Raw genomic sequence first — 57671 nt, 5'->3', positions numbered from 1 at the left:
GGCGCTGGAGCATCTCGGGCGCGAGGTCAAGCTGATCCCCAACAAGCCGCACCGGCAGGCCGGCTTCGCCGTCCTGACCGCTCCGGACATGCCGTCCGCCTTGGTCGAGATGGGCTATCTGTCGAGCCCCCAGGACGTCAGCCTGCTGAGCAAGTCGGCTCACCGCGAGAAGCTCGGCCGCGGCATGGTCCGCACCATCGACGCCTATTTCAAGTGGCTGACCGGGGCGCAGAAGAGCTGAGAACCGCCGCTCGGCACCAGCCATGCGGGCGGAGGCTGGCGGGCATACGCGCCTCCCGGTCACCACTTTCTTGCATGCGCCTTGTGGCCGTCACATTTTCCTGACATGGCTGCGAGGGAGTCGGACTGCCGCCCCTCGCGGTGTAGGATGCCGCCCATCGGATGGTTCCGCGTCTTCCCGGTCTTTGTCCCGGACGAAGGCGGCGGGACCGCCGCCATGCCTGTCTGGGAACCGTCATGCGCTTTATTCTGTCCGCCCTGATGGCCGTCGTGATCCTCGCCCTGGCCGGGGCGGGGGGGCTGGTCTACATGCTGGACCATTACGATCACGAACTGCCGGACTACACCAAGCTCGCCAACTACGAACCGCCGGTGACCACCCGCGTCCATGCGGGTGACGGACGTCTGCTGGCGGAGTTCGCGTCGGAAAAGCGCGTGTTCGTCCCCATCGACGCCATGCCGAAGCGCGTGACCAACGCCTTCCTGTCCGCCGAGGACAAGAACTTCTACGACCACAAGGGCATCGACCCCGTCGGCATCGCCCGCGCCATCCTGACCAACGTGGAGAATCTCGGCCGCGACCGCCGGCCGATGGGTGCCTCGACGATCACGCAGCAGGTCGCCAAGAACATGCTGCTGACCAACGAGGTGTCCTTCTCGCGCAAGATCAAGGAGGCGATCCTGGCGGTCCGCATCGAGCGGGCCTTCAGCAAGGACCGCATTCTCGAGCTGTACCTGAACGAGATCTTCCTGGGATACCGTTCCTACGGCGTGGCGGCGGCGGCGCTGAACTACTTCAACAAGGCGCTGGACGAGCTGGACATCGAGGAGGCGGCCTATCTGGCGGCCCTGCCCAAGGCGCCCAGCAACTACCACCCGGAACGCCAGCGCGACGCCGCCGTGGCGCGGCGCAACTGGGTGATCGGGCGCATGGCCGAGGACGGGCACATCACCCCGGAAGAGGCCAAAATCGCCCAGTCCAAGCCTCTGGTCGTGCGCAAGCGCGACGAGCAGGAGTACGTGACGTCGGAGTATTTCGCCGAGGAGGTCCGGCGCGAACTGGTGAAGCTCTACGGCGAGCAGGCGCTCTACGAGGGCGGCCTGTCGGTCCGCGCCTCGATGGACCCGGTGCTCCAGCAGGCGGCGACCAAGGCGCTGCGCACCGGGCTGGTGCAGTACGACCGCCGCCACGGCTACCGCGGACCGGTCGGCAAGATGGAGAATTTCGACAACTGGGCGAAGAAGCTCGCCTCCATGGCGCCGCCTGCCGGCTCCGAGGGCTGGCATCTGGCCGTGGTGCTGAAGGACGACGAGGCGGCGGCGCTCGACATCGGCCTGCCGGACGGCTCGCGCGGCCGGGTGCCGCTGGCCGAGCTGCGCTGGGCGCGGGCGCAGCGCGACGACAACCGGCTCGGCCCGGAGATCCGCCGCCCCTCCGACGTCGCCAAGCTGGGCGACCTGATCCTGGTCGAGGCCGCCGGCAAGGACGACAAGGGCAAGGAGCCGCCGGCGGGCACCTACGCGCTTCGGCAGGTTCCGGCGGTGCAGGGCGGTCTGGTCGCGCTCGACCCGCACACCGGCCGGGTGCTCGCCATGGTCGGCGGCTTCTCCCCGCAGATGAGTTCCTTCAACCGCGCCACCCAGGCGATGCGGCAGCCGGGCTCCTCCTTCAAGCCCTTCGTTTATCTGACGGCGCTGAACCAGGGCTTCACCCCGTCCTCGCTGGTCATGGACGCCCCGTTCGAGTACGACCCCGGGCACGGCCAGCCGATCTGGCGGCCGGAGAACTACAGCCACGAATTCTACGGCCCGACGCCGCTGCGCGCCGGCATCGAGAAGTCGCGGAACGTCATGACCGTCCGTCTGGCCCAGGCCGTCGGCATGGACAAGGTGAAGGCGCTGGCGGAGAATTTCGGCATCACCGACAACCTCCAGCCCTACCTGCCGATGTCGCTCGGCGCGGGGGAGACGACGGTGCTGCGCCTTGCCACCGCCTACGCCATGCTGGCCAACGGCGGCAAGCGGGTCAGCCCGACCTTCATCGACCGGGTGCAGGACCGCAACGGCAAGACCGTCTTCCGCCATGACACGCGTCCCTGCGCCTCCTGCAACCAGGTGGCCTGGAACGACGGGCTGGCCGTTCCCGCCGTCGCCGACACGCGGGAGCCGGTGAACGACCCGCGCACCGTCTATCAGATGGTCTCCATGCTGGAGGGCGTGGTGCAGCGCGGCACGGCGACGAAGCTGCTGTCGCTGGGCAAGCCGCTGGCCGGCAAGACCGGCACGACCAACGACAGCCACGACGCGTGGTTCATGGGCTTTTCGCCCGACATAGTGGTCGGCACCTACATCGGCTTCGACCAGCCGCGCTCGCTGGGCGCCAAGGAGACCGGCGGTTCGGCGGCGGTTCCGGTGTTCAAGGACGTCATGGAGGTGGCGCTGAAGGACCAGCCGGCCACGCCGTTCCGCGTGCCGCGCGGTCTGCGCCTCGTCCGCGTCAACCCGGAGAACGGGCGCCTCGCCCAGCCCGGCGAGCGCAAGGCGATCTGGGAGGCCTTCATTCCCGGCACGGAGCCGAACCCTGACCAGCCGCAGATGGTGCTGGACGGCTCGGCCCACTCGGCGGACGGCGGTTGGACCGGTGGGGTGCCCGGCGGCGATCCGGCGACCCAGCAGCAGCCGGGCGGCTGGGGCGCTCCGGCGGCCCCGCCCTCGGCGGCGACGGTGGGGACCGGCGGCCTCTACTGACCGGGCCGGTTCAACAGGACATGTTCGACAAAGAAAAAGCCCCGCTTCCCGGTTCGGGAGGCGGGGCTTTTTCTTTATGCGGAGTTTCATACGGCCGGCGCATGGACATTTCCATGATCGGCCGGCCGTATGACCCTTTCGCACATGGCTGTGCCATGTGCTGTCGGGTTTGAACCGCAGGCGTTTGATGGGAGGCCATCAAACGTCTGCGGTATCAGGGCCGCGCGGCGGTGTGGGTGTCCGGGCGGAGCTGGGCGATGGCGTCGGCGGGCGCCGTGTCGGTGGGGCAGTCGGCGAGCGGGCGCAGCCGGTCCTCCATCCGCGCCAGCATCAGCCGGACACCCTCCTGGTTGATGTGCAGGGCGTCCACGAAATGGGCCTCGTCCTCGACCTCGCGGCGGGTGTCGATCACCGGCACGTCGGGCGGCAGGCGGGCTTTCAGATCCTCGAAGAAGGCGTCGAAGTTGGTCACCTTCGCGATGTAGCCGGGGAAGAAGGGTGTGATGACCACGGCGACCCGCGTGCCCTTCTCCCGCGCCGTGCCGATGATGCGGTCCAGCGCGTCCCAGTTCGGCTGAAAGCCCTCCATCCGCTCCGTCGGCGCCTTGTCGAGCTGGGCCTTGAGGAAGGGCGACATGGTGCCGGTCAGCGTCCGGTCGCCGGTCGGGTGCAGCCCGTCGAAGGCCAGCCGGATCGTCTGGTTGTTGTTGAAGATCAGCGTGTTGAACAGCTTGTTCGAGGCCCACATGGTGGCGTCGACCTGCCGGATGAAGCCGTCCACCCGCTCCGAGTAGTAGGCCAGCAGCGGCAGGTCGGCGAGCGCCTTGGGATCGTCGACCACGCTCGTCGGCTCGACCAGCAGCAGGCGGGGGGCGCCGTGTCGGTCCAGGTAATCCTCCCACAGCAGGTCGCCCACCGTGGTGGGGGCGCCGCCCATGCCCAGGTTCAGCACCCGCCCGCAGGTCAGCGCCTGCACCTCCTCCACCGGGAAGTGGTTGTCGGCGCGGGAGTTGCCCAGGATCACCACGTCGGCGGGCGGCCCGTCGCGGTAGACGGTCATGAAGCGGTCCGACGACTGGAGGAGCGTGTCGCCCATCCAGGACGCCACCGCGCGGTCCATGGCGACCACCATGCCCAGGATCAGTCCGACGACGGCCAAAAGGCGGATCATGGTTCGGGCTCCCTCAGAACTGGAAATAGATGAAGGATCGGTTGGCGAAGTTGCCGAAGAGCAGGAGCATCAGGATCAGCGTGGCGCAGCCGGCGGAGCGGACCACGACGTTGACCCCGGCGTAGCGGCGCCCGGCCCCGAACTCGATCATCGCGTCGATCATCAGCACGACGAGGCCGAACAGGGCGACGCGGACCAGATAGCTCATCTGCTGCATGCCGCGCGGCAGGCTGAAATCGCCCTCGGCGATGATGCCCAGAATGGTCCGCACCGTGTGCATGTCGTCGGCGCGGAAGGGCAGCCAGGTCAGCGTGATCAGAAGGAAGACCAGCCCGACGGTCAGCAGCTTCCCCACCATCAGCGGCGCGCCGCTCAGCCGCAGCGGGCTGCGCCTGGCCAGCCAGCGCACGCCGTCCTCCGCCGCCATCAGTGTGGCGTGCAGGGCGCCCCACAGGACGAAGGTCCAGGCGGCCCCGTGCCACAGGCCGGACACCAGCATCACGATGGTCAGGTTGCGGATGCGCAGCCAGTGGGTGCGTCCGCCGCCCATCGGGATGTAGACGTAGTCGCGGAACCATGTGGACAGCGAGATGTGCCAGCGCCGCCAGAAGTCCTTCATGCCCATGGCGAAATAGGGTCGGGCGAAGTTCTGGCAGAGCGTGTAGCCGAAGATCTGCGCCAGACCGATGGCGATCAGCGAATAGCCGGCGAAATCGCCGTAGATCTGGAGCGAGAAGCAGATCAGCCCGATGACGTGGTTCAGTGCGTTGAAGAACTCGGGCTGGGCGAAGCGCGCGTCAACCACGGCGGCGGCGTTGTCGGCCAGCCCGAGCTTGAGGAAATAGCCCCAGATGATCTTCTCCAGCCCGGCGAAGCGGACGGCGAAGCTCACGTCGTGGCTGGGGCCGTTCTGGATTTGGGGCAGCAGGTCGCGCGCCCGGACGATCGGCCCGGCGACGAGCTGCGGGAAGAAGGCGACGAAGGTCGCGTAGCGCAGCAGCGACCGCTCCGGTTTCTCCAGATGGCCAAGATAGAGGTCCAGCGTGTAGCTGAGATTCTGGAATGTGTAGAAGGAAATGCCGACCGGCAGGATGATGGACAGCGTGCGGTGACCGACGTCGAGGCCGAGCGAGGCCAGCGCCACCTGCGCGCTGTCGATGAAGAAGTTGAAGTATTTGAAAAAGAACAGGATCGCCAGATTGGCGGCGAGGCTTATCTGCATGAAGATGCGGGCGGTGGCCCGGTTCGGCGCGTCGGCGATGCGCAGGCCGCAATAGAAGTCGAGCAGCGTCGTGCCGGCGAGCAGCAGGCAGAAGCGGTAATCCCAGAAGCCGTAGAAGATGTAGCTGGACACCAGCAGCAGCGGCGTGAACAGCCGCGTCCGGGCGAGCATCATGAAGCCCGCCGTGAAGGCCGTGATGAACAGCAGGAACCCCAGGCTGGTGAAGTTCATCGGGGGGCCACGCTATTGTTGTTGGGGAACGGGGGCGCCGACAGCCCGCACCCGCCGGACGACGGGCACGAACGTCGGTGACGCTATCATGGGGAACTGCCACCTATTCGCGCCGCGAAAGTGGTTTTGCGCCGCAAAAACGGTTTCATCCGAGTGGGTTGCCCGGCTGTCCCTGTGACGGTGCGGCGCTCCGGCGGGTTACCGTTCCGGTCTGGTCCAGCGTCGCGGAAGCCGGAGCGCCCGTGGAATAAGAGGGTGCAACGCCGCTCCCAACCCGCTACATAAGGGCCAAGACACTGGTTCAACTCTGGCTGACGAGGAGGCACTGCGATGCGGGCCGAGATCGAAGCGGCCGCCGGCGAGATTAGAGAATCGCTGGCGCTGCTGAGGAGGCATCTTTGACTGGGATAACGCGCTGCGTCGTCTCGACGAACTGAACGCCCACGCCGAAGACCCCAAGCTGTGGGACGACCCGTCCCGCGCGCAGACCATCATGCGCGAGCGCACCCAGCTCGAAACCTCGGTGAACGGCTACCGCGCGCTGGAGCGCGATCTGTCCGACAGCCTGGAGCTGATCGAGATGGGCGAGGCCGAGGGTGACGCGACCGTGGTCGCCGACGCCGAGGCCCAGCTCTACGCGCTGCGCGACCGCGCCGCGAAGCTCCAGATCGAGAGCCTGCTCTCGGGCGAGGCGGACGCCAACGACTGCTTCATCGAGGTGAACGCCGGCGCCGGCGGCACGGAGGCCCAGGATTGGGCGCTGATGCTGATGCGCATGTATCTCCGCTGGGCGGAACAGCACGGCTACAAGACGCAGTGGCTCGAAGAGAGCCCCGGCGAAGAGGCCGGCATCAAGTCCGCCACCGCGCAGATCAGCGGCCACAACGCCTATGGCTGGCTGAAGACCGAGGCCGGGGTGCACCGTCTGGTGCGCATCAGCCCGTTCGACAGCCAGGCGCGCCGCCAGACCAGCTTCGCCGCCGTCTCGGTGTCTCCGGTGATCGACGACAAGATCAACATCGAGATCAACGAGAAGGACTGCCGCATCGACACCTTCCGGGCGTCGGGCGCCGGCGGCCAGCACGTCAACAAGACGGACTCGGCGATCCGCATCACCCACCTGCCGACCGGCATCGTGGTGGCCTGCCAGCAGGAGCGCTCGCAGCACAAGAACCGCGCCAAGGCGTGGGACATGCTGCGCGCCCGCCTGTACGAGCGGGAGTTGAAGATCCGCGAGGACGCCGCCGCCGCGCTTGAGGCGACCAAGAGCGACATCGGCTGGGGTCACCAGATCCGTTCCTACGTCCTGCACCCCTACCAGATGGTGAAGGACTTGCGGACCGACGTGGAGACCTCGCAGAGCCAGGCGGTGCTGGACGGTGACCTGGACATGTTCCTGGAAGCGGCTCTGGCCGCCCGGCTTAAGGGGCAGAGCGACGACGCGGCTGCGTGAGTGCGGATGGGGTAGGTCCTTGCCCCCACCCCGGCCCTCCCCCGCTCTCGCAGGGGAGGGAGAATCAAGTCCCCTCCCCTGCGAAGCGGGGGAGGGTTAGGGTGGGGGCAATGCACCCCCCCTTTTTATCCCCTGGCCCTATTTTTACCCCTTGGGAAGAAACGCGGCCTCTGCGTTGTTGATCTCCGCAACAAGAAACGGAGAGAGACCATGAACCGCAGCCTGTTCGCCGCCTTCCTGGCCGCCACGGCCTTCGCGACCCCGGCCTACGCTGCCTGTCCGACGGACTCGATGACGCCGGACATGTATTTCGCCTATGTCGAAGGCATCCAGAAGACCCTGACCGAGCAGGGCTTCCGTCCCGGCGTGATCGACGGGAAGATCGGCCCCAACACCCGCTCCGCCATCCGCGCCTATCAGAAGGCCGCGAAGCTCCCGGTGGACGGCTGTCCGACGCAGGAGCTTCTCGACCACATCAACTTCTCCCAGCCGAAGGTCTACGGGCCGGGCAAGCGGTAAGATCTGCCTTCACTTCACGAAGGTCAGGTTCATGACGGACTTGGCGTCCAGCGCCTTGTCCACCTGGCCTTCGGACTGCCAGAACTTCACTTGGTTGACGATGTCGTCGACCAGCAGCTTGCCCTTCGGCTCGACATAGGGCAGGCCGGCGGCGACCACCTCGGGCTTCTGCTTCGTCGCCTCGGCGATGATCGCCAGCAACTCGTCGTAGCCGGGACCTTTCACCACGGCGCCCGACGCGTCCTTGGCGTTGAAGGCGGCGTGGTACTCGGCCAGCGCGGTCAGATAGGCGCTGACGAACTTCTCGGCCAGCGGGCGGCGCTGGGCGACGGTCTTCGGGCTGGTGAAGAGGGCGCCGAGCTGCCACGGCGTCTCGTCGCCGACCCAGCCCAGGATGGTGCCGGAGCCTTCGGATGCCAGCTGGCGGGCCACCGTCACCGGGGCGATCACCGCGTCCACCTGACCGCCCTTGAAGGCGGCGACCATCTTCGGCACGTCCTGCATCGCCACCATGGTCACGTCCTTGACCGAGAAGCCGTGCTTCTGGCCGAGCAGGCCGACCATGTAATGGAAGGTCGAGCCGACCGTGGTGATGGCGATGCGCTTGCCCTTGAGATCGGCCGGCTTGGTCAGCCCGGCGTCGTGCGCCGCCTTGGTCGCCACATAGGCGCTGAGCTGGAAGCCCGGCTCGTCGCGGCTCTGCGCGGCGATCATGGTCACCGCACCCTTGGATGCCAGGTTGTAGAAGCCCGCCGTCAGGCCGGTCACGCCGAAATCGACGTCGCCCGAGGCCACGGCCACCGGAACCTGCTGGGCCGAGGTGAACATCTTCAGATCGACGTCCAGCCCTTCCTTCTCGAAATACCCCTTGGACTTGGCGATGAAGATCGGGCCGGAGGAGGCCAGCGCCAGCACGCCGATCGAGGTCTTCTCCAACCCCTGCGCCTCGGCGGCGGGCGTCCCGGCCAGCGCCAGGGCCGCAGCACCCATTGCACCCAGAACCAAACGGCGGCTCCAACGCACGACGGTCATTCTCAGTCTCCCTTCTCAATCATCATTTTTCTCACCGCCATTTCAGCAGGCGGCGTTCCAGGATGGACAGCACGGTCCCGATGCTCAGGCCGAGCAACGAGAGAACCAGCACGCCGGCCAGGAGCTGGTCGGTCAGCATCAGGTTGCCGGCGGTCAGGACGAAGGCGCCGATGCCGTATTCCGCCCCGATCATCTCCGCCGCGACCACCAGGATCAGCGCGATGGAGGCGGTGATGCGGAAGCCGGCGAGGATGCCGGGCAGGGCGCCGGGAAGCACGATCTTGCGCAGGATCGACGCCCAGGGCAGGCCGAAGCTCTGCGCCATGCGGATCAGGTTGCGCGGCACCGAATCGATGGCGCTGTAGGTGGCGATCACCGTGGGGAAGAAGACGCCGAAGCCGATGGTGGCGAACTTCGACGGCTCGCCGATGCCGAACCACAGGATGAACAGCGGCAGCAGCGCGATCTTCGGGATCGGGAAGAAGGCCGAAACCAGCGGCACGCCGACCGCCCGCGCGACCGAGCCGATGCCCATGGCGAAGCCCACGGCCATGCCGGCCACCGTGCCCATGACCCACCCCACGCCGATGCGCATCAGCGACGCCTTCAGGTGCTGCCACAGCGACCCGTCCTGCGCCATGGCGGCCAGCGCCGAGGCGACGGCGCTGGGCGGCGGCAGGAACAGCTCGCTGACGAGGCCGAAGCGGTTGATTGACTCCCACACCGCGATCAGGACCAGGAAGGCGAGCAGGGCCGCCCAGCGGTGCCCCTTGACCGTGAAGCCGCCGCCGCGGAAGCGGACGGGTTGCGACGGGGAGCGATCCTGAAGCGGGAGACTGGTGCCGGTCAAAGGAGTATCAGGCATCGGCGATCTCCCGGTCGGCCAGTTGGGCCTCGGCCCGGATCAGGTGCCACAGCCGGTCGCGCACCTCCGCCAGATGGGCCTGGGCGGAGGGCTCCAGCCGCTGGTCGCGCGGCTCCTCGATGGTCACGATCTCGCGCAGGCGGCCGGGGCGGCGGCTCAGCACGACGACCCGGTCGGCCAGCCGCAGCGCCTCGTCCAGATTGTGGGTGACGTAGAGGGCGGTCGTCCGCTCGCGCTGCCAGAGCGACAGGAAATCCTCCATCAGCAGCTCGCGCGTCTGGGCGTCGAGCGCCGACAGCGGCTCGTCCAGCAGCAGCATGGCCGGGCGCACGGCCAGCGCGCGGGCGATGCCGACGCGCTGGCGCATGCCGCCCGACAACTGCTTGGGCAGCGCCTTGCGGAAGTCCCACAGCCCCATGCGGCGCAGGCCGGATTCGATGCGCTCCGCCCGCTCCGCGGCCGACAGCGGGTGATGTTCGAGGACGAGCGACAGGTTGTCCTCGACGCTGCGCCAGGGCAGCAGGGCGAAGTCCTGGAAGATGAAGGTGATCGGGTTCAGGCAGCCGTCCGGCACCTCGCCCGCCACCGCGATGGTGCCGGAGCTGGGCGCCACGATGCCGCCGGCGATGCCGAGCAGGGTGGACTTGCCGCAGCCCGACGGGCCGATGACGGCCAGAACCTCCCCCTCCTGCACCGTCAGGTCGATGCCGTCCAGCACGACGAGGTCGTCGTAGCGGTGGCACAGGTCCTTGATGATAAGCCTCATTGTCCCTTTCCTGTTGCCGACCCCGCCCAGGCGATCAGCAGTTCGTCCCGCGAGGTCAGGCCCGCTTCCGGCAGCGCGTGGTTCACGACGGCCTTGGCGGCGCCGCCGGTCGCTTCCGGCAGGCGGTTCTCCCACATGGCTTGATGGAGCGTGGGCAGCTCCTCCCAGTGACCGAGGTATGTCGTTGGCATACGGACCGCCCCCGACGCAATGACGCGGTTCAGCCCTGCGATTTCCGCAGCGTTCGAAAGATGCGTGCCGACGATGGTCGCGGATGGCATCAGGACGCGGCGCTGGCGCATCCACACCTGTGGCGCGTAGAAGCTGTAGCGACGACCACTCATGTCACCGCAATAGACGACGCGGCCCGTGTGCGGCTTCACCAGCATGGTCGAGACGGCCAGCGTGTCGCGCCGCGCCCGCTCCACCACCACGTCCGGCATGCCGCGCGGGTTGTCGGCGGCGCGCAGGATGCGGCCCACCGCCTGGCCCAGCGGCTTGAACGTGTCCTCGGTGAACAGCCGCACCGCCTCCTTGAAGGCGGCGGTCTCGCGCTGCGGGTCGGGCAGGTCCGGCATGGTGTCGGGCCAGTCGAAATGCGGCACGCGGCGCGCGATCTCGGCCAGCGACACGGCGCCGGCCAGCGCCTCGCCGTAGCCCAGCGACAGCACGAAGTCGCGTTCGGAGTCCCGGTCGGTGACGACGCAGACGCGGGCGCCGCTCTCGCGCGCCGCCTCGATGGCTGACAGCGCCATGTCGTCGCGCAGCCCCACCGCCCCGGCGCCGTAGAAGACCAGCACGGCCTCGCCGGGGCGCAGACGGGCGCGGCGCAGCATCTCCGCCCGCTCGGCGGAACCGGGCTTGCCGAGGAAGGTCATGTGGTAGCCGCTGGAGGCACCGAAGAAGGTCAGCGCGCCGCCCTCGGCCAGCGACTGGAAGGTACGCGGGAAGGTCGCTTCGCCGGCGTGGCTGACCGCGTAGTCCACGAGGTTGCCGCCGTTGGCGGCGCGCAGGGCGTCGAGGTAGGGGCGCCCGGCCTCCTCCCACGCCGCCCACTGGTCGGGGTCGGCGGGGATGCGGGTGAAGGCGGCCTCGGCGACGGAGCGGTCCACCGCCGCCGCCCCGCGGGCGCGGATCGCGGCGGCGCGGCGTTCCGACGACACCATACCGGTCACCTTCATGCGCCGGGCCAGTGCCAGCTCGACGGTCCAGGCGCCGGTGCCGCCCGCCGCGCCCTCGACCAGCAGGCGCTTGCCGGGCTGCACGTCGAGCGCGGTGAACAGTGCACGGTAGCCGGTGCCGGCGGCGAGCATGTAGCTCCCCGCCTCCTCCAGCGCGAGGCCGGGCGGCAGGGGGAAGAGCTGCGGCCCGTCGGCCAGCATGAACTGCTGGTGGCTGCCGTCCGGCGACTGGTAGCCCTGGATGTGGAAGTCGGTGAACATCGGGTCGGCCCCGGCCTCCGGGTCGAGCAGGTCGGAGACGCCGGAATAGACGGCGACCAGATCGCCGACCGCCAGCCGCCCCTGCGCCTGCAACGCCTCGCCCATGCGCACGACCATGCCGACGCCGCCGGAGCCGGTGACGTGCACGTCCTCGTCATGCTCGTCGAACAGGGAGATGGGGATGCCGGTCAGCGCCCAGACGTCGTTGTAGTTGACCTCCGACGCGAGGACGTAGACGAGCGCCTGGTTGGGGCCGGGTTCGGGGACGGGGATGACGACTTCGGTTTCGGCCTGCGCCGGATCGCCATGGGCGGCCGCGCCGGTCTCCAGGTCGCGGACGACGGCCTGGGCGAGTTGCCAGCTGGGCAGGGGGGTGGCGCCGGGCACGAAGGGGCTGCCGATGGGCAGCACGCCGTCGCGGCTGTCGCGCCGCGGACGGGCGGGCAGGGGCGGCGACTTCTTCTCCAGGAACAGGGCGATGCCCTTCTTGGCGCCGTTGGCCGGGTCGAGGAGGAAGCGGGCGAAGGCGTCGATCTCGGCTTCGGTGCCGGCGTCGATGCCATCGCGCAAGCCGGTGTCGACCAGTCGGACGATGGTGTCGGCGACCAGGCCGCGGCCGACGCTGTGGGCTTGGCGGAGGAGGCGTGCGGTTTCGGCGGAATATTGCCCCCACCCTCCCGCTTCGCGGGCCCCTCCCTCCCCCGCTGCGCAGGGGAGGGTTTCGTCGGTGGGCGGCGGAGTTCCCTCCCCTGCGAAGCGGGGGAGGGTTAGGGTGGGGGCAAGTACGGCGTCGCGGGCCATCGCCTTCGCCAGCGTCAGCGCGTCGTCCGCCCCGCGCGCCACCACATCGACCAGCCCATACTCCAGCGCGGTTTCCGCGTCGATCTGGCGCCCGGACAGCAGGATCTCCAGCGCGCGTTCATACCCCCGCTCCGGGTCCTTGCGCAGCAGCAGGCGCGGCAGGCGCTGCGTGCCGCCATAGCCGGGCGGCAGGAACAGGTTGATCTCCGGCTGGCCCAGCCGGGCGCGGGGATCGGCCACCCGCACATGGCAGGCCATGGCCAGTTCGCAGCCGCCGCCCAGCGCCACGCCGCGGATCGCCGCGAACACCGGCTTGTCCAGTGCCGCGATGGCGCGGAAGACGGCGTGGGCCTTGGCGGGCAGGGCGCGGGCCTCGCTCTCGTCCCGCACCTCGTCGAGAAGCTGGCGGATGTCGGCACCGGCCACGAAGTTGCGGCCCGTGCCGGTGATCACCACGGCGCGCACATCGTTCCGCCGAGCGAGATGGGCGACCAGCGTGTCCAGCTCGTCGAGCAGGCGGTCGGACAGGGCGTTGACCGGCGGATTGTCGATGGTGACGGTCGCCATCCGCACGCTGTCGGCCAGCCGGTCGTACTGAACCGACAGGAAGCGCTGCCGCTCGATGAGGGTCTGTTCCTCGGCCCGCTGCTGGCCGCGCGTCCAGGCGGCGATGCGCGCCTCCAGGTCGGTCAGGCATTCCGGGTTGCGCAGGGTGGAGGTGTCGCCCAGCGGCTCCCCGTTCATCATCGCCGTCAGGAAGCGGCGCATGTATTTGCCGGAGCGCGTCTCGGGAAAGGCCGGGACGGCCAGGATATCGGAGGGAACGGCGACCGCGCCCTTCTCCTGACGCACCAGATCCTTTAGCCGGCGTTCGTCATCGGCGGTGATGTCGCGGCCCTTGGCGGGCAGGACGAAGGCGACGGGGGTCAGGCCCTTCTCGCGGTGGGGGGCGCCGACCACGATGACGTTGCCGACCGGGCTGTCGGGATTGATCTGCTTGTCGCGCAGGATCGCGCCCTCGATCTCCTCGGTGCCCATGCGGTGGCCGGACACGTTGATGACGTCGTCGGACCGCCCGTGCAGGCTGAAGCTGCCGTCCTCGTAGCGCCGCGCGAAGTCGCCTTGCAGGTAGGCCCAGACCGGCTTGCCATGCGTGTCGCGGAAACGCCCGAAGTAGGTCGTCACGAAGCGGTTGAAGTCGCCCTTCCAGCCGGGTTGGCCGACACGCTCCGCGTCGCCCCAGATAGTGCGCGTCAGGTAGGGGTAGGGGGCGGTGACGACGATCTCGCCCTTCTCCTCCGGCTCGGCGGGGCGGAAGGCGACGCGGCCGGCGTCGTCCGGCTCGCTCTCGGGCACCCAGACGTCGCCGAGAACCCAGGGCAGCGGGTAGGTGTGGGCGTCGGCGCGCAGCGGCTGGTCGGGGTTGCCGTAGGGGTGGGTCCAGACGATGCCGCCATGCTCGGTCGCCCAATAGCTGTTGATGTACTGCGGCGTCATCACCGCCATGCCGAAGGCCTGGACGGCCGGGCTGGTCGGCTCCGCGCAGAAGGTCGCGACACGCAAGGACGAGCGGTCGTAGCGCTCCACGTCGGCGCGGTTTTCCGGGTGGGTCATGACCGTCTTCAGGAAGGTCACGCCCGCCTTGAAGATGGTGACCTTGTGCCGCTCGATGATCGAGGCGAAGCGCCCGGCGTTGGGGAAGACCGGCGCCCCCTCCGTCACGATGCCGGGGATGCGGGCGGCGAGGCTGGCGGTGATGAGGTAGCTCTGCCCGGTGATCCAGCCGGGATCGGCGACGACGTAGATCGCGTCGCGCCCCGGCAGCGCGTCGAAGCTGACCTTCATGGTGTGGGCGAGGCCGGCGACGTAGCCGCCATGGACATGCACCACGCCCTTCGGCTTCCCGGTGGAGCCGGAGGTGTAGATGATGAACAGCGGATACTCGGCGTCCACCGGCACGCAGGGCACGGCCTTGGCGATGGCGGTGTAGAGCGCCTGGTCGTTCAGCGCTCGCAACGCCTCCATGCCGGGCAGCCCGGCGGCGGCGCACAGCTCCGCCTCGGCCTTCGCCAGCAGCTCGTGCGCCCAGACGTCGCGGCCCTCGGTCCAGGGGATGTCGGGCAGGCCGGCGTGGCGGACGACGATCACCGCCTCGACCCGCGGCGGGGCGGCGGTCAGCGCCTCGGCGACGCTGGCGCGCAGGTCGGCCACGGTGGCGGCGTCGAGCGTCCCGGCGCGGTCCAGCGCCCGGCCCAGCTCCCGCATCACGTCGGCGGGGGCGACGGTGATCTCCCCCTCCAGCCCGCGGCGCACCGGTTCCATCAACCCATCGTCGCCCAGCTTGGCGCGCAGCACCTCCTCGGTGATGCGCAGCGCCGTGGGCAGGGCGACGAAACGGTCGAGCGCCGGGTCGCTGTAGGCTTCCTTGAAGGGAGCCATCTCGGCGTTGCGGCTGGCTCCGTCGGCGGTGATGACGACGCGGGCGCCGGCGTTCTCGATGCGGTCGGACAGCGTCTTGTCGGAAAAGCCGCCGAACACCGCGGTGTAGATGACGCCAATGCGCTTCGCCCCCTCCGTCCAGACGATCTGGTCGAGGATGTTGGGCATGTTCAGCGCGATGCGGTCGCCTTGCCTCAACCCCAGCCCGCGCAGCGCCAGAGCGGCCAGCGCGGAGCGGACCAGCAGCTCGCGCCGGGTCAGCGTGACGTGATGGACCGGGCCGCCGCGCCCGCCGTTGGCGGCGGCGTCCCAGCGGTCGCCCTCGTACCAGTAGGCGGTCTCGGCCCCATGGCCGGACAGGACGTGGCGGTCCACCTCGTTGAAGGCGGCATTGGTCAGCCCGCCCGCGAACCAGCGGTAGAAGGGCGCCTCCGACCCGTCGAAGGCCCGGGTCCAGGGCGTCCAGTCCACCCGCTCCGCCGCCTCGCCCGTGGTGGCGTCCCAGCCGCGCCACACGCCGTCCGCCTCGCGCATCAGCCAGTGCGCGCCGTCGAACCAGTGGATCGTCTCCGCGGCGATGGCGCCGTGGAAAGTGCCGGGATCGGCCGCGCAGGCGGCGCGCTGGTTCTGCCAGTCCGCGGCGGAGCGGATAGGGTTGACGGCGACGTCCTGCGGCAGTGGCGGCTGTCCGGCGGACTCCGCGACGGCGTGATCCATGCTTTCCTCCCGATCGGGCATTTCTTCTTTGGCGGCCACGTCTTTTGCGCGGCGGGCATCACTATAGCGCGGCGCCCTGCATGGACCGCAATGGCGCCGTGCGCGGCGGGGGTATGCCGTATACGCGGCTTTCGGTCATACTCGGAGCAATCAATGACGATGGGAGGAAACGGCATGTCCAAAAACGACGCGCCCGCGAATGATTCGGTGACCTTCGCGGTCAGCCACCCCGATCCGGCGGACTTCAAGCGCGACGGGCTGCGGCCCTTCTTCGAATACCGCGACCTCGGCATCCGCGCCGCCACGGCGGGCAAGGCGAACGCCCACGTCATCCGCGCCCGCCCTGGCGAGCCGTCGCACGGCGGCTGGCACCGGCACGCGCTGGATTTCCAGATGGTCTATGTGCTGAAGGGCTGGGTGAAGTTCGCTTACGAAGGCGTGGGGGAGGTGCTGTTGCAGGCCGGTTCCTGCGTGCATCAGCCGCCGGGCATCCGGCATGTCGAGATCGCCCATTCCGACGATCTGGAGATGCTGGAGATCACGCTTCCCGCCGACTTCCCGACCGAGGCTGCCGAGCCGCCGGCCGGCGACTGACGTCCGCCAAAAAAGTGCCGGTCGCACCCGTCGTGGAAAAGACGGTGCGGCCGGCCAGATGCTTTGGAGGAATCGCCGCCATGGCCACAGGGAACGACGCGGCCACGGGACGCTTCGTTGCAAAGGAAAGCAATGCCCATGCCAGCGCTTGGGTGGGCTCCCGGCGGGCGGTTTTCCGTGCTTTCGGGAAGGGCGTCCGAACCGCACCTGTCTGGAAGACTGGACAGGTGACCGGATCGCTGGACAGGCGGGTGGGTGCCGCTGTTCTGGCATGTTGGGCGCGTCGAGGGTATTAGGGCGGTGTGTGGCGGCGTGATGAGGATGCGGACGGGATGCCCGAGGTCGAGATCTCCCGTGAAGACAAGGGGCAGGCGACGGTGTTCGAGGCGTCGCCGTCCAGCGTGCCGCCCCAGCGCTACGCCCATCTCCTCTACGCCGCCCTGCTGCTGGCCGGTTTCGTCGTCGTGGCCGAACTGACGCTGGAACCGACGGCCTCGATGCTGCGCTGGTTGGGAGTGCTGTGCGCGGTGCCGCTTCTGCTGATGTGGGTGATCACGCTGCTGCGGGCGGCGCGGCGCAGCGCCGTGCGTCTGGTCGTGGCGCCGGACGGATTGACCGCCCATGGACAGCTTGTCCCCCACAACACGATCCGCGGGGTGGCGCTCTATCCGCCGCAGGGCAAACGCCCGCTGTTCGTGGCCCGCATCCAGACGATGACTCCGCAGCAGCACCAGAAGGAACTGGCGCTGGCCGGTGGGGATGTGGATGCGGAGGAGGACGGGAAACCGGGAAAGGGGCGTCGGCGGCGCGCCGGCTACCGGCTGCTGCTGCTGCGCCGCAACCATCTGCCGGCGCTTGTGCTGGTGCGCGGCCTCACCCTGTCGGGCGGCGAGACGCTGATGGCCGGGCTGGCCGCGGAACTGCGCCGCCACAGCCGGCCGGGCTGACATTTGTCCTAAGTTCTATCGACGCACGGGCAAGCGCCCCTCCCGCCGCGGGGCGGGAGAGGACCGCGCTGGAAAGACGCCTGAAAGACGTGGCTCAGCGACGGACCGTCGGGGCTGCCGGCAGGTCTTCTTCCAGGATGACGACGTGCAGGGCGTAGGAAACCTCACCCTCGTCCACATCGCGGTGCAGGGTGCCGACGAACTCGTCGCCCAGCATGACCTCCGCGGACTGGCCGGCCTTCTCGGGCGGCTGGATGATGATCTTGTCGTTGCCGAGCGTCTTGCGCAGATAGGTCTGCACACGGGCGATTTCGGTTTCGGTCATCTTGGCGACCGTCGGCTTGGCGGGCGGCATGGCATGATCCCTGTGTTGTCGAAGGGGTCATATAGAAACCTTTCGGGAAAAGGGAAAGCACAACATCGCCCCGGATCGCGCATTCGCCGGTCCCGCCCTCCGGGCGCTCCGCCTTTCTTGCGGGGGACCATGCCCCCGCCTGTGGTGAGCCGTTAGCCGGATTTGTCCTCTTGTTCCGGGTTGCGCGGCCAAATACTGGACGGATTGGAATGTGGGAGCGTCCTCGCTCCGCCGTCCGGTGACCATGGCATGGGGTGACCATGGCTGCGCGTCTTCGCCGTTTCGTCTTGTGCCGCTTCGTTTTGGCGGTGACCGCCGGCCTTCTGCTGGCCGTGGCGGCGTGGGCGGTGCCCGGTCTGGCGGCCCCCGCGCCGGAGCAGCGCATCGCCCTGGTCATCGGCGTCGGCGCCTACCGTCACGCCACCGAACTGCCCAACCCGCGCAACGACGCCCGCGCCATGTCGGCGGCCCTGCGCAAGCTTGGCTTCGCGGTGGAGGAGCGCTACGACCTCGACAACCGCGGCATGGCGGAGGCGTTGCGCGGCTTCGGCATCCAGGCGGCGCAGGCCGACGTGGCGCTGCTCTATTTCGCCGGGCACGGCATGCAGGTCGGCGGCACCAACTTCCTGATCCCCGCCGACGCCCGGCTGGAGCGCGAGCGCGATCTGGTCTACGAGGCGCTGCCGTTGAACCTGCCGATGGGCGAGCTGGCCCAGGCGCGCAAGCTGGGCATCCTGATCCTGGACGCCTGCCGCAACAACCCCTTCGCCGACCGGTTGGTGCGGTCGGGCACCAAGCGGACGGAGGTCCATTCCGGCTTCGCCCGCATCGACGACACGCCGACCGACACGCTGGTCGCCATGGCCACCCGCGCCGACGCGGTGGCCGAGGACGGGCAGGGCGACCACAGCCCCTACACCGCCTCCCTCCTGAAGAACTTCGACGTGCCGGGGCTGGAGCTGAGCCTGTTCTTCCGCCGCGTGCGCGACGACGTGATGCAGATCACCCAGGGCCGGCAGGAGCCGTTCCTCTACGGATCGCTGGGGGCCGCTCCCTTCTACTTCAACCCGCTGCCGGAGAACCGGCCGCCGCAGCTCGCCGCCTTCAAGACGCTGGAGGTGTTCGACCGCGGCGGGACGGAGGGGCTTGGCATCGCGCGGCCCAGCGATCCCGACAGCGACCAGCTGTTCGCCCAGGTGACCGGCCTGCCGCGCGGCGGCGGGGTGCGCATCGGTGACCGGGTGGTGCTGATCGGCGACTATCTGACGCTTGACCAGCTCACCGCCGCGACCTTCCGAGCCGACGCCACCCACCTGGGCGATGCCGGCAGCTTCGATTTCGCGGTGATGGATGGGCGCGGCGGGGTGGCGCGGGGCGCCGTCCCGATCCTCATCAAGCCGAGCAACCGTTCGCCGGTCGCCGTCGCCGAGCGCAGCGTGCGCGCCGTGGTCAACAGCCTGCGGCTGGAGGTGCCGACCGACCCGGACGGCGACCCGCTGACCTTCACCGTCAGCACCGTTCCGGAGAGAGGCAAGGTCCGCGACGGCACCACCCCGCTGAAACCGGGCGACAAGCTGGCGCCGGAACGGCTGACCGCCCTGACCTTCGACCCGGAGCGGGCGCCGGCGGGCCGCGCCGGGGTGTTCAGCGTGCTGGTCGAGGACGGGCGCGGCGGGCGCACGACGATGAGCGCGCTTCTGGAGGTCGAGGAGGCCGGCGCCGCCCCGCCGCAGGCCGATCTGGAGGAGTCGCTGTGGCGCCGCGTGCGCGACAGCCGCGACGCCGAGGCGCTGGACGCCTTCCTGCGGCTGTTCGGCAGCGGTCCCTTCGCCGCCCCGGCGCGGGATCGGCTGAACCGGCTGCGCGCCGAATCGGCCAAGGTCGCGGCCGCCGCCCCGGCCGGGGGGGCCGGGAGCAGCGGATCGGCGGGCAATGGGGCGGGCAATGGGGCGTCCAACGGTAAAGCCACGCCGCCACCGGAACTCCAACTCGACGCGGCCGGCGAGGGCATGTATGTGGCCGTCGCCGACGCGGAACTGCGCGCCGGGCCGGACGCGCGGTCGGAACGGGTCGGCACCCTCAGCAAGGACGGCGCGGTGCGGGTGCTCGGTCGGGTCGCCGACGCCGACTGGTACCGGGTGGCCCTGGACGACGGCACCCAAGGCGGCGTGCAGGGCTTCGTCCGCGGCCCCGCGCTGCGCCCCGCCGGGCCGGAGGACCGCCAGCGGCTGGCGCTCGCCGCGCCGGTCCAGCCGGGGGGCTCGCAGGGGCGGGCGCAGGGCAACGGCAGCAGCTTCCAGGATTGCCCGGCCTGCCCGCCGATGATGCGCATCCCCGCCGGCAGCTTCGTCATGGGCAGCGAGCGCGGCGACGCCAGCCAGCGCCCGCCCCGCCGCGTCACCTTCGCCCGGCCCTTCGCCATCGGCGTCTATGAGGTGACGGTCGCCAACTGGCGGGCTTGCGTGGAGGGGGGCGGCTGCACCGCCATGCCGCGGATGCGCAACCCCTCCGACGACACGCCGGTCCACAACATCCATGTCGAGGACGCGCTGGCCTACACCGAGTGGCTCAGCCGCAAGACCGGCCAGCGCTACCGCCTGCCGAGCGAGGCCGAGTGGGAGTATGCGGCGCGTGGCGGCAGCGCGGCGCGCTTCGCCTGGGGCGACAGCCTGACGCCGGGCGCGCGCCTGGCCAACTGCCGGGACTGCGGCGGGGGCGCTGACCGCTCCCTGCCGGCGCCGGTCGGCGGTTTCCAGCCCAACGCCTTCGGCCTCTACGACACCAGCGGCGGGGTGGCGGAGTGGGTCGCCGACTGCTGGAACCCCGGCTACAGGGGCGCCCCGACGGACGGCAGCGCCTGGACGGAGGGCGATTGCCGCAAGCGCGTGCTGCGCGGCGGGTCCTGGCGGGACGGGCAGGACGCCATCGCCGTCACCTCCCGCATCGGCTACGACGCCGACGTGCGCTACTTCGCCGACGGGCTGCGGGTGGCCCGCGATCTGAACTGAACCCGCTCGCGTTCGTTGGTGGGACGCACCGTCTGCGGAAGGGACCGCGGCGCCCCCGAAATTGCAGAAATTGGTGTCGGGCCAATGCGCTAGACTTGACCGTTCAAAGGCTTGGCGATCCGTGAACCGGACCGTCCGATGATGAGGCCGGCGGTGGCTTCGACCAAAATCGTTACAGCCGCCGCGGTCTAAGACTCCCTAAAGGGGTGGTCAAAGAGAAAATCAGGTGGAGGGTATCGACGTGTTGCGCTGGCCCCGGAGCGCCGTTTGGACTGTTGCGCTGGTTCTGGTGACGGCGAACGGTGCCTTTGCCCCCATGGCGTTCGCCGACGACAAGCGCGTCGCGCTGGTGATCGGCAACGCGCAGTACCAGGAGGGCGGCCCGGCCGCCGGGGTGGGCGCCAACGCGGCGGTCGTCGCCGATGCGCTGCGCCGCGCCGGCTTCACCGTCACCGCCGCCGAGAACCTCGACCACCGCGGCATGGTCGCGGCGCTGAGCCGGTTCCAGGACGCGCTGGGGCAGGCCGACCTGGGCTTCCTTTATTATTCCGGCGTGGCGCTGAGCCTGTCGGCGAAGGGCTTCCTGGTACCGGTGGACGCCAAGCCCGGTTCGGAATACGACGTGATCTTCGACACCATCGAGCTGGACTACGCGCTGAAGGAGATCCAGCGCAGCGGGCGCAAGGCCGTCGCCGTGTTCGACCCGGTGCCCGCCCACCCGCTGGCCGACCGGCTGGCGTCGGCGATGGGCGAGGAGGGGCGGTCCGTCAAGCCGGCGCTGGCGGCCCCGGCGGCGCTCGACAACCTGTTCGTCGTCTACTCGCACCGGCCCGGCACGCCGCCCGCGACGGCGGCCGGCAAGGGAGCGGACGCCTTCTCCACCGCCCTGGCGCAGGAGATGGTCAAGCCGGGCGTGCCACTGCGCGACGCGCTGGCCGAGGTCGCCCGCACCGTCGTCGGACGCACCCGCGGGACGCAGCACCCCTGGCTGCAGGACCGGCTGGGCACCGACCTCGTGCTCGTGCCCGGCTCGCGCGCGCCGTCCGCCCCCGTCGTCGCCCGGACGGAGGAGGCGCCGCCCGCCGTGGAGGCGACGGCCCCCGAACCGAAGCCGGTGGAACCCAAGCCAATCGAACCCAAGCCGCTGCCGCAGAAGGCGGAGGAGAAGCCGGCGGCCCCGGCGGTCGCCGAGGTCGAGGTGGACCCGCTGAACGAGAAGCGGGTGGTAACGCGCGACACCAACCTGCGCGCCGGTCCCGACACCAAGGCGGCGGTCGTCGGCACGCTGCGCCACGACAGCGAGGTCACGGTCACCGGGCGGACCCGGCGGAACGGCGGCTGGCTGCGCGTCGAGCAGGACGGCAAGACCGGCTTCGCCTTCGCCAGCAACCTCGCCAAGCCGGAGGAGGTGCCGGTGGCCTCCGCCCAGCCGCCGACGCAGCCCCCGCAGCAGTCCCAGTCGGCTGCGCTGACGCCCGGAGTCTATACGGTGGCGCGCGACGCCAACCTGTTCGCCCGTCCGGTGCTGGGCGCCCGCAGCCTGCGTGATCTGGAACAGGGGCAGCGGGTGACGCTGCTCCAGGCCGCCCCCGACTCCGGCTGGGTGCTGGTGCGCGATTCGTCTGGGCAGGAGGGCTACGTCACCACCGGGACTCTGGCGGGCCGGCCGGGTGAGGCGGTGTCCATGGGTGGTGCGGCGGGCGGTGCGGCGCCCAGCGCCTACCCGCCGCCCACGGTGGTCCGCAACGACGTCGATCCGGTGGCCGGCGCGCTGTCCGGCACGACCGGTCCGACGCGGCTGGCCGCTCTTCCCGAAGGTGGCGGGGAAAGCGCCGCGGGGCGCACCACCACCGGCATGGACCCGGTCCTCGCCGGGCTGGCCGAACCCTACCGCGACGCCGTGCAGGCTGGCCGCAACGCCGCCGCCCGTGCCGCCCGTTCGGCCACCGCCGGGCGCGGGGCGGAGGCGAAGGCGCGCGAGGCCCAGGCCGCCGCCCGCCGCGCCGCCGGTCAGGCCCGCGGCGGGGAGTCGGGCTTTGGGGTGCACCGCTTCCCCAACGGCGATGTCTACGAGGGGGCGTGGAACCGCGGGCTGGGCAACTTCTCCATCCAGGGGACGATCAGCCGGAACGGCGTCGGCGTCTACCGCTTCGCCAACGGTCAGGTCTATGAGGGGGAGTGGAAGAACGACCAGATGTCCGGTTACGGCGTTCTGGGCTTCCCATCCGGCGACCGCTTCGAGGGGACTTTCGTGAACGCCGTGCCGAACGGGCCGGGCGTCTACCGCTTCGCCAACGGCGATTCCTACGCGGGCGAGGTGCGCCAGGGCCGCGTCGACGGTCACGGCGAACTGGCCTTCACCAACGGAGAGCGGTTCAACGGCGTGGTGGTGGACCGGCTTCCGGCGGGGCCGGGCGAACTGTCGATGCGCGGCGGCACCCGTCATGTCGGTCAGTTCCGCGGCGGCATCCAGGACGGTCCGGGCGCGGCCATCGACTCCGCCGGCGCGATGCAGCCCGGCATCTGGCGCGGCGCGACGCTGTTGAGCCGGTAGCGCCGCTTCGTCTTTCCGTTTCGGCTGATATGCCCCACATTGGAACGCATTGCGGCTTGCCCTCCGGCCGCGCCATGCGAGGACCGGCCTGGATGGACACGCTGACCGACCCGAAGAAGAGCCTTTCCGCAGCCAAGCCGGCCAAACCCGCGCCGGCCAAACCCGCAAAGGTCACCCGCGACCCGGAGGGCACCCGCGCGCGCATCCTCGCCGCCGCGACGGAGGAGTTCGCGCGCCATGGGTTGGGCGGCGCCCGCGTGGAGCGGATCGCCGAGGTCGCCGGAACCAACAAGCGCATGCTCTACTACCATGTCGGCAACAAGGAGAGCCTGTATCTGGCGGTGCTGGAGGGCGCCTACGCGCACATCCGCGCCACCGAACGCACGCTGAGCCTGGAGACGCTGGACCCGCCCGCCGCCATCGCCCGGCTGATCCACTTCACCTGGCAATATTTCCTCGACCATCCCGAGTTCATGGCGCTGCTGAACATCGAGAATCTGCACCGGGCGGAGCTGCTGAAGACCTCCGACAAGGTCCACGCCATGCATTCGCCCTTCGTGCAGATGATCGCCGATGTGCTGGAGCGCGGCGTCGCCACAGGGATCTTCCGGGCCGGGGTGGACCCGGTGCAGCTCTACATTTCCATCGCCGGCCAGTCCTACTTCTACCTGTCCAACGTCCACACCCTGTCGGTCATCTTCGGCCGCGACCTGCTCGCCGAGGAGGCCAAGGCGGAGCGGCTGGATCATATGGTGGAACTGATCCTGTCCTCGCTGCGGGCGTGAGTCCGCCGGTGGTTTCATGCCGGTGGTTTCATCATGAATAATCCGCATACCTGACCATCCGTCCTACCTCTTTGGCAGGGTTGACCGCTTCGCCGCACCGGGCTTACTTTTAACCAGCCGGTTAAAAGAGCGCCTCACGTCGGCGCCGCAACGACCGGGGGAGGAGGAGCGATGGCTGTCGATGCGGCGGCTCACGGGAATGCGTCCCGTGGCGGTCCCGCTTCGGGAACGGCGGCGCGACGGGGCGGGACAGGTGCCACGCTGCTGCGTCTGCTCAATTCCGGCTGGTTCCGGCCGGTGCTGTTCCTGGTGGTCCTGACCGTCCTGTGGGACCTGTCGGTGCGGATCTTCGCGATCCCGCCCTATCTGATACCGAAACCGGGCGACGTGGCCTTGGCGCTCGCCGCGGATTGGGACCAGCTCCTGGCGGCGTCGGTGCCGACCACGCTGGCGACCTTGGGCGGCTTCGCCCTGTCGGTGCTGTTCGGCATTCCCATCGCCATGCTGATCGCCGGGTCGAAGACGGTGGAATCCTACGTCTACCCGCTGCTGGTCTTCTCGCAGTCGATCCCAAAGGTCGCCATCGCGCCGCTGTTCGTGGTGTGGTTCGGCTTCGGGCTGCTGCCCAAGGTGATTTCCGCCTTCCTGCTGGCTTTCTTCCCCATCGTCGTGTCGGCGGTGCAGGGCTTCAAGTCGGTGGACGGCGACATGATGGACCTCGCCAAGTCCATGAAGGCGACGCGCCTTCAGACCTTCCGCATGGTCAGCCTGCCGCACGCCATGCCGGCCATCTTCGCCGGCCTGAAGGTGTCGATCACGCTGGCCGTGGTGGGCGCCGTGGTGGGCGAGTTCGTGGGGGCGAATTCCGGCATCGGTTTCGTCCTGCAGCGCTCCATCGGCAACTTCGAACTTCCCCTGATGTTCGCGGCCCTGGTGGTGCTGGCGCTGATCGGGGTGGTGCTTTTCTGGGTCATCGACGTGATCGAACGGCTCGCCATCCCCTGGCACGCGAGCCAACGCCACAACTACATCCCGACGTCGTAACGCCAAAAAAACCAACAGCGACGCCGGACACTTTTCGGCCGGACATCCTTTGGGAGGAGACGAGATGAAACGGACGCTCTTCGCGGCGCTCTGCGCCCTCACGGCCACGACGCTTCCGGCCCAGGCCGCGGACAAGGTCGTGCTGATGCTGAACTGGTACGTGTATGGCGAGCACGCCCCCTTCTATTACGGCAAGGACAAGGGCCTGTACGAGGCCGAGGGCATCGACCTGGAGATCCAGGAGGGCCGCGGGTCGGCGGTGACGACCCAGGCGGTGGCCGCGAAGACCGTTGATTTCGGCTACGTCGACGTGCCGACCATGATGAAGGCAGCGGTGAAGGGCGCCCCGGTCACCTCGCCCGGCGTGCTGCTCCAGACCAGCCCGATGTCGGCCATGGGCTTCACCGACAAGAACATCCGCAAGCCCGAGGACATCAAGGGCAAGACCGTCGCCATGACGCCGGGCGACAGCATGTCCCAGATCTGGCCGCTGTTCCTGAAGAAGACCGGCCTGAAGGACAGCGATTTCCGCGTCGTGTCGGGCGACGCCCAGACCAAGCTGAACGCCGTCATCAACGGGCAGGCGGACCTGCTGCTGGGCTACGTCATGGACCAGAGCATGAAGATCAAGGACGCCACCGGCAAGTCGGTGACGCCGGTCCGCTTCGCCGACTACGGCGTCAACATGGTCTCCTCCGGCATCATCGCCCACACCGAGACGCTGAAGGACAAGCCCGACCTCGTGAAGCGCTTCATGGCCGCGACGACCAAGGCGGTCGAAGGGGCGGAGAAGAACCCGAAGGAGGCCGTGGCCGCCATCCTCAAGGCCAACCCCAAGGGCGGCCAGGAAGCCACCCTGCTGGAGGGCTTTGAACTCACCACGCCGCTCTACCGCACGGCGGAGACCAAGGGGCAGCGGCCCTTCCGCGTCACCGACGCCAACATGGCCGAGACCGTGGACCTGCTGGTCGAGTACGGCGGTCTGGACGCCGCGGCGAAGAAGAACCCGAAGGCCTTCTACACCCGCGACTTCCTCCCCGATCCCGCCGCGGCGGGCCAGTGAGGCCGGACGGACAGGAGAGCAGGGACATGGCTCAGCCCCAGTTGAAAGTCGTCGGATCGGCCGAAACGGCCCGCCTGTCGCAAAAGACCCTGATCCAGATCGACGGCGTGACCAAGACCTACCGCACCCGCGACGGGGAGGTGCCGTCCCTGCGCCCGATCACCTTCGACGTGCGGGACGGCGAGTTCCTGGTGGTGGTCGGCCCGTCCGGCTGCGGCAAGTCCACGCTGCTGAAGCTGGTCGCCGGCTTGCTGCCGGTCAGCGAGGGCGCCATCACCATCGAAGGCACCACGGTGACCGAGCCGCACGACGACGTCGGCATCGTGTTCCAGAGCCCGGTGCTGCTCGCCTGGCGGACGGTGCTGCGCAACATCATGATGCCGGTGGAGGTCCGCGGCCTGCCGCGCGACAAGTACCGGGAGCGCGCCCATGCGCTGATCCGCATGACCGGGCTGGAGGGGTTCGAGAACAAGTACCCCTGGCAGCTCTCCGGCGGCATGCAGCAGCGCGCCTCGCTGTGCCGGGCGCTGGTTCACGACCCGAAGATCCTGCTGATGGACGAGCCGTTCGGCGCGCTCGACGCCATGACGCGGGAGAAGATGAACGTCGAGCTGCAACGCATCCAGCACGAGACGGGCAAGACGGTGCTGCTGATCACCCACTCCATCCCCGAGGCGGTGTTCCTGGCCGACCGGGTGATGGTGATGTCGGAGCGTCCCGGCGCCATCGCCGCGACCTACGAGGTGCCGCTGCCCCGCCCGCGGTCGCTGGATGTCATGGGCCACCCGGTCTTCATCGAGCTGACCCAGCGCATCCGGGCGCATTTCAACGCCCAAGGGCATCTGGACTGAGGGGGCGTGTGGTGATGGATGAGTCTTGCCCCCTCCCTAACCCTCCCCCGCCTTTGGCAAGGGAGGGAATCAACTCCCTCTCCTGCGAAGCGGGGGAGGGAAGGGGCCCGCGAAGCGGGAAGGGTGGGGGCAATGCATCCGCACCCGCACCCCTCCTCACCATCCGCGCCATCGACCTCTATGAACGCCCCGTCCGCTTCGTGAAGCCCTTCCGCTTCGGCAGCGTAACGGTGGAGGCGGCTCCCCAGGCCTTCGTCCGCGCCCTGGTCCATGTGGACGGCGTCGGCGAGGCGTGGGGCGGCACCGCCGAGATGATGATGCCGAAGTGGTTCGACAAACGCCCGGACCGCAGCCCGGACGAGACGGTGGATGGCCTGCGCCGTTCCCTGCGCCTCGCCCGCGACGCCTACGCGACGGACCGCGCCGACACCGCCTTCGGCCACCACGCGGCGGCCTACGAGACGCAGCGGGCGGCCTGCCGCGCCGCCGGGCTGCCCGACCTGACCGCTGCCTATGGGCCGGCGTTGATTGATAAGGCGGTGCTGGACGGGTTGCTGCGGGTCCTGGACATGGATGTCTTCACCGGCATGCGGACGAACCGCGCCGGAATCGACGCGCGGCTGACGCCGGATCTGGCGGGCTTCGACCTGGACGGCTTCCTCGCCGGGCTGGAGCCGCGGGCGTCCGTGGCGCTCCGCCACACGGTCGGGCTGCTCGACGATCCGGAGGCCCTGCGCGCCCTGCTGGCGCGGGAGCGGCTGGGCCGTTTCAAGATCAAGCTGGGCGGCGATCCGTCCGCCGATCTGGCGCGCTTGGCGGCGATTGCCGGCGTGCTGGACGCGGCGGCGGGCGACTACCGCGCCACGCTGGACGGCAACGAGCAATACGCGGACGCTGCGGCCCTCGCCGCCTTCGTGGATGGGCTGGAGCGCGAGCCGGCGCTGGCCGGCTTCCGCCGACGCCTCCTCTACATCGAGCAGCCGGTGGCGCGGGAGCGCGCGCTGGAGGCGCCGCTGGGCGCGGTGGCTGGGCGCATTCCCTTCATCATCGACGAGTCCGACGACGGCTACGACGCCTTCCCGCGCGCCCGCGCCGCCGGCTACCGCGGCGTGTCGTCCAAGTCCTGCAAAGGGCTCTACAAGGCCATACTGAACCGGGCGCGTTGCGCCGCCTGGGGCACGCCGCATTTTATCGCCGCGGAGGACCTGACCTGTCAGGCCGGGCTGGCGGTGCAGCAGGACACGGCGCTGGTCGCGCTGCTCGGCATCGCCGACGCGGAGCGCAACGGCCACCAGTACGGAAACGGCTTTGACGGAGCGCCGGAGGCCGACGCCTTCCTCGCCGCGCATCCCGGCTTCTACACCCGGCGGGACGGCGTTGTCCGCCTCGCCACGGCGGGCGGCAGCCTGCCGACCGAAACCCTGGCCGTCCCCGGCTTCGCCAGCGCGGCGCAGCCCCGATGGGACCGCCTGTCCCCTCTGCAGAACGAATAATCCCCTAGGGAGTCCCCTGACATGAGCACGAAGCGCCTTGGTATCATCATGCATGGCGTGACCGGCCGCATGGGCATGAACCAGCACCTGATCCGGTCGATCCTCGCCATCCGGACGCAAGGCGGCGTCACGCTGTCCGACGGGTCCCGCGTCATGCCGGACCCCATCCTGGTCGGGCGCAACGCCGAGAAGATCCGCGAGTTGGCCCAGCGCCACGGCGTGGAGCGCTGGACCGACGATCTGGACGCGGCCCTGGCCAACCCCGACGACACGATCTTCTTCGACGCCGGCACCACCCAGATGCGCCCGACGCTGCTGGAGGCGGCGATCCGCGCCGGCAAGCACGTCTATTGCGAGAAGCCCATCGCCACCAACCTGGAGGAGGCGCTGCGCGTCGTCCGGCTGGCCGAGGAGGCCGGGGTGAAGAACGGCACCGTGCAGGACAAGCTGTTCCTGCCCGGCCTGCAGAAGCTGAAGATGCTGCGCGACAGCGGCTTCTTCGGGAAGATCCTCTCGGTGCGGGGCGAGTTCGGCTATTGGGTGTTCGAGGGCGATTGGCAGCCGGCACAGCGCCCCTCCTGGAACTACCGGGAGGAGGACGGCGGCGGCATCATCCTCGACATGGTCTGCCACTGGCGCTACGTGCTCGACAACCTGTTCGGGCAGGTGAAGAGCGTCTCCTGCCTCGGCGCCATCCACATTCCGGAGCGCTGGGACGAACAGGGCACGCGCTATCAGGCCACCGCCGACGACGCGGCCTACGCCACCTTCGAGCTGGAGGGCGGCGTCATCGCCCACATCAACTCCTCCTGGGCGACGCGGGTGTACCGCGACGATCTGGTGACCTTCCAGGTGGACGGCACCCACGGCTCGGCTGTCGCGGGCCTGAGCGACTGCGTGATCCAGCCGCGCCAGGGCACGCCGCGCCCGGTGTGGAACCCGGACCAGAAGCAGACCATGGACTTCTACGCGACGTGGCAACCGGTGCCCGACAACCAGCCGACCGACAACGGCTTCAAGACGCAGTGGGAGTCCTTCATCCGCCACGTCGTCGAGGACGCCCCCTTCGACCATGGCCTGATCGAGGGCGCCAAGGGCGTGCAGCTCGTCGAGGCCGCGCTGAAGAGCTGGAAGGAGCGCCGCTGGGTCGACGTTCCCTCGCTGACCGCCTGACCGGAGTTCGCACTCATGGCATTGACCATCAAGCTGCCGCGCGCCGACCGGTCGTTGGAGACTTACGAGGTGGCGCCCGCGCGGGGCTTCCCCGCCCGCACCGACCGGCCCTTGAACCGCGTGGCCTACGCCGCCGCCCACATGGTGGCCGACCCGCTGGCCGACAACGACCCGTGGCTGACCCCGGCCATCGACTGGGACCGCACCATCGCCTTCCGCGAGCATTTGTGGGACCTGGGCTTTGGCGTCGCCGAGGCGATGGACACCGCACAGCGCGGTATGGGGCTGGACTGGAATGCCTCGCTGGAGCTGATCCGGCGCTCCCTGACCGCGGCGAAGGCGCGCGGCAACGCGCTGATTGCCTGCGGGGCGGGCACCGACCATCTGGCGCCGGAGGACGCGCGGTCCCTCGATGACGTGATCCGCGCCTACGAGACGCAGGTTTCCGCGGTCGAGGACCTCGGCGGGCGGGTGATCCTGATGGCGTCGCGCGCGCTGGCCCGCGTCGCCAAGGGGCCGGACGACTATGTCCAGGTCTACAGCCGCATCCTCTCCCAGGTGCGCCAGCCGGTGATCCTCCACTGGCTGGGCGACATGTTCGACCCGGCGCTGGCCGGCTACTGGGGGACCAACGACTTCCCGGTGGCGCTCGACACCGCGGTCGGCATCATCAACGACTTCGCACCCAAGGTCAACGGGGTGAAGGTTTCCCTGCTCGACAAGGACAAGGAGATCGTCATGCGCCGCCGTCTGGCCCCCGGCGTGCGCATGTACACCGGCGACGACTTCAACTACGCGGAGCTGATCGCCGGCGACGCGGAGGGCCATTCCGACGCGCTGCTGGGCATCTTCGACGCCATCGCCCCGGCGGCGGCGGCGGCGCTCGCCGAGCTGGCGGCGGGCGAGGAGGGGCGTTTCCACGAGATCCTGGAGCCGACGGTCCCGCTGTCCCGCCACATCTTCAAGGCGCCGACCCGCTTCTACAAGACCGGGGTGGTCTTCATGGCCTACCTGAACGGCCACCAGGACCATTTCACGATGATCGGCGGGCAGGAGGGCACGCGCTCCACCCTGCATTTGGCGGAGATCTTCCGGCTGGCCGACAAGGCCGGACTGCTGCGCGACCCGGAAGAGGCGGTGTGGCGCATGGCCGACGTCCTGGCCGTCCGCGGCATCGAGGCGGTGTGAGGACGCGCATTCCTTCTCCCCTCTGGGGAGAAGGTCAGGATGAGGGGGCGCCGAAGGCGATCCGCTTTGCAGGACACTGCTTCGCTCCGCCCTGCCGGGCGTAAGCGCCCCCTCACCCAACCCTCTCCCCAGGGGGGAGAGGGCTTGTGCGGCGGCTTTGCTGGAATTCTGAAGGACCACGATTATGCGCGACTTCTCCGGCGATCATCGCTGGCTGTCCATCAACACGGCCACGGTGCGCAAGCAGGGCGACCTGCTGCAGATCTTCGACGCCTGCGCCCGCCACGGCATCCGCGCCGTCTCCCCCTGGCGGGATCAGGTGGCCGCGGTGGGGCTGGACCGCGCCGTCCGGGCGGTGAGTGAGTTGGGTCTGGAGTTGTCCGGCTATTGCCGCGGCGGCATGTTCCCTGCCGATCCCGACCGCCGGGCCGAGGTGCGCGACGACAACCGCCGCGCGGTGGACGAGGCGGTGGCGCTGGGCGCCCCCTGCCTCGTGCTGGTGGTCGGCGGGCTGCCGCAATTCTCCCGCCCCGGTTCCCCGCCGTCCAAGGACATCGCGCTGGCCCGCGCCCAGGTGGAAGACGGCATCGCCGAACTGCTGGAGCATGCCCGCGGCGCCGGGATGCCGCTCGCCATCGAGCCGCTGCACCCGATGTACGCCGCCGACCGCGCCTGCGTGAACACGATGCGCCACGCGCTGGACCTCTGCGACCGGCTGGATCCGCAGGGAACCGGCGCGCTGGGTGTGGCGTTGGACGTTTACCATGTCTGGTGGGACCCGGAGCTGGAGGCGCAGATCCGCCGGGCGGGCAAGAGCCGCCTCTGTGCCTTCCATGTGTGCGACTGGCTGGTGCCGACCGCCGACCTGCTGGAGGACCGCGGCATGATGGGCGACGGCGTGATCGACATTCCGATGATCCGCAGCTGGGCGGAAGCCAACGGATTCCAAGGCTATTCCGAGGTCGAAATATTCTCGCGCCACTGGTGGACCCGACCTTTGGATGAGGTGCTGTCCGTCTGTATCGAACGGCATCGGTCTTCGGTGTGAGCGATCGCCTAATTTTCAGTCATTTCGGCATTTATGACTAAAATTTGGGCTGATTGTGGCCGCATGCATAATTCGTAAGCGAATGCTTGGCCGTGAGCCGCCGCGGAATCCCTGAGGCGGCGGCATTGCGCCGCGTCGTGGCATCACATTTGCGAAGGACACCCCCGGGCGCCTGAGGCGGGCGCCAGACCAAAGAACGGGGGGTATTCACAATGTTCAAGACGGGGTTCCAGTCGGGCTTCAAGACCGGTCGCACCCTTGCGGCGGCCGCCGGCCTTGCCGTCACGTTCGCCGCGGGCTTCGCCGCCCCGGCGTCGGCCCAGGACACCATCAAGGTCGGCATCCTCCATTCCCTGTCGGGCACCATGGCGATCAGCGAGACCACGCTGAAGGACGTCATGCTGATGCTCATCGAAGAGCAGAACAAGAAGGGCGGCGTTCTCGGCAAGAAGCTGGAGCCGGTCGTCGTCGATCCCGCCTCCAACTGGCCCCTGTTCGCCGAAAAGGCGCGCGAGCTGGTCAGCAAGGACAAGGTGGCCGCGGTGTTCGGCTGCTGGACCTCGGTCAGCCGCAAGTCCGTCCTGCCGGTGTTCGAGGAGCTGAACAGCATCCTGTTCTACCCGGTGCAGTATGAGGGCGAGGAGTCCTCGCGCAACGTCTTCTACACCGGCGCCGCCCCGAACCAGCAGGCGATCCCCGCCGTCGACTATCTGGCGGCGACCGAAGGCGTGCAGCGCTGGGTGCTGGCCGGCACCGACTACGTCTACCCGCGCACGACCAACAAGATCCTGGAAACCTATCTGAAGTCCAAGGGCGTGAAGTCCGAGGACATCATGATCAACTACACCCCCTTCGGCCATTCCGACTGGCAGAACATCGTCGCCGACATCAAGAAGTTCGGCTCCGCCGGCAAGAAGACCGCCGTCGTCTCGACCATCAACGGCGACGCCAACGTCCCCTTCTACAAGGAGTTGGGCAACCAGGGCGTCAAGGCGCAGGACATCCCGGTCGTCGCCTTTTCCGTGGGCGAGGAGGAGCTGGCCGGCATCGACACGAAGCCGCTGGTCGGCCATCTCGCCGCCTGGAACTACTTCATGTCGGTGGACACGCCGGAGAACAGCGACTTCATCAAGAAGTGGCAGGCCTACACCAAGAACGACAAGCGCGTCACCAACGACCCGATGGAGGCCCACTACATCGGCTTCAACATGTGGGTGAAGGCGGTCGAGAAGGCCGGCACCACCGACAGCAACGCGGTGATCGACAGCCTCGTCGGCGTGTCCGTCCCGAACCTGACCGGCGGCTATTCGGCCATGCTGCCGAACCACCACATCACCAAGCCGGTGCTGATCGGCGAGGTGCAGGAGAACGGCCAGTTCGAGACCGTCTCCAAGACGCCGGGCCTCGTGGTCGGCGACGAGTGGTCGGACTTCCTGCCGGACAGCAAGGACCTGATTTCCGATTGGCGCGCCCCGATGTCCTGCGGCAACTTCAACGTGAAGACCGGCAAGTGCGGCGGCCTTCGCAGGGGAGGGGATTGGTCCCTCTCCTGCGAAGCGGGGGAGGGAAGGGGCCCGCGAAGCGGGAAGGGTGGGGGCAACGCCCTTATCCAAAAATACGACTTCCGACACATCACAGGAACCGCGATGCACCGCGCATTCTGCTGGCTGCTGGCCGCGTTTCTGGCGCTGGCCGCACCCGCCGCCTTTGCCGCCGATCTGGCCCCGCTGGTCCGCGGCCTGGGCGCCGGCAACTACGCCGAGACCGAAAAGGCCCTCGCCGGGCTGGCGGAGACGGGCGATCCCGCCGTCGTGCCGGTGATCGAGGCCCTCCAGGCCGGCGACCTGCACGTCCGCAAGGCGGACGGCGCCGTGGTCGTCGCCAAGCGCGCCGGCAGCGGCTACGCCCTGACCGACCCGCTGACCGGCGCCGCGTTGGGCGAGGCGGACCGCAACGCGGTCGAGAAAATCCGCATCAACAACGCTCTGCGCCGCACGATCAGCGCGACGCTCGGCGCGCTCACCCTGATGAGCCCCGACGCCAATACGCGCCGACAGGCCGCCGAGGCGGTGTTCAAGAGCCGCGACGCCAACGCGCTGGACGCGCTGAACACGGCGCTGGCCAAGGAATCCGACGAGCGCGTGCGCCGCGCGATGACCCAGGCGCGGGCCTCCGTCCTGCTGGCCGGGGAGGCTTCCGACGCGGACAGGATCGCCGCCGTCGCGGTGCTTCAGGAGCGTGGCGACCAGGACGCGCTGGCCCTGCTGAATGGCGCCGCCAACAGCGCCTCCAACGGGGGCAGCGATGCGGTGAAGGACGCCGCGACGAAGGCCATCGCGTCGGTGGAGCAGCGGCTCGCCCTGTGGGGGGCGGCGCAGAACCTGTGGTACGGCCTGTCGCTCGGCTCGGTGCTGCTGCTGGCGGCGATCGGGCTGGCTGTCACCTTCGGCGTCATGGGCGTCATCAACATGGCGCATGGCGAGATGGTGATGATCGGCGCCTACGCCACCTTCCTGGTGCAGGAGGCCTTCCGCCAGTGGGCGCCGGGCCTGTTCGATGTCTCCATCCTGGTGGCGCTTCCTGTCGCCTTCCTGGTCTCCGGCGCGGTCGGCGTCGCCATCGAGCGCAGCGTGATCCGCTGGCTCTACGGGCGTCCGTTGGAAACGCTGCTGGCGACCTGGGGCCTGTCGCTGGCGCTCCAGCAGGCGGTGCGCTCCATCTTCGGGCCGACGAACCGCGAGGTCGGCGCCCCGTCCTGGATGTCCGGCGCCTTCGAACTGGGCGGGTTGACCATCACCTACGGGCGGCTGTGGATCGTCGTCTTCGCCTTCCTCGTCTTCGGTGCGCTGCTGGTGGCGCTGCGCAAGACGTGGTTCGGACTGAGCATCCGTGCCGTCACCCAGAACCGCAGCATGGCCAACGCCATGGGCATCCGTACGGCGCGGGTGGACGCGCTGACCTTCGGGCTCGGCTCCGGCATCGCCGGGCTGGCCGGGGTGGCGCTGAGCCAGATCGACAACGTCAGCCCCAACCTGGGCCAGGGCTACATCATCGACAGCTTCATGGTCGTGGTGTTCGGCGGGGTGGGCAACCTGTGGGGAACGCTGGTCGGCGCGCTGGCGCTCGGTGGCGTCAACAAGTTCCTGGAGCCCTACGCGGGCGCGGTGCTGGGCAAGATCCTGGTGCTGATCTTCATCATCCTGTTCATCCAACGGCGTCCGCGCGGCCTGTTCGCGCTGAAGGGCCGGGCGGTGGAGGCCTGATCCGATGCTGACCCGTTTCTTCCTGATGGGCCTGGACAAGAAGGCCGGCGTTCTGCTGACCGTCCTGGCGGTGCTGGCCGTGGCGGTGCCGTTCATGGCGCTGGGCACGACCCCGGACTCGCCCTGGCACCTCTCCACCCACACGGTGGCGCTGCTCGGCAAGTATCTGTGCTTCGCGCTGCTGGCGCTGTCGCTCGACCTCGTCTGGGGCTTCGTCGGCATCCTGTCGCTGGGCCACGCCGCCTTCTTCACGCTCGGCGGCTACGCCATGGGCATGTATCTGATGCGGCAGATCGGTTCGCGCGGGGTCTACGGCAACGCCGACCTGCCGGACTTCATGGTCTTCCTGAATTGGACGGAGCTGCCCTGGTACTGGCACGGCTTCGACCAGTTCTGGTTCGCCGCGATCATGGTGATGCTGGTGCCGGGCCTGCTCGCCTTCGCCTTCGGCTGGTTCGCCTTCCGCTCGCGCGTCACCGGTGTCTACCTGTCGATCATCACGCAGGCGATGACCTTCGCGCTGATGCTGGCCTTCTTCCGCAACGACATGGGGCTGGGCGGCAACAACGGCCTGACCGACTTCAAGGAGATCCTGGGCTTCGACGTCCAGGCCGCCTCGACCCGCGTCGGGCTGTTCGTGGCGACGGTGGTGGCGCTGGCGATCGGCTACATCCTGGCCTCGGCGGTGGTGGCGTCCAAGCTGGGCAAGGTGCTGGTCGCCGTGCGCGATGCCGAGAGCCGGGTGCGCTTCCTCGGCTACGAGACCGACCGCTACAAGCTGTTCGCCTGGACGCTGTCGGCCTGCATGGCCGGTGTGGCGGGCGCGCTCTACGTGCCGCAGGTCGGCATCATCAACCCGTCGGAATTCTCCCCCGCCAGCAGCATCGAGGCGGTGATCTGGGTCGCCGTCGGCGGGCGCGGCACGCTGGCCGGGCCGGTGCTGGGCGCGGTGCTGGTGAATTTCGGCAAGAGCTATTTCACGGCGGCGCTGCCGGAGCTGTGGCTGTTCGCGCTGGGCGGCCTGTTCGTTCTGGTCACCCTGTTCCTGCCCAAGGGCATTCTGGGGCTGGCGGCGCAACTCCGCGACCGTCTGCCGGCGCGCGCCACGGTCACCGCCAAGCCGGCGGACCAGAAGGGAGTCTGAGAGAGATGAGCACGGAAGACACCCTGCTGTATCTGGACGGCGTGTCGGTCAGCTTCGACGGGTTCCGGGCGCTGAACAGCCTGTCGCTGGTCATCGAGCCGGGCGAGATGCGGGCGATCATCGGGCCGAACGGCGCCGGCAAGACGACCATGATGGACGTCATCACCGGCAAGACCCGCCCCGACACCGGCACCATCCTGTTCGAGGGCCGGACCGACCTGACCAGCCTGCGCGAGCCGGCCATCGCCAACCTGGGCATCGGCCGCAAGTTCCAGCGTCCCACCGTGTTCGAGATGCACACGGTCTGGGACAATCTGGAACTGTCGCTGAAGGCGCCGCGCCGTCCGCTGAAGACGCTGACCTATTCGGCCACGCGGGAGGACCGGGCGCGGATCGAGGAGATCCTCGACATCACCCGCCTGTCGCCGCGGCGCGACCGGCCGGCGGGCAGCCTGTCGCACGGCGAGAAGCAGTGGCTGGAGATCGGCATGCTGCTGGCCCAGGACCCGAAGCTTCTGCTGGTCGACGAGCCGGTGGCCGGCATGACCGACGCGGAGACGGAACAGACCGCCCACCTGCTGAAGGACATCGCCGGCAAGCATTCGGTGATCGTCGTGGAGCACGACATGGTCTTCGTCCGCGAACTGGGCGTGAAGGTCACGGTGCTGCACGAGGGCTCCGTGCTGGCCGAAGGCTCGCTCGACACGGTGAGCGCCAACAAGCAGGTCATCGACGTCTATCTCGGCCGGTGACTGAACCACATTCCCCTCTCCCCTCCGGGGAGAGGGTCAGGGTGAGGGGGCGCTCGAAGGGCGGAAACCCAGTCTCATTGCAGAGCGTTTCCGGCCTGCGGCCGCCCCCTCATCCTAACCTTCTCCCCGGAGGGGAGAAGGGACTTGGGAGAAAGCAAGCATGCTCGACGTACGGTCTGTCGATCTCCATTACGGTGCGGCGCAGGCGCTGCGCGGCGTGTCGCTGACGGCGGAGGTGGGGAAAGTCACCTGCCTGCTGGGGCGCAACGGCGTCGGCAAGTCCTCGCTGCTGCGCGCCATCGTCGGGCTGAAGCCGGTGACCGGCGGAACCATCGCCTGGGACGGCGGCGACATCACCAAGCTCGCCCCGTCGGAGCGGGCGCGGCGCGGCATCGCCTATGTCCCGCAGGGGCGCGAGATCTTCCCGCTGCTGACGGTGCGGGAGAACCTGCTGACCGGCTACGCGCCGCTGAAGCGCGCCGACCGCTCCATCCCCGACGAGGTGTTCGAACTGTTTCCGGTGCTGAAATCCATGCTCGACCGTCGCGGCGGCGACCTGTCGGGCGGGCAGCAGCAGCAGCTCGCCATCGGGCGGGCGCTGGTGACGCGGCCCCGGCTGCTGGTGCTGGACGAGCCGACCGAGGGCATCCAGCCCTCCATCATCAAGGACATCGGGCGGGCCATTTCCTACCTGCGCGACAAGGGCACCATGGCGATCCTGCTGGTCGAGCAATATTTCGAGTTCGCCCGCGATCTGGCCGACGACTGGGCGGTGATGGAGCGCGGCGAGGTCATGCTGGCGGGCAGCCGCGACGGGCTGGAGGAGAGCGAGGTCCGGCGGTACCTGACCGTCTGACCCGCCGCCGTCCGAGGGGATCCTCGCGAAGGCGGAGCCGCGGTCCCGCCATCCTGTGCTTCCCGTGGCGGGAACCGGGAACGCCGCCTTCGCGAGGATGGCACCCCTGCGCTTTGTGGAGCTTGGCGCGGAAGCGCAATGCGCTACCATCGGTGCCAGTCATTCACACCGAAGGCAGTTCCGAATGTCGAGCGTCCTGTCAGCCGATCCCGTTCTCCAGCAGGTTGACCGCGGTTTTGAAGACTCCCTGGGCCGCCTCTGCGACCTGCTGCGCATCCCCAGCGTCAGCACCGATCCCGCCTACAAGGGCGACGTGCGCCGCGCCGCCGACTGGCTGGTGCGCGAACTGAGCGGACTGGGCTTCGACGCCTCCGTGCGCGAGACGGCTGGCCATCCCGCGGTCGTCGCCCACCATCCGGGGCCGGGCGGTCAGGATGTGCCGCACATCCTCTATTACGGCCATTACGACGTGCAGCCGGCGGAGCCGCTGGAGCTGTGGAACAGCCCGCCCTTCGAGCCGGCCATCGTCGAGGCCGAGCATGGCCGCCGCATCGTCGCCCGCGGCGCCGTGGACGACAAGGGTCAGGTGATGACCTTCATCGAGGCGTTCCGCGCCTGGCACGCCGTGCACGGCACCCTGCCCATCCGCGTGACCGTCCTGCTGGAGGGCGAGGAGGAGACCGGCAGCCCGAACCTGCTGCCCTTCCTGAAGTCCAACGCGGAGGAGCTGAAGGCCGACGTCTGCGTCATCACCGACACCAACGCCTGGAACATCGACACCCCGGCCATCACCACCCGGCTGCGCGGCCTGCTCTACGTCGAGGCGACGCTGCACGGGCCGAGCCACGACCTGCATTCCGGCATGTTCGGCGGCGCGGTGCTGAACCCGATCAACGCGCTGACCCGCATTCTCGGCCAGATCCACGACGAGGACGGGCGCGTCCGCTTCCCCGGCTTCTACGACGACGTGGCCGAGCCCACGGACGAGGAAAAGGCGATGTGGCGCGACCTCGGCTTCGACGAGAGCGCCTTCCTGGCCGGCGTCGGGTTGAAGACCCCGGCGGGCGAGGCTGGGCGCAGCGCGCTGGAGCGGCTGTGGTCGCGCCCGACCTGCGACATCAACGGCATCTGGGGCGGTTACACCGGGGAGGGGTCCAAGACGGTCATCGCCTCCAAGGCCTCGGCCAAGCTGTCCTGCCGCCTCGTGCCGGCCCAGGACCCGGAAAAGATCCTGTCCGGTATCCGGAGCTTTCTGGAGGAGCGCACCCCGGCCGACGGGCGCTGGGAGATCAAGGTGTTCGGCCGCTCGCCGGGCGTCCAGGTGCCGACCGACAGCCCCTATCTGCGCGCCGCCATGGCGGGGCTGGGCGACGTCTTCGCCAACAAGCCGGCGCTGGTCGGCAGCGGCGGGTCGATCCCGGTCGGCGGCTACATCCGGCAGGCGCTGGGCTTCGATTCGATCTTCGTCGGCTTCGGGCTGGAGGATGACCGCATCCATTCGCCCAACGAGAAGTTCGAGGTGAAGTGCCTGCACAACGGCATCCGCTCCCACGCCGCCATGCTGGCGCGCTTCGCGGCGCTGTGAGCGCTGTGCGTCCCCCCGCTCCTTGTCGGAGCGGGGATGCATATCTCAGTGCGGCTTCAGCGCCTCGACCACCTGCATGTGGCCCTGCAACGCGCCGAGGGTGAGAGCGGAGTTGCCGGCGGTATCCATGCGGAACGGGTTGGCGCCATGCTCCACCAGCATCCGGGCCACGCGGTCGTGGCCGTTGTTGGCCGCGTACATCAGGGCCGACCAGCCGTGGCTGGCCACCCGGTCCACCGACACGCCGCGGTCGACCAGGATCTTCACCACACCTTCATGGCCGCGGGCCGCGGCGGCCATCAGCGCGGTCTTGCCGTCGTCGTTGGTGGCGTCGAGTTCGGCTCCGGCGGCGGCCAGCGCGTGGATCACCGCCTCGTGCCCGCCCCAGGCGGCGTACATCACCGCGGTGGCGCCGTCGGCGGTGCGCAGCTCCGTCTTGGCCCGGCGGTCGATCAGCAGCCGCACCGCATCGGTCAGGCCCTGTTCGGAGGCCAGCATCAGCAGGGTCTTGCCGTTGTCCACCCGCTTGTTCGGATCGGCGCCGCCGTCCAGTGTGCGTTTCAGCTCGTCGGTGCGGCGCATCAGGGCGATGGCGCCGTCACGGCTGTCCAGACCGGGCCGCACCTCGGCGGTGGCCGGCGGCGCCGGCGGGGTGCCGGGCGTTGCGGAGGCCGTGGGCATGGCGGGCAGCACGCGCCCCTCGCCGGCCGCCTTGATGCGGTCGCGCAGGTCGCCGGTGTTCGGGGCGACGATCAGGGCGCGCTCGTAGAAGCGCCGCGCCTCGTCCCAATTGCCGTCCCGCTCCGCGAGCGAGGCCCAGCGGCGGTAGGTCTCCTCCATGGTCGTCAGGAGTTCCTGGATCTCCGGCGTCGCCGGGGCGATCTCGCGAAGGCGCGACACCGTCTCGTAGGCGTTGTTGTTCGGCGGCGTGGTCAGCAGCTTGGCGGCGATCTGCCGGCGGGCCTGATCGACCAGGGTGCGGACGCGCGGGTTCAGGCCGTTGTCGCTGGCGGAGAAGGGCGTGGACGCCGTGGGAGCCGCGGGCTGGGGCATCGCCGGTGCCGCCATCTGGGGCGCGGGTTCATCGACCAGCGGCGGCAGGGTGGCCGAGCCGGTCGGGCCTTCGCTCTGCTCCGTGCGGTACTCCGTCGCCCGGGGCTTGGGCGGTTGGGTGTGCTCCGCGGCCAGCGGGTCGGCCGCCGGCACCGGCGGTTTCGGCATCTGGACCGACGGAGCGACAGCCGGCTGTTCCGGCTTCGCCAGCGGCGCCGGATCGAGCTTTGCGACGGTCGTTGGCGAGGGTGCCGCCGGGGTGGCCGCTGTCTGGGCCGTCGTCTGGGCCGTCGTCTGGGCAGGCGGCTGGACAGCCGGCGGGCTCGCGGTGCGGGCGGCGGGAGGCGAGGTGTCGGCCCTGGTGGGCGCGGGGCCGGCCACCGGCACCCCCGCTTCGGCGGGCAGGGAGGCGAGATAGGGGTTCTGCGGCCGGGCAAGCGCCAGCGTATCGGGGCCGCGGCTGCCCAGGCTGGGCTCGTCCGCGAAAGGATTGTGCACCCGCTCCGTCACGAAGGTGCGGAGGTCCTGCCAGCCTTGCCGGGCGTAATCGAGCGCCCGTTCGGGCGTGGCGCCGGGAACGGCCAGGGTCACGCCGGCCCCGGCGGCGCCCAGCAGGATCAGGGTGGTGATCGCCGCTCCGGCCAGCGCGGCGCGGCGGCGCGGGCGCTTGGTCGGAAGATCGGCGACCGGGGCGCCGGCCTCCGGGATCGTCCAGCCGTCCGGCGCATCCCAATCGTTGGCGGGCCAGTCGTTGGCGTCGCGTTCCGCGGCCCGGCGGGGCGGCGGCGGCGGCGCGGCGCGCGGCGGGGCGGTCACCGGTCCGGTGGAGGGGCCGGCGGAAGGAATGGCGGCGGTGGGCGCGACGGACGGGCCGGCGCCGGGCGTCATGCGGTAGATCACGCCAAGTTCGCGCACCGCTTCGGCCAGTCCGGGGCGGGCCAGGGTCCGCTCCATCTCCGGCGTGCCGCAGAGAAGGACCTGGAGGAAGCGCCCGCTCGGCGTTTCGGAGCGGGTGAGGTCGATCAGGTCGGCCAGCGTCGGGGCGGCCAGGACTCCGGCGTTCTCCACCGCCAGCAGGCCGGTGCCGGCGAGGTCCAGCCGCTCCTCCAACTCCTCGATCAGCGTGTCGAAATCGCGGTCGTCGCTGTCGGAGGGCAGAGCGGCGTCACCGGCGGCGGACACCAGATCCTCCACCTGCGCCCCGGCGCTGGCGGCGACCGGAAGCACCAGCGCCCCGTCGGAGCCGACCTGCTCGACGAGCTGGTGGAAGACCGCCGCCCGGCCGGAGCCGGCCTCGCCGACCAGCACCAGCAGCCGCTTGCGCGCCAGCAGAGCCAGGAGAAGGCCGTCGAAGACCTCCGTCTGGTCGGGGCGCAGGCCGGCGGCCTGGGGTTGGGGCTTCGCCTTCGCCGCAGAGCGATTCGAGGATGGCGTGGCTTTCGGAGCGGAACGGTCCATGGGGGCGCGCGCAATCCAATTGATGAGACGTGACACTCCTGACTCTAGTGGTCCGCCGCCGTCCTGCGACGGTGCAAAGGGACGGGACCGCCACCTCTTATGGAGAAGGAGCGCGTCGGGATGGCTGATTCAGGCGGAGCGCTGCGCTATAGGGAGGGACTGCTTTTCCACCCCGTTCACCGTCCACCCGCGCTGGGAGTCCGTCATGGGCATGGGTCCGATGCGTATCGGCGTCGATCTGGGCGGCACCAAGATCGCCGCCACCCTCCTGGCTCCCGACGGGACGGAGCGGGCGCGGCACCGCGCCGACACGCCGCGCGGCTATGCGGAGACTCTGGAGGCGGTGGCCGGCGTCGTGACGGCGCTGGAAAATCATGCGGATTGCCGGGGCGCCACGGTCGGCCTGTGCCTGCCCGGCATTGTCGACGGCGCCGCGGGCAGCGTGCGCGCGGTCAACCTGCCCTGGCTGGACGGGCGGCCCTTCGCCGCCGATCTGGCGCGGGCGCTGGACCGTCCGGTGCGGATCGCCAACGACGCCAACGCCTTCGTCCTGTCGGAGGCAATGGACGGCGCCGCCGCTGGGGCGCCGTTGGTCTTCGGGATCATTCTGGGCACCGGGGTCGGCGGCGGGATCGTCGCGGACCGGCGCATCCTGCCCGGTGCCAACGCGCTCGCCGGTGAGTGGGGGCACAACCCGCTGCCCTGGCGGGTGGCGGAGGACGGCCCGCCCGTGCCCTGCGGCTGCGGGCGGGAGGGCTGCATCGAGACGCTGCTGTGCGGCGCCGGTCTGGCCCGCCTGCATCTCTGGCGGACGGGGGAGGCGCTGGCCCCGCCGGAGATCGCCGCCCGTGCCGCGGCCGGCGACGCGCCGGCGCGGGCGACGCTGGACCGCCATGCCGACGCGCTGGCCCGCGCGCTGGCCGCTGTCATCAATCTGCTCGACCCCGACGTGGTGGTGGTCGGCGGCGGTCTGTCGGAGCTGCCGGGTCTTTACGAGGCCGTGCCGGCTCTTTGGGGAGGCTGGGCGCTGAGTCCCGCCCCCCGCACCCGCTTCCTCCGGGCGCGCCATGGTGCCGAAAGCGGTATGCGCGGCGCCGCGTGGCTTTGGCCAAAGGAGTGATCCCTTCGGCCGATGGCCCGGATTGGCGCGGCTTTTGCTCTATACCCTCCGACACGGAAGGGAGAGGGCCCATGTTCGGCTTCATATCGGGGTTTCAGAAGGGGCGGCGCGGGTCTTCGCTGCAAACTGCAAATCAAAATGCCTATCGCAATATGCAGACGGCATCGTCGCCGCACCCTGCGGATGGCGGAATGACCAAACGTCGGTTGGAAGAGGTCTGCGTCCTTCTTCAGGACGCTGCCGACGACCTGGAAACGGTCCTTTCGGGCATGCCGATGCCCGCCGGCCGGGCCGACCTGAACGAGGCGATCGGAACGATCATGGAGACGTTGAGGCTGGTCGCCTCCGCCCATGCGCGGCTGGAACAGCCGCAGATCCATGGTGGCGCGCTGACCGACTGACGGATCCGCATGGCGGCCGAATTGACGGGCCAGAAACGTGAAAGGGCGGCTCCACCGGGGAGCCGCCCTTTCGCTTGTCCGGATGTCCGGACCCCGATCACTCGGAAACGGTCTGCCAGAAGAAGAACACGACGGCCAGAACCATCAGGGCGATGTCCATGGGTAAATCTCCTCGATGCTGCGTATGAGGGTCAAAATTCTGCGGCCTCTATACGACAGATTTGCGCGCGCGTGCAGGGGGTGTTTCACGAAACGGCCATTTTGCCGCTGATCCAGGTCGCCCGCACCCGCAGCCGCTCGTCGAGATGAACGAGGTCGGCGGCCAGACCGGGCCGGAGGCGGCCGCGCCGGGCGGCCATGCCCATGAAATCGGCCGGATAGGCGGAGGCCATGCGCAGCGCCTCGTCCAGCGGGATGCCGACCCGCTCCACGGCGTTGCGCACCGCCGTCGCCATGTCCAGGGCGGAACCGGCCAGCGTGCCGTCGGCGGTGACGCAACGCCCGTCCTCCACCCGGATGTCCTCGCCGTAGAGCTGGAAACTGCCGGCCGGGTGATCTTCGGGAGCGCCGACCGGCGGCATCGCGTCGGTTACCAGGAACAGCCGGCCGCGGGCCTTCGCCTTCCAGGCCAGACGGACGGAGGCGTCATGGACATGGTGTCCATCGACGATGATCCCGCACCAGACCGCATCGTCCTCCAGCGCGGCCCCGACCATGCCGGGCTCGCGGGAGCCGAGCGGGCTCATGGCGTTGAACAGGTGGGTCACCCCGGTGATGCCGGCGGCGAAGCCGGCCTTGGCCTGAGCCCAGGTGGTGGTGCTGTGGCCGGCGGCGATGCGCAGGCCGGCGGCGGCCAGCCGGCGGATCTGTTCCGGCGGGACCGCCTCCGGTGCCAGCGTGACCAGGGCCGGCAGGCCGGAGAGGCCGCCGAGCAGGGCGAGGTCGTCCGCGTCGGGGGGCGCGATGAAGCGCGCGTCGTGGACGCCGCGGCGCTCCGGCGCGATGTGCGGACCCTCAAGATGGATGCCGAGCACGCCGGGCACGCCTTCCGACATCGCGGCGCGCACCGCGGCGGCGGCGGCGGCGCGCGTCTCCGCCGAATCCGTGATCAGGGTGGGCAGCAGGCCGGTGGTGCCGAACCGGCGGTGCGCCTTGGCGATGCGGCGCAGCGTCGGCAGGTCGGGCGTGTCGTTGAACAGTGCGCCGCCACCGCCGTTCACCTGGAGGTCGATGAATCCGGGGGCGAGGATGCCGCCGCCCAGATCGATCACCTCGGCCTCCGGCGGAATTGCCTCGGGCGCGACGATGGCGGCGATGGCCGGGCCGTCGATCAGCAGGGCGGCGCCCGCCAACACCGAGTCGCCGGTGTGGAGCGTGGCGTTGACGAGCGCCTTCAGCGGCCGGTCGGCAACGGGACTCTGTGCGTGGTTCAAGTCGCACCCGGTGGGCTATGGCGGATGGTCGGCGGTGGGCCGACAGGAAAGCCCGGCGGGGCCCACGGCGCAAGAGACCTTCACCTCGCCAAAACCATTAATTTGGTATGGATTATGCCGCTGGATTTGTTGGGGTATGGTGTTCGTTAGGGATTGCCAGATGGGACAGGTTTCTGGCAGAAAAAAGGCCGCTGACGAACAGCGGCCTGAGTTTAGGGAGGAAACGCCCAAGAAGGGCGAAGCAGCAATCTCTTGCTGCGCTGCAAAATTAACAAAGATCTCAGGTGGGTGCAAACCCCGAAGCAATGGCCCCCATGCGGGGCCGTTGCTTTTTCCGGCATCGCTGTGACCGGAGAGTCACAATAATGTCGGGTGCGATAACATCGCTGGTGGACGCACCAGGACCCGGCATCAGGACCTTGTGGCGCGCTTTCCCGTTGTTCCGATCGTGCGCCGGCGCGACAGCGCCCACCAACGATACGCCCTGGACGACAAAGGAGAGCCGCCCGTGACCGATCAGCCGTCTCCCGCTTCCACCGAAGGCAAGCCATCGGCGCTCGTCCGGTTCGACGCCTTCGCGGCGATGCTGGGCGACCGGCGGCCCGCCGTCTTCCTCGATTATGACGGGACCCTGACGCCCATCGTGGAGCGCCCCGACCTGGCGATCCTCAACGACTCCGTGCGCGCGGTGATCCGGCGGCTGGCCGGGCTGTGTCCGGTGGCGGTGGTCAGCGGGCGCGATCTGGAGGATGTGGCCCGCCATGTCGGAATCGACGACCTGATCTACGCCGGCAGCCATGGCTTCGACATCCGCGGCCCCGACCTGCGCACCCAGATCGGCGAGGAGTATCTGGGCGATCTCGACGAGGCGGAGGCGGCTTTGCTGGGGCGTCTGCACGGGGTCGAGGGCGCGCTGGTCGAGCGCAAGCGCTTCGCCATCGCCATCCACACCCGGCGGGTCGCCCGGGACCGCAAGGCGTCGGTGGGCGACGAGGTGCAGGGTGTTGCGGCCGCCTTCCCGAAGCTGCGCGTCACCGGCGGCAAGGAGATCCACGAACTGCGGCCCAACGTTCCCTGGGACAAGGGCAAGGCGGTGCTGTCGCTGCTCGAAACCCTGGGTCTGGCGGGGCCGGAGACGCTGCCGCTCTACCTCGGCGACGACGAGACGGACGAGGACGCCTTCCGCGCCCTGGCGGCGCGTGGCGAGGGGCGGGGAGTCGGCATCCGCGTCATGGACCCGCCGGCCCCCAGCGCCGCCGGATGGAGCCTCAAGGACCCCGCGGAAGCCGGCGCCTTTCTCGACCGTCTGGCCGTCTGGCTGGCGGAGGGCTGAGCGAACCGGACGGTGCCCGTCGCTTTTCCCATGCGGAAGGGGTAGGATGGGCGACCGATCAATCGAGGGTTTCCACCATGGACATCAGCGCGACCGGCGCGCCGCGGATGCCGTTCCTGCCCGACGCCCAAGCCTCCGCCCTGGCGGGGCTTCAGGGCGCCCAGTCCCGCGCCGACGAAGCGGGCGCGCAGCTCGCCGCCGGCAACCTCGACCCGGCGGTGGTGGTCAGCCTGTCCTCGGCACAGACCGACTTCGCCGCGAACGTCAAGGTGATGCAGGCCGCGCAGGAGAACACCAAGCGCGTCCTCGACATGCTGGCGTGATTGATCCTCACACCGCCAGCCCTCACACCGCCAGATAGGCCCGTCGCATCGTCTCATCCTCCAGCAGCGTCCGCATTGGTCCCTCGAAGCGGATCTGCCCTTTCTCGATGACGCTCGCCCGGTCGGCGACCGCGGCGGCGAAGGCGAGATTCTGTTCCGACACGAGGATCGACAGCCCCTCGGCCTTCAGGGCGCGCAGGGCGTCGGCCATTTGCTGCACGATGCGCGGGGCCAGCCCCTCCGACGGTTCGTCGAGCAGCAGGAGCGACGGGTTGCCCATCAGCGTGCGGGCGAGCGTCAGCATCTGCTGCTCGCCGCCGCTCATCCGCCCGCCGCGGCGGCCCCGCATCTCGGCGAGGTTGGGGAAGAGGGCGTAGAGCCGCTCCGGCGTCCAATGGGGCGCGCCGTCGCGGGGCGGCTGGCGGCCGACCTCCAGGTTCTCCTCCACCGTCAGGTCGGTGAAGACGCGGCGGTCCTCCGGCACGTAGCCGAGGCCGAGCCGCGCGATGCGGTGCGGCGGCAGGGCGGAGACGTCGCGCCCGTCGAAGGCGACCGACCCGGCGCGCCGGTCGAGCAGCCCCATGATCGCCTTCATGGTCGTGGTCTTGCCGGCGCCATTGCGGCCCATCAGGGCGACCACCTCGCCCCGTTCCACCGCCAGATCGACGCCGGTCAGGATGTGGGCGCGCCCGTACCAGGCCTGAAGCCCGCGAACGCTCAGAAGGGAGGGGGCCAGAAGGGGCTGGCCGGTCATGCCGCACCTCCCAGATAGACGGCCTGCACCCGCGGGTCGGCGCGCACGGCGTCGGGCGAGCCCTCGGCGATCAACTGGCCGCGGTCGAGCACGATGATGCGGGTGGCGTGGCCGAACACGACGTCCATGTCATGCTCCGTGAACAGAACAGCGAGGCCGCGTTCGCGGACGAGGGAGGAGGTCAAGGCCATCAGATCCTGCCGCTCGCCGGGGGCCATGCCGGCGGTCGGCTCGTCCATCAGCAGGACCTTCGGATCGCCGGCCAGTGCCATGGCGAGTTCGACGCGCTTCAGGTCGCCATAGGCCAGCACGCCGCAGGGGCGCTCCGCCTGGGCATCCATGCCGACGCGCTCCAGCAGGGCCATCGCCTCGTCGCGGAACCCGGAGGCCGCCGGGGTCCACAGTCCGAACAGGCGCTTGTGGACGGAGAGCAGGACCATCTGCACATTCTCGCGCACCGTCATCGAGGCGAAGGTGGCGGTGATCTGGAAGGTGCGGCCGACGCCCATCCGCCAGATGCGGCGCGGCGGCAGACCGACGATGTCCACCCCGTCCAGCCGCACCGTGCCCGCGTCGGGCCGCAACTGGCCGTTCAGCAGGTTGAAGCAGGTCGTCTTGCCGGCGCCGTTCGGCCCGATCAGCGCCAGAACCTCCCCGGCGTCCAGCGCGAAGGACACGCCGCGCACGGCCTGCACGCCGCCGAAGGCGCGCTGGAGATTCTCGACGGCGAGGCGGCGGCTCATGCGTCCCTCCCGCGGGTCCACAGGTCGCGGACAAAGCCGGCGACGCCCTTGGGGAAGGCCAGCACCAGCACCAGGATGACGGCGCCCAGGACCAGCCGCCACCAGTCGGTCCGGCTCATCGCCTCGGTTTCCAGCAGGTGGAACAGCGCCGCGCCCACAACCGGGCCGCTCAGCGTCTGGATGCCGCCCATCAGCACCATGACCAGCGCGTCCACCGACACCGGAACGGCCATCAGCGTGGGAAAGACGCTGCCCTTGGCGAAAGCATAAAGCCCGCCGGCCAGACCGGCGGCGGAACCGGCCAGGGCGAAGCTCAGCCACTGGTGGCGGCGCACGTCGATGCCCACCGACTCGGCGCGCAGCGCGGAATCGCGCCCGGCGCGCAGCGTGTAGCCGAAGGGCGCGAAGGCGGCACGGCGCAGCAGAAGCAATGCGCCGCCGGCCAGCGCCAGCGTCAGCCAGAAATAGGCCGCCTTGCCCGCCGCCCAGTCCGCCGGCCAGACGCCGAGGATGCCGTTGTCGCCGCCGGTGAAGCCGTACCACTGGAAGGTCACCGACCAGACGATCTGCGCGAAGGCCAGCGTGAGCATGGCGAAGTAGAGGCCGGAGCGCCGCACGCAAAACCAGCCGGCGGCCAGCGCCCCCAGCCCGGCGACCAGCGGGGCGGCGGCCAGCGCCAGCGGCATGGGGGCGGCCAGATGCTTGACCAGCAGGGCCGCGCCGTAAGCGCCGAGCCCGAAATAGGCGGCGTGCCCGAAGGAGACGAGGCCGCCCAGCCCGATCAGCAGATGCAGGCTGGCCGCCAGCAGCGCCAGGATCACCACCTCGGTCAGCACGATCAGCGCGTAGTCGCCGGCGACCAGCGGCACGGCGGCCAGCAGGGCGAGCAGCAGGGCGGGCGCCCAGCGCGCGACGCCGGTCGCGGCGATCAGCGGCGGGCCGGGGCTGGCCGCGGTGGGCGGCGCGTCCTCGGCGCGGCCGAGCAGGCCGTAGGGGCGGATGACCAGCACCACCGCCATGAACAGGAAGACCAGGACCAGAGTGATCTGCGGGAAGACCAGGATGCCGAAGGCCTGCAACTGCCCGATCAGCAGCGAGGCGACGAAGGCTCCGGTCAGGCTGCCCATGCCGCCGACCACGACGACGACGAAGGCCTCGACCACGATGGCCATGTCCATGTGCAGGTTCACCGCCTCGCGCGGGACCTGGAGCGCGCCGCCCAGCCCGGCCAGCGCCGATCCCAGGAACAGCACCCCGGTGAACAACCGCGCCGGATCGACGCCGAGCGCCGAGGCCATGTCGCGGTCCTGAGTCGCCGCGCGGACCAGCGTGCCCCAGCGCGTGCGGTTGAACAGCAGCCAGAGCAGGCCCAAGACCAGCGGCCCCAGCCCGATCAGCACGAGGTCGTAAAGCGGGAAGGGCTGATCCAGGATGTCCACGGAGCCGCGCAGCCCCGGCGCTCGCCGGCCGAGCAGATCCTCCGATCCCCAGATCCACGAGGCGGCGTCCTGCACCACCAGCACCACGCCGAAGGTGGCGAGAAGCTGGAACAGTTCCGGCGAGCGGTAGAGGCGGCGCAGCAGCCCGACCTCCATCAGCGCGCCGAGCAGCCCGACCGCCAGCGAGGCCGCGGCCACGGCGCCCCAGAAGCCCAGCGGCGTGGTCCCCCAGCGCTCCACCAGCGTCCAGCCGAGATAGGCGCCCAGCATGTAGAAGGAGCCGTGCGCGAAATTCACGATCCGCGTCACGCCGAACACGATGGTCAGCCCGGACGACACCAGGAACAGCGTCGCCGCCGTGGCGAGGCCGCTGAGGAATTGCACGAGGTAGAAGGACATCGGCTCTTTTCGGCAGTCTGCGGGGGGCGACCGGTTGCCCCCTCCCTAGCCCTCCCCCGCTTTGCAGGGGAGGGGACTAAATCTCCCTCTCCTGCGAAGCGGGGGAGGGAAGGGGCCCGCGGCGAAGCCGTGGGAAGGGTGGGGGCAAGCGCGGCCCCTCCGCCCCTTACTCCGGGCGCATCTTGCGGACGGCCTCGTCGGACGGCAGATAGTCCGCGCCGTCGGCGTAACGCCAGCCGGCCATCACGCCCTGACCGCCCTTCACCGTGGTCTTGCCGACATAGGCGCCCATCGTCGCCTGATGGTCGAGCGCGCGGAAGGTGATCGGGCCGAAGGGGCTGGACAGGGCCAGGCCGGACAGCGCGTCCACCACCGTCTCCGCATCGGTGGAGCCGGCCTTCTCCACGGCAGCGGCGATGGCCTTGAAGGTGGCGTAGCCGACGACCGAGCCCTGGCGCGGCGGCTCGTTGAAGCGCTTCAGATAGGCCTCGCGGAAGGCCTTGTGCTCCGGCGTGTCGATCTGCTCCTGCGGGTAGCCGGTGACGATCCATCCCTCCGGCGCCTCGTCCTTCATCGGATCGAGATATTCCGGTTCGCCGGTCAGCAGGCTGACGACGGTGCGGTTGCGGAACAGGCCACGGCCCTCCCCCTCGCGCACGAACTTGGCGAGGTCGGCGCCGAAGGTGACGTTGAAGATCGCGTCCGGCTTCGCCGCGGCCAGCGCCTGCACGGTCGGCCCGGCCTCCAGCTTGCCCTGGGCCGGCCACTGCTCGGCGACGAACTCGACGTCCGGACGCTTCTCCGACAGAAGCTGACGGAACCACTGCACCGCCGACTGGCCGTACTCGTAGTTGGGGGCGACGGTGGCCCAGCGTTTGGCCGGCAGCTTCGCCGCCTCCTCCACCAGCATGGCCGCCTGCATGTAGGTGCTGGGGCGCAGGCGGAAGGTGTAGCGGTTGCCCTTGGTCCAGGTGATGGCGTCGGTCAGCGGCTCGGCCGCCACGAACGGCACCTTGTTGCGTGCGGCGAAGTCGGCCACGGCCAGCCCGACATGGGAGAAGTAGGTGCCGGCCAGAAGCTCGACCTTCTCGTTCGACAGCAGCTCCTGCGCGACGCGCACGGCGTCGTCCGGCTTGCCGGCGTCGTCGCGGGAGACAACCTCCAGCTTGCGCCCGCCGAGCAGGCCGCCCGCCGCGTTCACCTCCTCCACCGCGAGCTGCCAGCCCTGGCGGTAGGGGATCGTGAAGGCCGGCAGGCCGGTGTAGCTGTTGATCTCGCCGACGCGAATCGGCTGGCCACCCGCTTGGGCGTGGGATGCCGACGGCACGGCGATGCAAAGGGCGGCGGCGAGGGCGGCGGCGCCCGGCGCAAGCAGGAGATGGCGGCGGTTCATGGTCGGCGGTATCCCGGCGCGGTTGGCGGCTGCGTGAACGCATGGAACGGCAGCGTGAACGCAATGTCTGCGTTCATAGCAAACCCACCGCAAAAGTCACCGTTCCGTTGCGCCGCACCAGCCGGGTTTTCACCACGCCTGTTTTCCGCGGGCCGGTGCCGGAACCGCCGGCCTCACATCAGGCGGGAGAGGAGCATGAGGAAGGTCGCCTGCTCCTCCGGGGTCAGCGGGTCCAGCGTGCGGTGATGCGCCTGGGTGGCGTTTCCAAGCAGGGCGTTGACCAGCGATTGGCCGGTTCGGGTCAGGCTGACGCTGGTGCGCCGCCGGTCCTGCGGGTCCGGCTGGCGTTCCACCAGCTTGCGCTCCACGAGGCGCAGGATCACGCCCTGGGTGGTCGCCGGGTCCATGAAGGTCAGCCGGCCGAGCTGGTTCTGCGACAGCGACCCTTCGGTCCGCAGGGTGACCAGGGCGCCCCACTGGGTGGGGGTAAGCTGGGAGTCGCCGATCATGTCCATGAAGATGGAGGACGCGCGCTGATGAGCCCGGCGAAGGCGATAGTGCACCTGCCCGGTCAACAGGTAATCGTCGGTCGGAGGATGGGCGATGTGATCCATGGGCGCACACGAGCGTTGCGGAGCCGGACCGTTTCCGGTTGCGGCGGGTGTCGGCGGAACACCGTGCGACAGGTTCGGCACCGGTCCCGGGGAATGCTCCCGGGCTCGCGCCAAATGCAGCAGGCTTCGCATTGAAGCCTAGGGATGGAAGTCGCGATAGGCAACGCTCGCCGCTGCGGCATAGGGCCACAGTCTAAGGCCGTTCACTATTTACAATGCAAAGCACTCGCGAACGAAGATGAGCCGGACCTTTCAAGAATCTTTCCTGGCGGACTGAGTTGCAATCTGCATATGCGGGTGTGTTTTGGTCATGCCAGACGACAGCCCATATTTCGATTATGGGTTTTGTTTCGGTGGGTAGGTGTTCGGCGGCGGAGTCCTTTCGCGGTCGGACTTCGGAAGGTCGCCGTCAGGCGGCGGGACACTCCCGGGTGTGTAGGGCGGCATCACGACATCGTCGCCAGGGTGGCGGGGCGACTTGGGTGGTGGGGGAGTGGTCAGAGGTCTGGTCATGCCCGGCGTTTCCTCATGGTTCCGGTTGGGGCGGTTCTGGACCGCCTTGAGTGAACGGATGCCGCCGATTGCTGGTTCCCAATGACGCAGGCATACGGATCGTCGCGGTTCTATGACCTTAGCCCTAACGACGCGGTCGTATGGCAATAGTGCGCCCGTCCGACGCAAGTCTTGTTGCGCCAACAACACAGGCGCGGGCAAAAACCACGGCTGAACGGCTTCACTGTTGCACGGACATCACGCCATGAGTTGTCTTTGCAGCGACTGTCCGCTTCTGCCGGAGCGGCGATTGCACATTCCAAGGCCATTCGGCCGCCCGATACGAGCCACTGATTTCAGCCTTGCGCGGTGACCCATGAAGCCCAGCTCCCTGTCCTTCCTCGCCCTCGCGCTCGCGTCCACCGTGCTGACGGCGCTGCCGGCGGCCACGCCGGTGAGCGCCCAGGAACTGCAGCCCGGTGAAACCGTGCTGGAGCGCCGCCGTCCGGAGGTCGAACAGCTCGGCATCCGCGCCGGATCGTTCCGTATCCTGCCGCGCATCGAGACCGGCCTGACCTATGAAAGCAACGTCTTCGCGACCGAGAACGACACCCGCGACGACTTCATCTGGGTCACCCAGCCGCGCGTCGACGTGCGTTCGGATTTCAACAACCACGCCCTGAACTTCTCGGCCTCCGGCAACATCGGCCGCTTCTTCGACTACTCGTCGGAGAACTACGCCGATTACCGCGCGCAGGTGGACGGCCGCTACGACATCACCCGCGACTCCTCGGTCAGCGGTCTGCTGTTCAGCCGCCGCGACCATGAAGGGCGATCCGACCCGAACTTCGACGTGTCGCTGGGCACCGGCACCGTGGTGCCGCGCTTCGCGGAACCGGTGAACTACTTCACCCACGGCGGCGAGGCGTCGTTCAACCAGCGCTTCAACCGCGTCCGTGTCCGCCTGACCGGCGGCGCCCAGTACACCTCCTACCAGGACGCCGAGCTGAGCAACGGGCAGACGGAGTCGCAGGAGGACCGCGACCGCTGGAGCTATACGGGCACCGCCCGCGTCGGCTACGAGTTCATCCAGGGCTACGAGGCCTTCGTTCAGGGCTCCTACAACTGGACTAATTACCGGCTGAGCCAGGATTTCGGCGGCGTCAACCGCGACTCGGACGGCTACGAGGTCGTCGGCGGCCTGTCCACCGACCTGACCGGCCTGATCAACGGCGAGATCTATGCCGGCTATCTGAGCCGGACCTACGACGATCCGACGCTGAAGGATTTCGGCGGTCTGGCCGTGGGCGGCCGTCTCAACTGGTCGGTGACCCAGCTCACCTCGGTCACCGGTTCGCTCAGCCGTCAGGTCCGCGAATCGACCTACGCCCGCGGCAGCCAGATCGCGTCGAGCTACAACCGCACCGTCGCCGCCGTCGGCGTGGATCACGAGCTTCTGCGCACCCTGCTGCTGAACGCCCGCGTCCAGTGGCGCCAGGACGACTTCAACGGCGTGGACCGCACCGACGACGTCTACACGCTGGGAGCCGGCGCCAGCTATCAGCTCAGCCGCTATGTCTTCGTGAATGGCGGTTATACTTACGAAAAGCGTAACTCGAATCTCAGTGGCTTCGATTACTCCGACAATCTGGTCTATCTGCGCGTCGGCGCTCAGATGTAATCAGATCGTATCGAGGGATACGGAAGGGGCGTCCATCTGCCGATGGGCGCCCCTTTTGCATTTCCGCCTATACGGTGACGCGAATCCTTTTCCTCCGTTGGCGTTACTTCCTCTCCACTTTTTCCCAAGCGCGTGCGAGTTGCTAGTCTCCCTCCGTGACCGCTCAGGGTTCGGCCGCTCCGACCGCGGATGGCTGGGCCCGATGTCCTCACGAGCCATGGAAGGGTATGGGATGAATCGACGTAACGTGTTCCGCGCGCTCGGAATGACCGTGGTCGCCGCCGCGATGGTCGGCTGCGCCGGTGGCCAGGACGCCCCTCTCGAACCGCCGGGCGTCGCCCAGATGACGGATTACCGCCTGGGGGCCGGCGACGCGCTTCGCGTCATCGTCTTTGGCGAGGAGCAGCTGTCCGGCGAATTCCGTGTCGACGGTTCGGGCAAGGTCGCCATGCCGCTGATCGGCGAGGTGACGGCGCGCGGCCACACCCCGCGCGAGTTGGAGACCGACATTGCCAAACGCCTGTCGCAGGGCTACGTCCGCGATGCCAAGGTCAGCGTCGAGGTGCTGAACCACCGCCCCTTCTTCATCCTGGGCGAGGTCCGCAACCCCGGCCAGTACCAGTATGTCAACGGCATGACCGCCCTGTCCGCCGTGGCGATGGCCGGCGGCTACACTTACCGCGCCAAGGAGGACTATGTCCTGATCACCCGCGGGGCCGATCCCAAGAAGGAGCTGCGCCGCGCCCCGATCACCACGCCGGTGATGCCCGACGACGTGCTGCGCGTGCCGGAGCGTTATTTCTGATCGGCACGCGGTTCCGACGACGCGCCGGACGGTCCATCAGACGGCCCATTTGTTTCGGAAAACTGGGGCAGGCGCCCCGCCACCATTCGACGCCATGACGATGTCCCTCTTCCCGCCGGGAAGAGGGACATTTTTTGCGCCGCAGTCTTTTCTCACCGGGGCCGTCACCCGTCGTCGCGGGTGCCTTTGCCGAAGGGAAGATCGCCCTTGCGGAAGGCGTCGGCACCCTTGGAGTGGCCCGATGGCGCGCGGGCCTCGGGAGGGGCGGGATCGTGATCGCTGGCGGCGGGAGGCGGACGGGTGCCCGCGGCCTCGTCGTCGGTGCCCAGCGGGGCCGCTGCGGGGTCGGCGGCGGGGATCTTGTCGCCGGTCAGACCCTTGTCGATGGCGTCACGCAGGCGCTGCGCTCCGGCGTTGGGGGGTTCGGATTTTTCCATGAAGGAACCTGGGTCGGTTGCGGGAAGGGATCGCCCCTTCCCCAACCGGTGCGCGGAGGCACGGTTCCCCGGCCGGGGCGGCAGGGCCGTCTCAGGAGCGAAGGGCGTCCCGGTCGGCCTCGTCCAGGCCGTCGAGCCACTCGTCCATGGAAATCATGGGCGGCTCGTCGCCGGCCTGCCGGGCGGCCTCCACCAGTTCGGTGTCGGCGGTGTTGGAATGGACGATGAACCACAGCATCAGCCGATTCGCATCGTCGCCGGTCACCGGGTGGCCGCGCCCAGCGGTGTTCACCAGAGCGTCGATGCTGGCGAGGTAGTTGCGGTGGGCGTGCTCGTGCCGCTCCCGCCGGTCCGCGGACAGGACGGCCATCTCCGCCGCCTCCGTGGCGAAATGCTCGGCCACTTCGCGCCGGAGCGCGGTCAGTTCCGCCAGCCCGACCGGACCGCCCGCGGTCATTGCCGACAGCAGGTCGAGAATGGCGCCGTGCTCCGCGTCGATGACGCCGGAACCGCTCGGAATCAGAGAACAGCCGGCAGGGGCGTGCGTCATGGGCGGAGCCGAGCGTCGGTCTGGCGGGAACGGAAGATGGTGCCGGTTGCAGGGCTCGAACCCGCGACCTTCGGTTTACAAAACCGCTGCTCTACCAACTGAGCTAAACCGGCGTGCCGCCCGGCCAGACCGCGGCGGGCGCTCACACTAGCGTCCCGCGCGGTCCGCGGCAAGCCTCACCTGTGCGGCGCGTTCGGCGCCGCGTCAGCGCAGCCGGGCGACTTCGTAGAGCGCGACCGCGGCGGCGTTGGACACGTTCAGGCTGCCCACCGGTCCCTGGGTCGGCAGGCGCGCAACGATGTCGCAGCGCTCCATGGTCAGGCGGCGCAGTCCGGCACCCTCGGCCCCCAGCACCAGGGCGGTGCGGCCCGTCAGGTTGCACTGGGCGAGCGTGCTCTTCCCCGACTCGGCGAGGCCCACGGTCCAGAAGCCGGCCTGCTGGAGATCGGCCAGCGCGCGGGCGAGGTTGGTGACGCGCACCAGCGGCACCGACTCCAGCGCTCCCGAGGCGCTCTTGGCGAGGACGCCGGTGGTCTCCGGCGCGTTGCGCTCCGTCACCACCACCGCCTTGGCTCCGAAGGCCGATGCGGAGCGCAGGATGGCGCCGACATTGTGGGGGTCGGTCACCTGGTCGAGGACGACGACGAGCGCCGACGGGTCCGAATCGGCCTCCACGCAGAGATCCTCGATCCCGATGTCGTCCAGGGGGGCGACGTCCACCGCAACACCCTGGTGCACGGCGCCCGGCGGCAGCATGCGGTCCAGGTCGTGGCGGTCGGCCGGCATCAGGCCGGGCCGCTGGAGCCCGCGGGCCTTGGCCTGGGCCAGCACCGGCTCCAGCGCGGCGCGGCCCGTCTCGGTCGCGATCAGGCGGTGGATGCGCCGCTCCGGGTTCAGCCACGCCGCCGACACCGGGTGCAGGCCGTAGAGCAGGACGCCCTGCGCGCCGCGCCCGGGGGAGGAGCGGTCGCCGCGCGACTCGCGCTGGGACGGGGAGGGGGCCTTGGATGGGGCAAGGGGCTGGCCGTGGGGCGCGGATGGCTTCTTCGAACGGGTCATGGTGTCCGGCTGGAGGGGGCAGGCCTAAGCCCGCCGCGGTTATTCACAGTTTTCTGGTTTGGACTGCTTCAGACGTGTTGACAAGGCCTGAAAAATTCTCATAGTGCCGAACTCCGCAGCGGGCATGTCCCGCAGCGGACCTTGGGAAGGGTGGCCGAGTGGTTAAAGGCAGCAGACTGTAAATCTGCCCGCGTAAGCGTACGCTGGTTCAAATCCAGCCCCTTCCACCACTACATTCCACGGCTTGTCCGTGATCGCGTTTCCCGGTCGATAGCGCCGGGCGGGGCACAGCAGGCGGGTGTAGCTCAATGGTAGAGCAGAAGCCTTCCAAGCTTACGACGGGGGTTCGATTCCCCTCACCCGCTCCAATCCCCCCGCGCTAAGGGAAATGTCGGTCTCGGCCGGGCCATTGTGTGCGTCCGGAACGTCGGGAACGAAAGACCAAAGCGATGGCGAAGGCAAAGTTTGAGCGGAACAAGCCGCACTGCAACATTGGCACGATCGGCCACGTCGACCACGGCAAGACGTCGCTGACGGCGGCGATCACGAAGGTGCTGGCCGAGAGCGGCGGCGCGACCTTCACCGCCTACGACCAGATCGACAAGGCGCCGGAAGAGAAGGCCCGTGGCATCACGATCTCGACGGCGCACGTCGAGTACGAGACGACCAACCGCCACTACGCCCACGTCGATTGCCCGGGCCACGCCGACTACGTGAAGAACATGATCACGGGCGCCGCGCAGATGGACGGCGCGATCCTGGTCGTGTCGGCCGCCGACGGCCCGATGCCGCAGACGCGCGAGCACATCCTGCTGGCCCGCCAGGTCGGCGTGCC

45 protein-coding genes, 3 tRNA genes and 1 pseudogene (1 of these 49 running past the window's edge) are annotated in these 57671 nt (G+C 69.4%); 31 read left to right on the top strand and 18 right to left on the bottom strand.

The genetic code is table 11. The features are described from left to right. Both AC1DVI_RS20415 and AC1DVI_RS20410 read left to right on the top strand, forming a co-directional pair. Positions 1–241: the 3' end of an N-acetylmuramoyl-L-alanine amidase gene (locus tag AC1DVI_RS20415; protein ID WP_476959526.1), read on the top strand. 1058 nt of this gene lie to the left of the window's left edge; 241 of the gene's 1299 nt are visible here — the last part of the coding sequence; the start codon falls outside the window, past its left edge; its stop codon occupies positions 239–241. 236 nt (positions 242–477) lie between these two features. Beyond that, positions 478–2988, top strand: coding sequence for a penicillin-binding protein 1A (locus tag AC1DVI_RS20410; protein ID WP_476959525.1), 2511 nt, complete (start codon positions 478–480; stop codon positions 2986–2988). Positions 2989–3202: 214 nt separating this feature from the next. On the opposite strand, the gene AC1DVI_RS20405 is transcribed toward AC1DVI_RS20410, so the two are convergent. Both AC1DVI_RS20405 and AC1DVI_RS20400 read right to left on the bottom strand, forming a co-directional pair. Then, entirely contained in the window at positions 3203–4159 is a 957-nt protein-coding gene (locus AC1DVI_RS20405) for a hypothetical protein (protein WP_476959524.1), read from the bottom strand. A 13-nt stretch (positions 4160–4172) separates the two neighbouring features. Then, a complete protein-coding gene (locus AC1DVI_RS20400) occupies positions 4173–5612 on the bottom strand; it encodes an MBOAT family O-acyltransferase (RefSeq protein WP_476959523.1) in 1440 nt (479 codons plus the stop codon). 330 nt (positions 5613–5942) lie between these two features. On the opposite strand from AC1DVI_RS20400, the gene prfB reads away from it, so the two are divergent. Together prfB and AC1DVI_RS20390 are read left to right on the top strand one after the other, a co-directional pair. Then, a protein-coding gene (gene prfB, locus AC1DVI_RS20395; RefSeq protein ID WP_476959522.1) for a peptide chain release factor 2 occupies positions 5943–7065 on the top strand; the annotation gives its coding sequence in 2 pieces (ribosomal slippage) (positions 5943–6011 and positions 6013–7065; 1122 coding nt in all). Positions 7066–7275: 210 nt separating this feature from the next. After that, positions 7276–7584 (top strand): peptidoglycan-binding domain-containing protein, encoded by a 309-nt coding sequence (locus tag AC1DVI_RS20390; protein ID WP_114861539.1) that lies wholly within the window; start codon positions 7276–7278, stop codon positions 7582–7584. A gap of 9 nt (positions 7585–7593) precedes the next feature. On the opposite strand, the gene AC1DVI_RS20385 is transcribed toward AC1DVI_RS20390, so the two are convergent. From AC1DVI_RS20385 to AC1DVI_RS20370, 4 genes are read right to left on the bottom strand one after another with little or no spacing between them, the layout of a single operon-like run. Further along, positions 7594–8616 (bottom strand): ABC transporter substrate-binding protein, encoded by a 1023-nt coding sequence (locus tag AC1DVI_RS20385; RefSeq protein WP_476959521.1) that lies wholly within the window; start codon positions 8614–8616, stop codon positions 7594–7596. Between the two features lie 31 nt (positions 8617–8647). After that, the gene (locus tag AC1DVI_RS20380) at positions 8648–9481 is read right to left on the bottom strand and encodes an ABC transporter permease (protein WP_476959520.1); all 834 of its coding nucleotides are present in this window, start codon (positions 9479–9481) and stop codon (positions 8648–8650) included. Continuing rightward, the gene (locus AC1DVI_RS20375) at positions 9474–10247 is read right to left on the bottom strand and encodes an ABC transporter ATP-binding protein (protein ID WP_476959519.1); all 774 of its coding nucleotides are present in this window, start codon (positions 10245–10247) and stop codon (positions 9474–9476) included. The genes AC1DVI_RS20380 and AC1DVI_RS20375 overlap by 8 nt, the downstream gene beginning before the upstream one ends. Further along, complete coding sequence (locus AC1DVI_RS20370; RefSeq protein WP_476959518.1) at positions 10244–15646, bottom strand: AMP-binding protein; 5403 nt, start codon at positions 15644–15646, stop codon at positions 10244–10246. The genes AC1DVI_RS20375 and AC1DVI_RS20370 overlap by 4 nt, the downstream gene beginning before the upstream one ends. 174 nt (positions 15647–15820) lie before the next feature. Between AC1DVI_RS20370 and AC1DVI_RS20365 the strand changes: the two genes are divergently transcribed. Together AC1DVI_RS20365 and AC1DVI_RS20360 are read left to right on the top strand one after the other, a co-directional pair. Then, complete coding sequence (locus AC1DVI_RS20365; RefSeq protein ID WP_476959517.1) at positions 15821–16240, top strand: cupin domain-containing protein; 420 nt, start codon at positions 15821–15823, stop codon at positions 16238–16240. A gap of 332 nt (positions 16241–16572) precedes the next feature. Continuing rightward, positions 16573–17187 carry a hypothetical protein gene (locus tag AC1DVI_RS20360; RefSeq protein WP_476959516.1) on the top strand — a complete coding sequence of 205 codons (615 nt, stop codon included), beginning with the start codon at positions 16573–16575 and terminating at the stop codon, positions 17185–17187. A gap of 94 nt (positions 17188–17281) precedes the next feature. Here the strand turns inward: AC1DVI_RS20360 and AC1DVI_RS20355 are convergent, their stop codons facing one another. Continuing rightward, complete coding sequence (locus tag AC1DVI_RS20355; protein ID WP_145626888.1) at positions 17282–17542, bottom strand: DUF3126 family protein; 261 nt, start codon at positions 17540–17542, stop codon at positions 17282–17284. Positions 17543–17802: 260 nt separating this feature from the next. Here AC1DVI_RS20355 and AC1DVI_RS20350 point away from each other — a divergent pair, with 260 nt between their 5' ends. The 16 genes and pseudogenes from AC1DVI_RS20350 to AC1DVI_RS20275 all read left to right on the top strand — a co-directional run bounded on the left by AC1DVI_RS20350 (position 17803) and on the right by AC1DVI_RS20275 (position 39349). Next, the gene (locus AC1DVI_RS20350) at positions 17803–20550 is read left to right on the top strand and encodes an SUMF1/EgtB/PvdO family nonheme iron enzyme (protein WP_476959515.1); all 2748 of its coding nucleotides are present in this window, start codon (positions 17803–17805) and stop codon (positions 20548–20550) included. 316 nt (positions 20551–20866) lie between these two features. Then, positions 20867–23104, top strand: coding sequence for an SH3 domain-containing protein (locus AC1DVI_RS20345; protein ID WP_476959514.1), 2238 nt, complete (start codon positions 20867–20869; stop codon positions 23102–23104). A gap of 92 nt (positions 23105–23196) precedes the next feature. Next, positions 23197–23889, top strand: a complete 693-nt coding sequence (locus tag AC1DVI_RS20340; protein WP_476959513.1) for a TetR family transcriptional regulator — start codon at positions 23197–23199, stop codon at positions 23887–23889. Positions 23890–24060: 171 nt separating this feature from the next. Further along, positions 24061–24933, top strand: a complete 873-nt coding sequence (locus AC1DVI_RS20335) for an ABC transporter permease (RefSeq protein WP_476959512.1) — start codon at positions 24061–24063, stop codon at positions 24931–24933. 64 nt (positions 24934–24997) lie between these two features. Further along, the gene (locus AC1DVI_RS20330; RefSeq protein WP_476959511.1) at positions 24998–25996 is read left to right on the top strand and encodes an ABC transporter substrate-binding protein; all 999 of its coding nucleotides are present in this window, start codon (positions 24998–25000) and stop codon (positions 25994–25996) included. A 26-nt stretch (positions 25997–26022) separates the two neighbouring features. Then, positions 26023–26847: an ABC transporter ATP-binding protein gene (locus AC1DVI_RS20325; RefSeq protein WP_476959510.1), complete on the top strand. Its 825-nt coding sequence runs from the start codon at positions 26023–26025 to the stop codon at positions 26845–26847. A 200-nt stretch (positions 26848–27047) separates the two neighbouring features. Beyond that, positions 27048–28340 carry a hypothetical protein gene (locus AC1DVI_RS20320; RefSeq protein ID WP_476959509.1) on the top strand — a complete coding sequence of 431 codons (1293 nt, stop codon included), beginning with the start codon at positions 27048–27050 and terminating at the stop codon, positions 28338–28340. A gap of 21 nt (positions 28341–28361) precedes the next feature. Next, a complete protein-coding gene (locus tag AC1DVI_RS20315; protein WP_476959508.1) occupies positions 28362–29513 on the top strand; it encodes a Gfo/Idh/MocA family protein in 1152 nt (383 codons plus the stop codon). Positions 29514–29528: 15 nt separating this feature from the next. After that, a complete protein-coding gene (locus AC1DVI_RS20310; RefSeq protein WP_476959507.1) occupies positions 29529–30701 on the top strand; it encodes a dihydrodipicolinate synthase family protein in 1173 nt (390 codons plus the stop codon). 184 nt (positions 30702–30885) lie between these two features. Further along, entirely contained in the window at positions 30886–31749 is an 864-nt protein-coding gene (locus tag AC1DVI_RS20305; protein ID WP_476959506.1) for a sugar phosphate isomerase/epimerase family protein, read from the top strand. A gap of 212 nt (positions 31750–31961) precedes the next feature. Continuing rightward, positions 31962–33269, top strand: a pseudogene (gene urtA / locus AC1DVI_RS20300) (urea ABC transporter substrate-binding protein); the annotation flags it as partial. A 126-nt stretch (positions 33270–33395) separates the two neighbouring features. Beyond that, on the top strand, positions 33396–35012 hold the full coding sequence (urtB, locus tag AC1DVI_RS20295) for an urea ABC transporter permease subunit UrtB (protein ID WP_476959553.1): 1617 nt from the start codon (positions 33396–33398) through the stop codon (positions 35010–35012). A 4-nt stretch (positions 35013–35016) separates the two neighbouring features. Beyond that, positions 35017–36156: an urea ABC transporter permease subunit UrtC gene (gene urtC, locus AC1DVI_RS20290; protein ID WP_476959505.1), complete on the top strand. Its 1140-nt coding sequence runs from the start codon at positions 35017–35019 to the stop codon at positions 36154–36156. A 5-nt stretch (positions 36157–36161) separates the two neighbouring features. Continuing rightward, positions 36162–36908, top strand: a complete 747-nt coding sequence (gene urtD / locus AC1DVI_RS20285; RefSeq protein WP_035675131.1) for an urea ABC transporter ATP-binding protein UrtD — start codon at positions 36162–36164, stop codon at positions 36906–36908. 160 nt (positions 36909–37068) lie between these two features. Continuing rightward, entirely contained in the window at positions 37069–37764 is a 696-nt protein-coding gene (gene urtE / locus AC1DVI_RS20280; protein ID WP_094306347.1) for an urea ABC transporter ATP-binding subunit UrtE, read from the top strand. 184 nt (positions 37765–37948) lie between these two features. Further along, a complete protein-coding gene (locus AC1DVI_RS20275) occupies positions 37949–39349 on the top strand; it encodes a dipeptidase (protein ID WP_476959504.1) in 1401 nt (466 codons plus the stop codon). Positions 39350–39394: 45 nt separating this feature from the next. Here AC1DVI_RS20275 and AC1DVI_RS20270 read toward each other — a convergent pair whose 3' ends face one another. Then, positions 39395–41860, bottom strand: a complete 2466-nt coding sequence (locus AC1DVI_RS20270; protein WP_476959503.1) for an ankyrin repeat domain-containing protein — start codon at positions 41858–41860, stop codon at positions 39395–39397. 220 nt (positions 41861–42080) lie between these two features. On the opposite strand from AC1DVI_RS20270, the gene AC1DVI_RS20265 reads away from it, so the two are divergent. Next, positions 42081–42980: an ROK family protein gene (locus tag AC1DVI_RS20265; RefSeq protein WP_476959552.1), complete on the top strand. Its 900-nt coding sequence runs from the start codon at positions 42081–42083 to the stop codon at positions 42978–42980. A 71-nt stretch (positions 42981–43051) separates the two neighbouring features. Beyond that, the gene (locus AC1DVI_RS20260; protein ID WP_476959502.1) at positions 43052–43381 is read left to right on the top strand and encodes a hypothetical protein; all 330 of its coding nucleotides are present in this window, start codon (positions 43052–43054) and stop codon (positions 43379–43381) included. 245 nt (positions 43382–43626) lie between these two features. Here the strand turns inward: AC1DVI_RS20260 and nagA are convergent, their stop codons facing one another. After that, positions 43627–44814 (bottom strand): N-acetylglucosamine-6-phosphate deacetylase, encoded by a 1188-nt coding sequence (gene nagA / locus AC1DVI_RS20255; protein WP_476959501.1) that lies wholly within the window; start codon positions 44812–44814, stop codon positions 43627–43629. Between the two features lie 508 nt (positions 44815–45322). On the opposite strand from nagA, the gene otsB reads away from it, so the two are divergent. Beyond that, positions 45323–46147, top strand: a complete 825-nt coding sequence (gene otsB, locus AC1DVI_RS20250; protein ID WP_476959500.1) for a trehalose-phosphatase — start codon at positions 45323–45325, stop codon at positions 46145–46147. Between the two features lie 77 nt (positions 46148–46224). Continuing rightward, positions 46225–46470, top strand: coding sequence for a hypothetical protein (locus AC1DVI_RS20245; protein WP_476959499.1), 246 nt, complete (start codon positions 46225–46227; stop codon positions 46468–46470). Between the two features lie 22 nt (positions 46471–46492). On the opposite strand, the gene AC1DVI_RS20240 is transcribed toward AC1DVI_RS20245, so the two are convergent. The 5 genes from AC1DVI_RS20240 to AC1DVI_RS20220 all read right to left on the bottom strand — a co-directional run bounded on the left by AC1DVI_RS20240 (position 46493) and on the right by AC1DVI_RS20220 (position 51812). Next, positions 46493–47224 (bottom strand): ABC transporter ATP-binding protein, encoded by a 732-nt coding sequence (locus AC1DVI_RS20240; protein ID WP_476959498.1) that lies wholly within the window; start codon positions 47222–47224, stop codon positions 46493–46495. Next, on the bottom strand, positions 47221–47967 hold the full coding sequence (locus tag AC1DVI_RS20235; protein ID WP_476959497.1) for an ABC transporter ATP-binding protein: 747 nt from the start codon (positions 47965–47967) through the stop codon (positions 47221–47223). The genes AC1DVI_RS20240 and AC1DVI_RS20235 overlap by 4 nt, the downstream gene beginning before the upstream one ends. After that, positions 47964–49805 carry an ABC transporter permease gene (locus tag AC1DVI_RS20230; protein ID WP_476959496.1) on the bottom strand — a complete coding sequence of 614 codons (1842 nt, stop codon included), beginning with the start codon at positions 49803–49805 and terminating at the stop codon, positions 47964–47966. Before AC1DVI_RS20230 ends, AC1DVI_RS20235 begins: the two co-directional genes overlap by 4 nt. Before the next feature lie 166 nt (positions 49806–49971). Next, on the bottom strand, positions 49972–51198 hold the full coding sequence (locus tag AC1DVI_RS20225) for an ABC transporter substrate-binding protein (RefSeq protein ID WP_476959495.1): 1227 nt from the start codon (positions 51196–51198) through the stop codon (positions 49972–49974). 173 nt (positions 51199–51371) lie between these two features. After that, positions 51372–51812, bottom strand: a complete 441-nt coding sequence (locus AC1DVI_RS20220; protein ID WP_149163166.1) for a MarR family winged helix-turn-helix transcriptional regulator — start codon at positions 51810–51812, stop codon at positions 51372–51374. 868 nt (positions 51813–52680) lie between these two features. Here AC1DVI_RS20220 and AC1DVI_RS20215 point away from each other — a divergent pair. Continuing rightward, complete coding sequence (locus AC1DVI_RS20215; RefSeq protein WP_476959494.1) at positions 52681–53985, top strand: outer membrane beta-barrel protein; 1305 nt, start codon at positions 52681–52683, stop codon at positions 53983–53985. Positions 53986–54217: 232 nt separating this feature from the next. Then, complete coding sequence (locus AC1DVI_RS20210; RefSeq protein WP_137139015.1) at positions 54218–54790, top strand: polysaccharide biosynthesis/export family protein; 573 nt, start codon at positions 54218–54220, stop codon at positions 54788–54790. Between the two features lie 164 nt (positions 54791–54954). Here the strand turns inward: AC1DVI_RS20210 and AC1DVI_RS20205 are convergent, their stop codons facing one another. The 4 genes from AC1DVI_RS20205 to rlmB all read right to left on the bottom strand — a co-directional run bounded on the left by AC1DVI_RS20205 (position 54955) and on the right by rlmB (position 56836). After that, positions 54955–55227, bottom strand: coding sequence for a hypothetical protein (locus tag AC1DVI_RS20205; RefSeq protein ID WP_476959493.1), 273 nt, complete (start codon positions 55225–55227; stop codon positions 54955–54957). A 91-nt stretch (positions 55228–55318) separates the two neighbouring features. Further along, complete coding sequence (locus tag AC1DVI_RS20200; protein WP_476959492.1) at positions 55319–55777, bottom strand: hemerythrin family protein; 459 nt, start codon at positions 55775–55777, stop codon at positions 55319–55321. Positions 55778–55814: 37 nt separating this feature from the next. Then, positions 55815–55890: transfer RNA gene (locus tag AC1DVI_RS20195), tRNA-Thr, on the bottom strand. A 91-nt stretch (positions 55891–55981) separates the two neighbouring features. Then, on the bottom strand, positions 55982–56836 hold the full coding sequence (rlmB, locus tag AC1DVI_RS20190; RefSeq protein WP_476959491.1) for a 23S rRNA (guanosine(2251)-2'-O)-methyltransferase RlmB: 855 nt from the start codon (positions 56834–56836) through the stop codon (positions 55982–55984). A 144-nt stretch (positions 56837–56980) separates the two neighbouring features. Between rlmB and AC1DVI_RS20185 the strand changes: the two genes are divergently transcribed. From AC1DVI_RS20185 to AC1DVI_RS20175, 3 genes are all read left to right on the top strand, one after another. Continuing rightward, positions 56981–57066 (top strand) — tRNA-Tyr (locus AC1DVI_RS20185). A 64-nt stretch (positions 57067–57130) separates the two neighbouring features. Next, a tRNA-Gly gene (locus AC1DVI_RS20180) sits at positions 57131–57204 on the top strand. 81 nt (positions 57205–57285) lie between these two features. After that, on the top strand, positions 57286–57671 hold a 386-nt coding region (locus tag AC1DVI_RS20175), incomplete at its 3' end, for a GTP-binding protein (RefSeq protein ID WP_476959490.1).

The sequence above is a fragment of the Azospirillum sp. P4_B5 genome (genome assembly GCF_056402275.1).
The sequence above is the reverse complement of the archived record's forward strand: the minus strand, read 5'-3'. Positions and strand labels throughout refer to the sequence as shown.

What these genes read in the sequence shown, in the direction of transcription:
- AC1DVI_RS20315 (WP_476959508.1), top strand. Translation starts at nt 28,362, where the DNA reads ATGAGCACGAAGCGCCTTGGTATCATCATGCATGGCGTGACCGGCCGC.
- AC1DVI_RS20200 (WP_476959492.1), bottom strand. Translation starts at nt 55,777, where the DNA reads ATGACGCACGCCCCTGCCGGCTGTTCTCTGATTCCGAGCGGTTCCGGC.
- AC1DVI_RS20335 (WP_476959512.1), top strand. Translation starts at nt 24,061, where the DNA reads ATGGCTGTCGATGCGGCGGCTCACGGGAATGCGTCCCGTGGCGGTCCC.
- AC1DVI_RS20310 (WP_476959507.1), top strand. Translation starts at nt 29,529, where the DNA reads ATGGCATTGACCATCAAGCTGCCGCGCGCCGACCGGTCGTTGGAGACT.
- urtC (WP_476959505.1), top strand. Translation starts at nt 35,017, where the DNA reads ATGCTGACCCGTTTCTTCCTGATGGGCCTGGACAAGAAGGCCGGCGTT.
- AC1DVI_RS20370 (WP_476959518.1), bottom strand. Translation starts at nt 15,646, where the DNA reads ATGGATCACGCCGTCGCGGAGTCCGCCGGACAGCCGCCACTGCCGCAG.
- AC1DVI_RS20220 (WP_149163166.1), bottom strand. Translation starts at nt 51,812, where the DNA reads ATGGATCACATCGCCCATCCTCCGACCGACGATTACCTGTTGACCGGG.
- AC1DVI_RS20355 (WP_145626888.1), bottom strand. Translation starts at nt 17,542, where the DNA reads ATGCCGCCCGCCAAGCCGACGGTCGCCAAGATGACCGAAACCGAAATC.
- AC1DVI_RS20360 (WP_476959516.1), top strand. Translation starts at nt 16,573, where the DNA reads ATGCCCGAGGTCGAGATCTCCCGTGAAGACAAGGGGCAGGCGACGGTG.
- AC1DVI_RS20215 (WP_476959494.1), top strand. Translation starts at nt 52,681, where the DNA reads ATGAAGCCCAGCTCCCTGTCCTTCCTCGCCCTCGCGCTCGCGTCCACC.
- AC1DVI_RS20235 (WP_476959497.1), bottom strand. Translation starts at nt 47,967, where the DNA reads ATGAGCCGCCGCCTCGCCGTCGAGAATCTCCAGCGCGCCTTCGGCGGC.
- AC1DVI_RS20380 (WP_476959520.1), bottom strand. Translation starts at nt 9,481, where the DNA reads ATGCCTGATACTCCTTTGACCGGCACCAGTCTCCCGCTTCAGGATCGC.
- urtE (WP_094306347.1), top strand. Translation starts at nt 37,069, where the DNA reads ATGCTCGACGTACGGTCTGTCGATCTCCATTACGGTGCGGCGCAGGCG.
- AC1DVI_RS20230 (WP_476959496.1), bottom strand. Translation starts at nt 49,805, where the DNA reads ATGTCCTTCTACCTCGTGCAATTCCTCAGCGGCCTCGCCACGGCGGCG.
- AC1DVI_RS20340 (WP_476959513.1), top strand. Translation starts at nt 23,197, where the DNA reads ATGGACACGCTGACCGACCCGAAGAAGAGCCTTTCCGCAGCCAAGCCG.
- AC1DVI_RS20325 (WP_476959510.1), top strand. Translation starts at nt 26,023, where the DNA reads ATGGCTCAGCCCCAGTTGAAAGTCGTCGGATCGGCCGAAACGGCCCGC.
- urtB (WP_476959553.1), top strand. Translation starts at nt 33,396, where the DNA reads ATGCACCGCGCATTCTGCTGGCTGCTGGCCGCGTTTCTGGCGCTGGCC.
- AC1DVI_RS20205 (WP_476959493.1), bottom strand. Translation starts at nt 55,227, where the DNA reads ATGGAAAAATCCGAACCCCCCAACGCCGGAGCGCAGCGCCTGCGTGAC.
- AC1DVI_RS20260 (WP_476959502.1), top strand. Translation starts at nt 43,052, where the DNA reads ATGTTCGGCTTCATATCGGGGTTTCAGAAGGGGCGGCGCGGGTCTTCG.
- AC1DVI_RS20375 (WP_476959519.1), bottom strand. Translation starts at nt 10,247, where the DNA reads ATGAGGCTTATCATCAAGGACCTGTGCCACCGCTACGACGACCTCGTC.
- AC1DVI_RS20365 (WP_476959517.1), top strand. Translation starts at nt 15,821, where the DNA reads ATGTCCAAAAACGACGCGCCCGCGAATGATTCGGTGACCTTCGCGGTC.
- AC1DVI_RS20410 (WP_476959525.1), top strand. Translation starts at nt 478, where the DNA reads ATGCGCTTTATTCTGTCCGCCCTGATGGCCGTCGTGATCCTCGCCCTG.
- urtD (WP_035675131.1), top strand. Translation starts at nt 36,162, where the DNA reads ATGAGCACGGAAGACACCCTGCTGTATCTGGACGGCGTGTCGGTCAGC.
- AC1DVI_RS20305 (WP_476959506.1), top strand. Translation starts at nt 30,886, where the DNA reads ATGCGCGACTTCTCCGGCGATCATCGCTGGCTGTCCATCAACACGGCC.
- AC1DVI_RS20245 (WP_476959499.1), top strand. Translation starts at nt 46,225, where the DNA reads ATGGACATCAGCGCGACCGGCGCGCCGCGGATGCCGTTCCTGCCCGAC.
- AC1DVI_RS20330 (WP_476959511.1), top strand. Translation starts at nt 24,998, where the DNA reads ATGAAACGGACGCTCTTCGCGGCGCTCTGCGCCCTCACGGCCACGACG.
- AC1DVI_RS20240 (WP_476959498.1), bottom strand. Translation starts at nt 47,224, where the DNA reads ATGACCGGCCAGCCCCTTCTGGCCCCCTCCCTTCTGAGCGTTCGCGGG.
- AC1DVI_RS20265 (WP_476959552.1), top strand. Translation starts at nt 42,081, where the DNA reads ATGCGTATCGGCGTCGATCTGGGCGGCACCAAGATCGCCGCCACCCTC.
- AC1DVI_RS20405 (WP_476959524.1), bottom strand. Translation starts at nt 4,159, where the DNA reads ATGATCCGCCTTTTGGCCGTCGTCGGACTGATCCTGGGCATGGTGGTC.
- AC1DVI_RS20400 (WP_476959523.1), bottom strand. Translation starts at nt 5,612, where the DNA reads ATGAACTTCACCAGCCTGGGGTTCCTGCTGTTCATCACGGCCTTCACG.
- rlmB (WP_476959491.1), bottom strand. Translation starts at nt 56,836, where the DNA reads ATGACCCGTTCGAAGAAGCCATCCGCGCCCCACGGCCAGCCCCTTGCC.
- AC1DVI_RS20275 (WP_476959504.1), top strand. Translation starts at nt 37,949, where the DNA reads ATGTCGAGCGTCCTGTCAGCCGATCCCGTTCTCCAGCAGGTTGACCGC.
- AC1DVI_RS20345 (WP_476959514.1), top strand. Translation starts at nt 20,867, where the DNA reads ATGGCGTTCGCCGACGACAAGCGCGTCGCGCTGGTGATCGGCAACGCG.
- AC1DVI_RS20385 (WP_476959521.1), bottom strand. Translation starts at nt 8,616, where the DNA reads ATGACCGTCGTGCGTTGGAGCCGCCGTTTGGTTCTGGGTGCAATGGGT.
- AC1DVI_RS20390 (WP_114861539.1), top strand. Translation starts at nt 7,276, where the DNA reads ATGAACCGCAGCCTGTTCGCCGCCTTCCTGGCCGCCACGGCCTTCGCG.
- AC1DVI_RS20210 (WP_137139015.1), top strand. Translation starts at nt 54,218, where the DNA reads ATGAATCGACGTAACGTGTTCCGCGCGCTCGGAATGACCGTGGTCGCC.
- AC1DVI_RS20350 (WP_476959515.1), top strand. Translation starts at nt 17,803, where the DNA reads ATGGCTGCGCGTCTTCGCCGTTTCGTCTTGTGCCGCTTCGTTTTGGCG.
- AC1DVI_RS20270 (WP_476959503.1), bottom strand. Translation starts at nt 41,860, where the DNA reads ATGGACCGTTCCGCTCCGAAAGCCACGCCATCCTCGAATCGCTCTGCG.
- AC1DVI_RS20225 (WP_476959495.1), bottom strand. Translation starts at nt 51,198, where the DNA reads ATGAACCGCCGCCATCTCCTGCTTGCGCCGGGCGCCGCCGCCCTCGCC.